We start from the raw sequence: 56,636 nt of genomic DNA, 5'->3' as shown, positions 1-56,636 counted from the left end.
TGACACTCGCCGCGACGATCGCAAGCGTCGGCACGGTCTATGCGGCCCTGTTCAAGCAGGACATCGCCGCCTTCCTGCCGTCCTTCGCGGTCGGGCTGATCGTCTGGACCCTGATGGCCACGACGCTGCAGGAGGGCTCCAACGTCTTCGTGGCGTCCGGCCATCTGATCAAGGCGGTGCCGGCGCCGCTGATCGTTCATGTCCTCCAGATGATCGCGCGCAACGTGCTCATCTTCGCGCATCATCTCGTGATCGTCGCGCTGCTCTACGTCGTGATGCCCTGGCCGCTGCACTGGAGCATGCTGCTCGCGCTGCCCGGCTTTGCGATCCTGTTCCTCGCGCTGCTCGGCGGCTCGGTCGCGCTCGGCATGCTCTGCGCGCGTTTTCGCGACATTGGTTCGGCGATCGTCAGCGGCCTGCAGTTCGTCTTCTTTCTCACGCCGATCATCTGGACCGAGGACAGCGCGCGGGGCACCGCGTTTCATTGGCTGACATGGGTCAATCCGTTTGCGACGCTGCTCGATCTGGTGCGCCGGCCGCTGTTGTCGCAACCGACCGATGCGGAGCAATGGCTGCTGGGGGCCGTCTACGCGATCCTCGTGGCCGTCATCGGCCTCGGCTGCTACGCAAAATACCGCCATCGCGTGGCGTATTGGCTGTGATGCGCGCATGACGACCACGGCCCACATCGCGCTTCGGGACGTCTCGGTCACGTTTCCGGTGCTGTCGTTTCGTGACCGTTCGCTGCGCAGCCGGTTCGTCAGCGCCGTGACGCTGCGGCGGAAGGCTGCGGTTTCGCATATCATCACGGCGTTGAACGGGGTCAGCCTCGACCTCCGCGCCGGCGACCGGCTCGCCATCATTGGCGCCAATGGCGCCGGCAAGACCACGCTGCTGCGGGTTCTCGCCGGCATCTACCATCCGACGGCGGGGACCATCGACGTATCCGGCCGCTGCCTGTCGCTGTTCGATTTGCAGGCAAGCTTCGACGAGGAAGCCACCGGCTACGAGAACATCATGCGGCGCGGCCTCGTGATCGGGGCCCGGCGCGCCGAGATCGACGCGCGGCGGGCGGAGATCGCCGAGTTCACCGAACTCGGCGACCGCCTCGACCTGCCGCTGCGCACCTATTCGAGCGGCATGATGCTGCGCCTGATCTTCGCGGTCGCAACCGCGGTCGAGGGCGAGATCGTGCTGCTCGACGAATGGATCGGCGTCGGCGACCAGCAATTCCGCAAGAAGGCGCGGCAGCGGCTCGATGAGATCGTCGCCCGTGCCGGCATCCTGGTGCTCGCCTCGCACGACATCGAGCTGATCCAGAGCACCTGCAACCGGGCGATCCTGCTGGAGCAGGGACGGATCATCGCGGCCGGGGCAACCGATACGATTCTCGCGCAATATCTGGCGGGGGCCGGCACGAGGAAGGCGTAGCGGCCCGAGGTCCCCGCTAGGGCATGATCCGGAAAAGTCTGAAGCGGTCTTCCGAAGAGATCATGCGCAAACGACGAGCTAAAACGCGATGAGGATTCATCCAATCTCATTGCGCTTGAGGGGTGGCCTCCGGCCAAAATCGGGCGAAGGCGGTTGCCTAACCCGTTGATCCCCTATATTGGTCCGCCCTTACGGGGCCACGTGGCGGAGTGGTTACGCGCCGGTCTGCAAAACCGTTTACTCGGGTTCGAGTCCCGACGTGGCCTCCATCATAAATAGCTGATTTTCCATCGGAATTCTGTTGCGATCGTGTTCCGATGGCTGCGCCGGCGAGGCTCGCCTCGTCCTGCCCCCGGATTTGCCCGGGGGTCACTTGAAACCCTGGATTCACGCCCGTTGGCATACACTTCGCATCTGCGAAATGATGCGACTGACATCAACGAGCGCTGGAGCACCCGTGGGCGACATCGTCCAATTTGTCCCGAAATCCGAGCTGGAGCGGGCTCGCCTGATCCGCGAGGCCCGTGCGATCTATGACAGCATCTTTCCATCGGCCGCATCCGACCGGGTGCCGCGGGATGGTGAGGAACGCGTCAAGACCTGATGGTCGCGGCCTCGGCTTTCACACAGCGCCGACGGCAAAACGCCGGCGAGGCGGGCGCTATGGCTCACAGTGAGAGCAGCCTCAGCAGGCCGCGTACCAGCCGTCGGGGAACGGCAGGAGGGGCCAGGCGCCCTCGTTGTCATTGGCGGCCATCGGAGCTTTCCTGGGCGTCGCGTCGAAACTCCACGAGCGGGGCACGAACTCCTCCTCCGGCGCGGGAGCGAAATCTTCAAAGACCATGGCGTCGCGGACGGCATCCAGCAGCAGATTGAATTCGGCTTCGCTTCTCATCGCACCCTCGCAGAACGCGGACGGCGCAATGTCGCAAAGCCGGTTTGTTACCCGGTTGAGCCGATCGTTCGCATTTTAACGATCCGGCGATCGGGCCCCGATTGGTTAGCGATTTCTAAAGAGGTCCCCTCGGGAACCTACGTTTCGGCCGAGCACCCCCAGTGTGAAAGAGATCACATCCCAGGCGGTTTATTTCTCCTACCCCTTCGCACACCGGCCCAATGCAGGCCGGAGCGGGCAGGGCGGAACGGGGAGACTGGTCATGAAGGCGAGGTTCTTGCGGTTTGCGGGAGTGAAGAGCCGGGCGCGCCGCGCCTCCACGGTCGGGCTGTTCCTGACGCTGTTTGCCTCCGCCGCCCACGGGCAGGGGACGGCCGAACAGCGCCGGGCCTGCACACCCGATGTCTACCGGCTCTGCGCCGGCGAGATCCCCAACGTCCGCGCCATCACGGCCTGCTTGCGCCGTAACCGGTCGAGCTTGAGCGAGGCTTGCCGCAGCGTGTTCGATCAGGCCGGCGGCTGACATGGTTGGTTCGGTGGATTTGTGCGCAGCAAGTGCCTCGCGAGGGCCGGCGAATCCGGCCTGGTCGGCCTGTGGATATGCTGCGGACAGGCTGTGGATATCGCGGCGTCGGCGACAGATGCGTCCACCGCCCGTGATATCTCGGTCAAGCGGCCTCACTGAGTGAGGCTTTGATCGTGCAGATCTCTCTCCCGATCGAATCCATTTGATTGCTCCGAATTCGACAATTGCGTATCGCGCCAATTCGCGCCCCGCGCAGTTTTTGGGCAGCCGCCTGCCCAAATCACAGGCCGCCTCCATCCAATTTTTTGTACGCTCGCGGACAAGCTTTCCCGTTGGCTCTCCCCCTAGGCTCGCTTCCGAGATCTGGAACATGGCCTTTGCCATGACAATTCGAAGGAGCGGGACATGGAGAGACGGGTATTGCCCCAGGCGCGGCGGGGAACGGCGCGCGCAACGCCTTTGCGCAAGCTCGCGCTCGGCGCCAGCGTCGCCCTGGGGCTGGTTGCCGCAGCACCGCTGAGCGCACAGGCCGCCGCGCCCGCCGCCTGTGCCGCGCTGCAGGAGAAATATCCGGACTGGAAGGGCAAGACGCTCGTCAACGCCATCAATCCGCACACGCCGGGCTATGAGACCATCGATCCGAAGGATCCCAGCAAATATATCGGCTTCGACATCGATCTCGGCGAAGCCATCGGTGAATGCCTCGGCTTCAAGCTGACCTACAAGCCGGTGACATTCGCGGCACTGCTGACCACGCTGGCCGCGGGCCAGGCCGACATCGTCATCTCCGACATCTACGCCACCAAGGAGCGAGCGAAGGCGGCCGACTTCATCACCTACTCGAAGGTGTTCGACGGTGTGCTGGTCGCCAAGGGCAATCCGAAAGGCATCAACGGCATCAACATGTCGATGTGCGGCGCGGCGGCTGCCGAAAACACCGGCTATGTCGAGGTGCCCCTGATCCAGGCCCTGATCCCCGAGTGCAAGAAGGCCGGCAAGCCCGAGCCGACCATCCAGCTCTATGACAACAATGCCAATTGCATCCAGGCGATCCTCGCCGGCCGTGCCGACACCTATGTCAACGACGTCAACACCGTCGACAGCGCGGTCAAGGCCTATCCGGACAAGCTCGAGAAGGCGATCGCCGTGACGATCCCGTATTCCGTCGGCATCGCCGTGCCCAAGGACAAGCCGAAATTCCGCGACGCCGTGCTGGCTGCGCTGATCGAGGTGCAGAAGGCCGGCACGCATATGGCGCTTCTGAAGAAGCATGGGCTCGACGTGAACAACTTCAAGGAGCCGGACATCCTGACGGCCGACTGAGTGTGGCTTACCTCTCTCGACGGGAGAGCTCGGCGCGACGCGCCGGGTGAGGGGCACTGCGAACTCGATGCAAGCGTAACCCCTCGCCCGGATCGCGTCGGACGATGCGATCCGACCTCTCCCTGAGGGTTCCTAAGGGAGAGGTGATCAGCCCATCCACCGCCTTCGACCAAATTTGATCCCGCTCTCATGACGGCTGGCTGATGTCGCTGTTCCTTCACTATCTGAGCATGCCGTATCTGCTCGAGGGCATCGAGCTCACCCTCGAGGTGACCGCCCTCGGGCTCGGCGGCGGATTGATCCTCGGATTTATCCTCGCCGGCATGCAGCTTTCGCGCTTCTGGCTTCTTGCGGCAATCGCCAGGGCCTACACCGTGATCTTCCGCGGCACGCCGCTGATCCTGCAGATGGTGTTCGCCTACGACGCGCTGCCGCATATCGGCATCAAGCTGCCGGCGGTGCTGGCCGCCGGCCTCGCGCTCGCCTGCAACGAGGCGCCGTTCATCGCGGAGATGCTGCGTGCCGGCGTGCTCGGCGTCGATCGCGGGCAGGTGACGGCAGGCCAGGCGCTCGGCATGACGCCGCGGATCCTGATGTGGCGGGTGATCGCGCCGCAGGCGATCCGCACCATGATCCCGGCCTTCGGCAACGAAGCCGTCAGCGCGCTGAAGAATTCATCGCTCGCTTCCGTCGTGGCGGTCCAGGAGCTGACGCTGCGCTCGACCCAGCTGGCGTCCTCGACCTTCGACTTCTTCTCGATCTTCTTCGCCTCGGGCCTGCTGTATCTCGTGCTGACCTTCGCCATCAGTGTCATCCAGCTTTTCGTCGAATGGCTGATGGATCTCGACCGCACCAAGGGTCGTCAGCGAAAGCTCGCCGATTACCTGCCGTGGCGCCGTGTCGATCTCGCCACCAAGATCAAAATCGCCGATGCCACTGTCGCCGAACCCGAGCCCGTACAGGCCGAGCCGGCCGATACGCCGCCGCTGGCGCTGACCCGCGAGGAACGCACCCGCCGCGCCGCGACGATCGCGCGCAACAACATCGCCGTCGAAACCAGGGACCTCACCAAGAGCTACGGCGCACAAAAAGTGCTCGGCGGCGTCGATCTAGCCGTCCGCGTCGGCGAGGTCGTTGCATTGCTTGGGCCCAGCGGCTCCGGCAAGAGCACGCTGCTTCGCTGCATCAACCATCTCGAAAACTGGGACGCCGGCACCGTGCGCGTCGGCGGCCGCCGCCTCGGCTTCGACGAGAACGGCAAGCGGCTGTCGCCGCGCGCCATCGCCAATGAGCGCGCCAGCGTCGGCGTCGGCATGGTGTTTCAGCAGTTCAATCTGTTCGCGCATCTGTCGGCCAAGGAGAACATCGCCGGCCCCTTGCGCTGGGTACACGGTATGACCCGCATCGATGCTGACCGCCGCGCCACCGAGCTGCTCGACCGCGTCGGTCTCTCGCATCGGGCCGACGCGCTGCCGCGCCATCTCTCGGGCGGCCAGCAGCAGCGCGTCGCCATCGCCCGCGCGCTGGCACCGAACCCGAGCGTGCTGCTGCTCGACGAGCCGACCTCCGCGCTCGATCCCGAGCTCGTCAACGAAGTGCTGGAGGTGATCCGCCGCCTTGCCATCGACGACGGCCTCACCATGATCATCTCGACGCACCAGATCCGCTTCGCCGACGAGGTCGCCGACCGCGTCGCGTTCCTCAGCGAGGGCGCGATCATCGAGGAGGGGCCGGCGCACGAGGTGCTGTCCAATCCCCGCAATCCGCTGACGGCGCGTTTCCTCAACGTGATGGAAGCCGACAAGACGCCGGAGGCGGTGCGATGAGCGCCGCCGCAGAGATCAAGACCGCGTTTCCCGAAGAGGCCACCTCATGAAGCATTTCACGCTGCCGGTTTCGCCGAAGACGGTTCACTGGGGCTATTTCTCCAAGGCGGTCGCACCGGCCCTGACGCTGCGTTCCGGAGATCGCGCCACGATCGAGACGCTCACGCATCATGCGAATGACGATTACGAGCGCATGATCCAGGGCGATCCCGGCGCCGAGAGCGTGTTCCAGTGGACCCGGGAGCACAAGGCGGTGGCGCGCCGCGGCTCCGGCCCCGTCGAGGGCCCGTTCATCCGCGGCGCAGGCGAGGGGATTGGCGTGCATCTCCTCACCGGTCCGGTCGCAATCGAAGGCGCCGATCCCGGCGATATTCTAGAAGTGCGCATCCTCGACGTCCGGCCCCGGCCGAGCTGCAGTGCCTGCCACGCCGGCCGTTGCTTCGGCTCCAACGTCGCCGCCAACTGGGGCTTTCACTACCACGACCTCATCGAGGAGCCGAAGCCGCGCGAGGTCGTCACCATTTTCGAGCTCGACACCTCCGGCGAGCCCTATGCGAAGGCCGTCTACAATTACGTCTGGACGCCACAGACCGACCCCGACGGGATCTTGCATCCGACCATCGACTATCCCGGCGTGCGCGTGGACCACGCCACCATCAGGAAGCGCGAGAACATCCTCTCCAGCGTGAAGGTGCCGGCGCGGTTGCACTTCGGCACCATGGGCCTTGCGCCATCGGAAGCCGATTTCGTCAGCTCGATCCCGCCAAGCTACACCGGCGGCAACATCGACGACTGGCGCATCGGCAAGGGCGCGCGGATGTTCTATCCGGTCGCCGTTCCAGGCGCCTATTTCTCGGTCGGCGATCCCCATGCCGCCCAGGGCGACAGCGAGCTCGGCGGCACCGCGATCGAGACCTCGCTGACCGGCGACTTCGAATTCATCCTGCACAAGAAGGGGGATCTGGCCGGCACCAGCCTCGAAGGCCTCGACCACCCCATGCTCGAGACCGATCATGCCTGGTCGTTCTACGGCTTTACCTATCCGAACTATCTCGCCGCGCTCGGCGCAGATGCGCAAACCGAGATTGCCAATCACTCGAGTCTCGACCGTGCGATGCGCGATGCGTTCAGAAAGCTCCGCCGGTTTCTGATGACAGTGCACGGTCTCAGCGAGGACGAGGCGATCTCGCTGCTGTCGGTCGGCGCCGATTTCGGCGTCACCCAGGTCGTCGACGCCAATTGGGGCGTCCATGGCACGATCCGCAAGAACATTTTCCGGTGCGACTAATGTATTGATGTGTATTCGATATTCGGGATGAAGGCGTGAAGGAGAACCCGCATCTGCGGCCCGTCGCTGCGACCGATGCCGGCGCACGTCTGGCACAGAGGTTGCTTCGATCCACTGCAATCTGGGTCGATCCGATGAGCTTCCGCCCGTTCACGAGCGAGTCCTACGCGCAAGACGACCGGCCCAATGCCTGGCGGGACGTGCTGGCAGCGGTCGGCCTGCAACCGGCGGGTGGTCTCGGCCTATTCGACGGACACGCGACCGCCTCGCATCGGCACGCCGCAGGCGTCGCATTGACGCGCATGGCTGCGGGCGCGCAGAGCGTTGGTCCGCTCTCACGAGCGAACGAGGACCTGCCCATCGCTCTGATGCCGGTCGAGGACGGCATGGTGCTGAAAAGCGCCGGCGGTCATCGGATCGTTCCCGTCGGCCACCTCGTGCTGCTGCCGCGCGGCGGCGATTGGAGCATCGTGTTCCAGCGCGACATGCGCGCCATCGTGCTGTCGGTGACGTCGGAAGCACTGCACGGCCGCCTTTCGGGCAAGCCGCGGCTCGGCGAACCCCGGGTCGTGCCGACCACCGGCTTTGCCGACGTGTTCTCGCGCCTGCTGGACGCGGCCGCGCGCACGCTCGACACGCTGAGTGATGCCGAATGGAATTCCATCGCGCAATCGCTCGTCGATCTTCTCCTGACGCTTGCGCACCAGCTGGCGGCGTCGACCTCCGATCCCGGATCGAGTGCGGCGCAGGCTGCGCTGCTGCACCGGATCTGCCAGACCATCGAGCGTCGCCTCGACGATCCCGATCTGGTGCCGGCCCGCGTCGCGCAAGCCGAGGGCATTTCCGAACGCTATTTGCAAAAACTGTTCGAGACGGTCGGCGACAATTTCACCCACTACGTTCGCGAGCGGCGGCTTCAGCGCGCCTGGGCCGATCTGTCCAATCCGACCGAGGCGCATCGTTCGATCTCGGAGATCGCCTACGCCTATGGCTTCGGCGACTCCGCGCATTTCAGCCGCGCCTTCCGCCATCGCTTCGGCCTGCCGCCGCGCGAGTTTCGCCAGCAGGAAGCGGAGCGCGCGACGGCACAGCACGGAATCATCGGTCAGCGAGGCTGGCCACAGGACGCGCTGGCACAGCTCCGCGCGCATCAGACCGGTACGGAGGCGCGCAGCAACGTCTGCCTCGCCGACTTCGACGAGCCGAGAGTGGCAGGTCGCAAGCACCATCATCTCCCGATCGAAGCCAACCGTGTTCACTGGGGCTATTTCAGCCGTTCGTTACAGCCGCAGCTCGAGATCGCCTCGGGCGATACGATCACCATCGAGACGCTGACTCAGCATGCCTCCGACGACCCCGAACTGATGATCGCGGGCGATGCCGCCGCTGAAAGCGTGTTCGGCTGGACCAAGGCCGGGAAGAACGTGGATCGCCGCGGCGCGGGTCCGATGGATGCCAGCGTGTTCGGACGCGGCGCCGGCGAAGGCTTTGGCGTGCACATCTGCACGGGTCCCGTGGCGGTGAAGGACGCCCAGCCCGGCGACGTGCTGGAGGTGCGGATCCTCGACATCGTTCCGCGCGCGAGCCGTCATCCCGAACACTCAGGCCGCGTGTTCGGCTCCTCCGTCGCAGCCTGGTGGGGGTATCACTACAACGAGTTTCTCGCAGGTCCGAAGCCGCGCGAGGTCGTGACGATCTACGAAATCTTCGACGACACCGACGCGCCGCACGCCCGCGCGCTCTATTCCTACCGCTGGGAAGCGCAAACCGATCCGTTCGGGGTGGTGCACGCAACCTATGATTATCCCGGAGTTCCCGTGGCGCCCGGCACGGTCAAGCGCCGGCATGCCGTGCTCGATGGCATCGAGATTCCTTTGCGACCGCATTTCGGCGTGATCGCGGTGGCGCCGCGCGAGGTCGATTTCATCGACTCGGTGCCACCGTCCTATTTCGGCGGCAATCTCGACAATTGGCGGCTGGGGAAGGGGTCGACGGTCTATCTTCCGGTCTCGGTCCCCGGCGCGCTGTTGTCGGTCGGCGATCCCCATGCCACCCAGGGCGACGGCGAGCTCAGCGGCACCGCGATCGAATGCTCGATGACCGGCACCTTCGAGGTGATCCTGCACAAGAAGGCAGATCTCGCTGGACAGCCCTTCGCCGATCTCTCTTATCCCCTGATCGAGACTGCAACCGATTGGGTGCTGACCGGCTTCAGCCATCCGAACTACCTCGCGGAGTTCGGTGCCCAGGGGCAAAGCGAGGTCTACGCGAAGTCGTCGCTCGATCTCGCCATGAAGGACGCATTCCGCAAGATGCGGCGCTTCCTGATGAACGTGAAGGGCCTCAGCGAGGACGAAGCGATCGCGCTGATGTCCGCCGCCGTCGATTTCGGCGTCACCCAGGTGGTCGACGGCAATTGGGGCGTGCACGCGATCATTAGCAAGCGCCTGTTTCAGGACGCGCCTTAAACCGGGGATACACAAGTGAAATTCCACATGATCAGCGGCGGCCCGAAGCCGGTCGCACCCTTCAGCCACGCCGTGGAGACCGATGGCTTCGTCTTCGTCACCGGCCAGATGCCGGACACGCCGCAAACGCCGGGCGTGCTGCCCGACGGCATCGTCGCGCAGACCCGCGCGGTGATGGAGAACTTGAAGATCGTTTTGGCAGGGCTCGATCTCGGCCTCGATCACGTCGTGATGACGCGGATTTATCTGACGCGCTTCAAGGAAGACTACACGGCGATGAACGAGACCTACCGCACGTACTTTCCGCCGGACCGCCTGCCAGCCCGCACCTGCGTCGGTGTCACTGGCTTGGCGTATGACGCATTGATCGAGATCGATCTGGTCTGCCGGCGACCGTGAGAGCAGTGTAGGGCGGATTAGCGAAGCGTGATCCGCCACGACCTCGCCGCGGAGGTGAATGCCACGGATTCGCTCCGGCCAATCCGGCTTAGCCCTCCTGCACGCCAATGTTCCCGCTTCGCGCGAGCTTTCCCTAAAATTGCAGCCCGTGCGTGCAAAGAGTCTTGATCGGCCGTGATCTTGAGGTGATGGCCTGCCTTGAACGCGGCCCCGGGCAACGGCGACTAATTCATGGAGTGCACAAGGATCAGTGGAACGTGATCGTACCCTCTCTTTCTAAAGCACCAAAATGGTGCTTTAGTGCTTTACATGAGCCTATCACCCCGAAACGCGCCATCCGCGCTGCGTTACAGGCTTGCCCCTGACCAGGCCGCCAAGGCCGCGCTGGAGGCGACGTTCAGGGCTTATGACCGCATGATGGAAATCCTCGAGGACGTCGCGCGGAGCCACAATGTCGGCTCCAATGTCGTGCTGCTGCATGCCCACGCCTATGACCCGATCCGCAAAGCGACTGCGCTGCCCTCGCGGCTGGTGACGCTAGGCTTGCGTGACCGCACCGAGTATCGCGCGGCGCAGGGCCGCCGCCTGCCGCTCGACGACAAGCTCGCCAAGATCAAGGGCCCGGCCACCATTTCGATTGCGACCGTGCAAGGGCGCATCACGGTGCCCTTCGATTATGCCGGCTATGCCGAGGGCTGGGGGCAGAGCGTGCCAGCGCGCCTCATCCGCACCGACGACGACGGATTCGAAGTTCACTACGGCGTCACGCCGAACAATCTGCCAGAGGAGGAGAACGCCATGGAGACCATCGCTGCCGCTCCCGAAAACTTCCTGTCCAGGGTCGGGCGCCTGATCGCCGGCATCGCCTATGACGCGATCGAGCAGGCGGAAGGCAAGAACAAGCTGAAAGTGGTGGGACAGGCCATCCGCGAGATCGAGCGCGCCGAGAGCGAAGCGCGCGATGCGCTCGCCGCCGCGCGGGCAGAGGAATACCGCCTCAACGCGCGCCGCAGCGAGATCGAGCGCGCGATGACCGATCTCGCCGCCAAGATCGAGGGCGCGATTGCGGACGGGCGCGACGATCTCGCGCGCTCCGGCATCGCGCGCCAGATGGATCTCGAGGCGCAGTTCGACGTGCTCTCGCGCGCGATCGACGAGAACAACGAGAAGATCGAGCAATCCGTGACGTCGCTGCGCGCCGTGCTGTCGGCCCTCCAGGATGCCGAGCAGCGCCGCGCCGATCTCGAAAAGAGCGAGGCCATCGCCAGCCAACAGGCCTCGACATCGAGTCGGAAACAAGGCGGCGATTCTGCGGCCGCCAAGGCGCTGCGCGCGGGCAAGGCGGTGGCGCGGGCCACCGGCGTGCCGCCGGGCATTCCCTATTCGAGCGACATCGACGAACTCAGCACGTTGCATCGCGACAAGGAAATTGCAGCGAGGCTGGCCCGGTTGAAGTCGGGCTCCTGAGTGCCGTGTCATGAGCGCTTTGCTCGAACACGTCATGTCGCCAGAGGTCAGACCGTTCGCGATCGCGGCGGCCATGATCGTCGTGGTCGGCTCGATCGAAATGGTCTCGATGCTGGCCGGGGCTTCCTTGAGCGAGATGCTCGGCACCAACATCGATTTCGGTCACCCGAGCGACAATGGCGTGATTAACGCCATTTCCTGGATCAATGTCGGCGGCGTGCCGCTTCTGATCTTCCTGCTGCTGCTGCTCGGCGCCTTCTCCATCACCGGCTTCCTGATCCAGGACATCGCGCGCATGGTTGCGGGGCCCTTGCCGGCAACGGTGGCCTCTGTCGGGGCTGTCGTGGTCTCGGTTCCGCTGGTCCGGGCCGCCAGCAGGGCAATCGCGCGCGTCATTCCGAAGGATGAAAGCTACGCCATCGGTCTCGGAGAACTCGTTGGCCGCATTGGCGAGGTCGTCATCGGCCCGCTCGACCAGGGGCCGCCCGGCAAGGTCAGCGTCGCCGACGTCCACGGCAACCGCCATTTCGTCTGGGCCGTTGCGGCGCCGGCGTCGGCACCATTGCCGCAGGGAACCATGGTTCTCCTGGTCGATCGCGACGGCACCCGCTTCGTGGCGGTCAAGGCCGACGATGAACTCAAACCTTCCAAGCCCACTCTAAACAGCTAGCAAGTCATTATCGGAGAACATCATGTTCGACATCGCAGTCCCGGCCATTATCGGCGTCGCGCTGATTGTCGCGCTCGGGATCGTCTTCACCATCCTCTACAAGCGCGCCACCCGCGACGAGGCTTTCGTGCGCACCGGCCTCGGCGGCAAGAAGGTCGTGCTCGACGGCGGCGCCATGATCCTGCCGATCTTCCACTCCTATGCCAGCGTCAATTTGAAGACGCTGCGGCTCACCGTGGAGCGCAAGGAGCGGGAATCCCTCATCACCAAGGATCGCCTGCGCGTCGACATCGTCGCCGAATTCTACGTGCGCGTCCGCCCCGACGACGAGAGCATCGCGCTTGCGAGCCAGACGCTGGGTGCACTGACCAATGACGCCGAAGCCCTGCGCAACCAGGTCGAGGCGAAATTCGTCGACGGCCTGCGCTCGGTGGCGGCGACCATGAGCATCCTCGAACTCCAGGAGAAGCGCTCGGACTTCGTCAAACATGTGCAGGCAACCGTCGAGTCCGACGTCAAATCCAACGGCCTCGAGCTTGAATCCGTGTCGCTTACAAAGCTCGACCAGACCGACGTCAAGTTCTTCAACCCGGAAAACTTCTTCGACGCCGAAGGTCTGACCCAGCTCAAGACCGTCACCGAGACCCGCCGGCGCGACCGCAACTCGATCGTGCGCGACAACGAGGTGGCGATCGCGCAAAAGGACCTCGAGGCGCGGCAGCAGACCCTGACCATCGAGCGGACCAAGAAGGAAGCCGAGCTGTCGCAGGAGCGCGACATCGCCAACAAGACCGCCAGCACTCGCGCCGAGGTGGCAACTGCGACGCAGACCGCGCGCCTCACCGAGGAGAATGCCCGGATCGATACCGACAGGGCCGTCGCCGAGAAGGAGGCCGGCGCCAAGCAGGTCAAGGAAACCGCGGTCATCGAGTCGGATCTGGCGATCAACAAGCGCAAGACCGACGCCCAGCGCGAGATCCAGATCGCGACGCAAGAGAACGAGATCCAGATCGCGGCCAAGAGCAAGCAGACCTCGGAAGCCGTCGCCGAGGCCAAGACCGCCGAAGCGCTCGCGGTCTCCGCCGAGGAAAAGGTCGTGACCGCACGCGCGGTCGAGGTCGCCGATCGTGCCCGCCTCACCCAGGTGCTGGAAGCGCGGACCGAGGCCGAACGGAAGTCGACCGAGCTGATCGTCGCGGCCGAAGCCGAGAAGAAGGCCTCGCTCGACCGCGCCGAGGCCGTCAAGACGCTGGCCACGGCCGAAGCCGAGTCCAACAAGATCAAGGCCGTCGGAGTGCGCAACATCGGTGAGGCGGAAGCCGCCGTCATCACCATGAAGAACGAGGCGCAGAACAAGCTCGGCAGCAACGTCATCGATTTCGAGATCGCCAAGAAGCGGATCGAGATCATGCCGTCGGCGCTGGCCGAGATGGTCAAGCCGATCGGAAACCTGAAGGACGTCCGCATCCTGCACACCGGTGGCGCGTTCGGTGGCAACGGCGCCGGCGGAAGCAATGTCGGCTTCGGCGAAGGACTCGCCGGCGAGCTGCTCAAGGTTCACGCGCTGCGTCCGATGATCGACGAGATCCTGCGCCAGGGCGGTTTTGCGCCCGGCGATGATCCCGTAAAGGCGCTGGTCGGCGCCGTGACAGGGAAGAGCAACGGCGCCGCCGTACCGGCGCCGGAGAAGACGAACACCGCCGATCTATGAATGCCCGTTCATTGCTGCGGAGAATTCGAATCGATAAAAAGGCTGAGCGCGTCTCGCGTCGCGCTACGTCCCGGAGTGCCGATCGATCGTCTCGAACCTTTCGATCGCACTCCGGACGGATCTCCTGGGGCAACGCCATTGGTTGCCGCGGCGCCTGCGCCGATCGACGCCAGGCGTTGAAGCCTGTTTCGATCGGGGAAATTTCATATGAAATATTTTCTGTCTGGACTGATCGCGATCGGCTTTTCGATCGCCGCCATGCCCTCGTTCGCCGCCGACGCCCGCAACGTCACCGTCGTCAACGAGACCGGCTATGCCATCAAATTCCTGGGCTTCAACGCACCGGACGATGGCTTGGACGAATGGGACAACGAACTCGACAAGGTCTTGAAGAACCAGGCGAGCACCTATGTCGAGTTCGACGAGGACGACGACGGATGCGTCTGGAATATCCGCGTCGACTGGCAGAGCTACGACGAAGCCGTGCTCTGGAAAAACGTCAACCTCTGCAAGATGACCGCGCTTCGGCTGCGCTACGATCCCGGCACCAAGACGACCTCGTTCCTCGCGGAGTAGCCGTCGGCCGACATGGTCCGGAGGAGGGGGCGTCCCAACCTTCCTCCGGCGCGTTGCGGATGATGACGAATTCGTCCTTTGCAAGCGCAAGCGGCTTTGTTATACGCAGCCGCGCGCGAACGACTGGTTCGCCTTTTCCTCGGTAGCTCAGCGGTAGAGCATCCGACTGTTAATCGGATGGTCGCTGGTTCGAATCCAGCCCGGGGAGCCAAATCCTACCGCAAATTCAATGATTTACGGGCGCACCCTCGCGCGATACGCGATCTCGCTGCCGTGCTTTCTGAACGACGCTTTGCGCGATCCCGGCTGGGAATCGCATTCAAGCAGATGTGTTGTGGAGTGGCCCCTTCACGCCATGCGGACGGCGCCAAATCGACTCAATTGAAATCGAGCTTCGCGATAGCCGGATCTTAACGGAGCTGATTCCCATGCCAGACATCCAGGTCGACCATATGGCCCCCTCGATTCTGCCGGCCGAGATTCCAGAGCTGAGCGACGACCAATGCCTCGCCTGTCTGGCGCGTGCGGTCGAGACGCCCGATTCGGCACGGCTGGACGAGGTCGCCGCCCTGATCGGGCGCCTGGCGGTCGCGATCGAATAATCCTTCCGGACCTGATGCGGTAAGATGCGGAAGCCTTAGTCCCGCAGGCTAACGGCCGTGTTGCGTTTTGGCCGTGCATGCTCCAAAGATGCCGCGAATTTCGTCCGCGGCATCGTCCGCCTTGCAGGGTCCGCAAATGTCCGGTTTCTCGACCGCGCGCCTCAAAATGGTCGATGGCCAGGTGCGCACCATTGACGTCACCGACCGTCGTGTTCTCGATGCCATGCTCGCGGTTCCGCGCGAGGCCTTCGTGCCGTCCGACCGGCAGGCGCTGGCCTATCTCGATCTCGACCTCGATGTGAGCGAAGGCGAAGCCAAGCGCTTCCTGATAAAGCCGCAGTTGACCGGCAAGCTCCTCCAGGCCGCCGAAATCGGCGAGGGCGACAACGTGCTGGTGGTCGGCTGCGCCACGGGCTACCTCGCCGCACTGACCGCCAAGCTCGCGCGGCAGGTGACCGCGACCGAATGCGATTCGGCTTTGGCTGCGAAGGCCAAGGCCGCCCTGGCTGCGCTGAACCTTGCCAACGTCACCTGCAAGGCCGCGGCCTGCGCCGAAGGCGATCCGTCCGCCGCTCCCTACGACGTGATCATCCTCAATGGCGCGACTGAGGTGACGCCGGTAGCGCTGCTAGGGCAGCTGAAGGAGGGCGGGCGTCTGGTAGGGGTGTCCGCCGAATCCAGGCCGCCGCGGGCAATGATCGTGACCCATACCCACGGAGAATTCGGCCATCGGGCCCTGTTTGACGCCGCCGCCCCGGTCCTTCCCGGGCTGGCACGGGCTGCCGCCTTCGTCTTCTGACGGCCCAAAGCCCTTTAAAATCCCGTTCTGAATCAAAGTGTGGCCGGGATGCTGCACGTGAAGAGTTTCCACCGGGAACTGCGCTGGGGTAGTTCCGTCGCGCCGATCCGCATCCTATGTTGCGGCGGGGCAACGACTCCACTCGGTTGGTAACCCAGCTCGCGGGCACGAGCGGGACGCTAGAATGAACGGAAATTTTGGGATGCATGGGGTGAAGCTCTTCACCGGAGCTGCGGTTTCGGTCCTGCTGCTCGCGCTTGCCGGGCCGACGCCTGCCTTGGCGGATACGATCGAGTCCGCGCTGGTGCGCGCCTATCAGAACAATCCGCAGCTCAACGCACAGCGCGCCCAGGTGCGCTCGACTGACGAGAACGTGCCTCAGGCCCTGTCCGGCTATCGGCCCCGGGCCTCGCTCACGGCGAGCGGTGGCTATCAATACCAAGATCTGCAGAGCGGCGTGGGTAGTAACGCGATCCATGGAACCACCCTACCTCGCAGCGTTGGCATCACCGCCTCCCAGACGCTCTACAACGGTAACCAGACTGCCAACCGAACACGCGCCGCGGAGAGTCAGGTGTCCGGCTCGCGCGAAGCGCTGCGCAGCCTCGATCAAAGCGTCCTTCTCCAAGCCGCCACGACTTACATGGACTATCTGCGCGACTCGGCCACGCTCGAAGTCCAGCGCAGCAACGTCCGGGTGCTCGAGCAGACGCTCAAGCAGACTCGTGACCGCTTCAATGTCGGCGAAGTGACGCGCACCGACGTCGCACAGTCGGAAGCACAGCTGGCAGCCGGCAGGACGCAGGCGCTGACTGCAGAAGCGAATCTCAACACGACCCGTGCCACTTATCGCCGCATCATCGGCAATGAGCCGACGAACCTTGCGCCAGGTTCGCCGGTCGATCGTTTCCTGCCCCCGACGCTCGCCGCCGCGGTGGAGCTCGGCTTGATTGAGCATCCCAACGTCACGGCCGCCATGTTCGGCATCGACGTCAACTATTTGCAGGTCAAGGTCGCCGAAGGCGCGTTGCTGCCAACGCTTACGATCCAGGCGTCGGCCACGCAGGCCAACGAACAGTCCATCATTCAGTTGCGATCCTTCAACGCCGCCGCGACTGCTCAGCTCTCGGTGCCGATCTATCAGGGCGGCTCAGAATATGCGTTGATCCGCCAGTCCAAGGAAAACTTGGCGCAGCAGCGTCTCAACCTCGAAACCACGCGCGACCAGACCCGTGCGACCGTGGTGCAGTGGTGGGGGTCGTTGCAGGCCGGCAAGGCGCAGGTGCAGTCGGCGCAGGCGCAGGTGACTGCGTCCGAGATCGCGCTGAACGGCGTTCGTGAAGAGGCCAAGGCCGGTCAGCGCACCACGCTCGACGTGCTCAACGCGCAGCAGGCGCTGGTCAATGCGCGCGTCGCGCTGGTGACCGCGCAGCACGACCGCGTCGTCGCATCCTATCAGGTGCTGGCTGCCGTCGGCCGTCTGGCGCCGCAGGTCCTGGGCCTTGCGACCACGATTTACGATCCGAGCGTTCACTACCATCAGGTCCGCGACAGCTGGGCCGGCGTGCGTACGCCTGACGGACGCTAACTCCGTAGTCGTCCGGTCAGCCTCGTGATTGGACGAGGCCGACCAGCGCTTTGCTTGCAATCGTCAAATTCCCTGACATAGCCTTGGTGAGACGATGCGGGTCGATTCGGCTCGCATCGATGCTGCGTGCGTAAAGCTTGAGTACCGGGGGCAGGGGCGCACCGCTGCACGTTGAGCCGTGATCTGGGGACAAGTCGGGCTGCCGCGACGAAAATGTCGGGCCACCCATCCGGAACCGGCCAATCCTGTCGTGCTTGGTGTAAAACAACGCATGCGAGGGCGTTGATGATGTGGAGTCGGAGATGACGCAGCCTGCAAAGGTCACAGAACCCTCGATGGAGGAGATTCTGGCCTCGATCCGGCGCATCATTGCCGACGATGAAGCGAAGCCGCCGCCGGCAGAAGCCGCAAAGCCAGCGCCTGCCGCGGCTGCGCAAAAGCCGCAGGCCATGAACGACATTCCGCCGTCCAAGGTCGCAGCCGCCAAACCGGCCGCCGAGAAGCCCGCACCAGCCCCCGCAGCAAAGCCTGCTCCGCCTCCGCCAGCTGCCCCTGCGGCGGATGCGTCAAACAACCAGGACGATATCGACGCGCTGCTAGCAGGGCTAGACGCGGCCACGCCTGCGCCGGAGGTCCGCGCGCCGGAACCCGAGCCGGAGCCTGAGCCTGAGCCTGAGCCCGACGTGCTCGAGCTGACCGACGAGATGGCGATGGACCCGACGCCGCCTCCGCCGCCGCCGAGCTTCCGCAAGGTCGAGCCGCGCGACGATCTCGAATTCGCAGAATCGCCGCCGCGCCCGACACCGCCGCCGTCCTATGCGCCGGTGGATTTCGACGCGCCGCCGGTGCCGCCGCAGCAGCCGATCCTGGCGCAATCGACGGTCTCGGCGGTCGAATCCGCCTTCAATTCCCTGGCCCATACGGTGCTCAGCAGCAATGCGCGGACGCTGGAGGATCTGGTCAAGGAGATGCTGCGTCCGATGCTGAAATCCTGGCTCGACGACAATCTGCCGGGCATGGTTGAACGCATCGTGAAGGCCGAAATCGAGCGGGTCTCGCGCGGCGGCCGCTGATACGGCCCAGCGGCCCCGATAAAGCCCTGCTCCTGTGGCATATTCGGCCTGCGGATCAGGCCGGACAGCCGTTGCCGCCGAGCTTCCCGTTGACTTGACCCGCACACGCGGCTTTCTAGCGCCATGATCGAGAAAAATTACCAACCCGCCGATATCGAAGCCCGCATGTCCGTGGTGTGGGAGGACAGCCTTGCGTTCAAGGCCGGCCGCCCCGACCGCCGCGACGCCGTGCCCTTTACCATCGTGATCCCGCCGCCGAACGTGACGGGCTCGCTGCACATGGGCCACGCCCTCAACAACACGCTGCAGGACATCCTGTGCCGCTTCGAGCGCATGCGCGGTCGCGACGTGCTGTGGCAGCCCGGCACCGACCATGCCGGGATCGCCACCCAGATGGTGGTGGAGCGCCAGTTGATGGAGCGCCAGCAGCCCGGCCGCCGCGAGATGGGCCGCGAGAAGTTTCTGGAGCGGGTCTGGCAATGGAAGGCTGAGAGCGGCGACACCATCATCAACCAGCTCAAGCGCCTCGGCGCCTCCTGCGACTGGTCGCGCGAGCGCTTCACCATGGACGAGGGCCTCTCGAAGGCCGTCGTCAAGGTGTTCGTCGAGCTGCACCGTGACGGCCTGATCTACAAGGACAAGCGGCTGGTGAACTGGGACACCAAGCTGCTCACCGCGATCTCGGATCTCGAAGTGCAGCAGACCGAGGTCAAGGGCCACCTCTGGTATCTGCGCTATCCGATCGAGGGCAAGACATTCAGCCCCGATGATCCTTCGAGCTTCATCGTCGTCGCCACGACGCGCCCCGAGACCATGCTCGGCGATACCGGCGTTGCCGTGCATCCCGAGGACGAGCGCTATCTGAAGCTGGTCGGCAAAAACGTGATCCTGCCGCTGGTCGGCCGCAAGATTGCGATCGTCGCCGACGACTATTCCGATCCGGAAAAGGGCTCGGGCGCGGTGAAGATCACGCCGGCGCACGACTTCAACGACTTCGAGGTCGGCAATCGCCATGGCCTCGCCCGCATCAGCGTGATCGACCGGGAAGGTTGTCTCGATCTCGTCGACAACGAGGATTATCTGCGCGACCTGCCGGAAGGCGCTGCGCAGTTCGCCGAGGAATTCCACAAGGTCGACCGCTTCGTCGCGCGCAAGCGCATCGTCGAGCGGCTGGAATCGTTCGGCTTCGTCGAGCGGATCGAGCCGCACACCCACATGGTGCCGCACGGCGATCGCTCCAACAGCGTGATCGAGCCGTATCTGACCGACCAATGGTATGTCGACGCCAAGACGCTGGCAAAGCCGGCGATTGCGGCGGTGCGCTCGGGCGAGACGAATTTCGTGCCGAAAAACTGGGAAAAGACCTATTTCGAGTGGATGGAGAACATCCAGCCCTGGTGCATCTCGCGCCAGCTCTGGTGGGGCCATCAGATCCCGGCTTGGTACGGCCCGGACGGCAAGGTGTTCGTCGCCGAGACCGAGGAGGAGGCCGTCAGCCACGCGCTCGGCTATTACGTCGAGCAGGAAGTCATCACGGCCGAGCAGGGCCGCGAGATGGCGCTCGACCGCAACAAGCGCGAAGGCTTTATCACCCGTGACGAGGACGTGCTCGACACCTGGTTCTCTTCGGCGCTGTGGCCGTTCTCGACGCTCGGCTGGCCCGCGGACGCGCCGGAGGTGCAGCGCTACTATCCGACCAATGCGCTGGTGACCGGCTTCGACATCATCTTCTTCTGGGTCGCCCGCATGATGATGATGGGCCTGCACTTCATGAAGGAGGTGCCGTTCTCGACCATCTACATCCACGCCCTCGTCCGCGACGAGAAGGGCGCCAAGATGTCGAAGTCGAAGGGCAACGTCATCGATCCGCTCAACCTGATCGACGAATATGGCGCGGACGCGCTGCGCTTCACGCTGGCCGCGATGGCGGCGCAGGGCCGCGACATCAAGCTCGCCACCAGCCGTGTCGAGGGCTACCGCAATTTCGCGACCAAGCTGTGGAATGCGTCGCGCTTCGCCGAGATGAACCATTGCGCCGTGCCCGACGGTTTCGAGCCGGCGAAGGCCAAGGAGACGTTGAACCGCTGGATCGCGCATGAGAGCGCGCACACCATGCGCGAGGTGACCGAGGCCATCGAAGCCTATCGCTTCAACGATGCCGCGGGTGCGATCTACCGCTTCGTCTGGAACGTCTATTGCGACTGGTATGTCGAGCTCGCAAAGCCCGTGCTGCTCGGACCGGACAGCCCGGCCAAGGACGAAACCCGTGCCATGGTCGCCTGGGCGCGCGACGAGATCCTCAAGCTGCTGCACCCCTTCATGCCCTTCATCACCGAGGAGCTGTGGGAAGTGACGGCCAAGCGCGACGGTCTGCTCGCATTGGCGCAATGGCCGCTGAAGCCGGCCGAGCCGACGCCGGAGCAACTCGCAATGCTTGCTGCTGCGGCCGGACCGACCGATCCGCTGATGTCGCCGATGCTGGTCATGCCGATCTTCGACCATGCCGACTTCACCGATCCCAAGGCGGAAGCCGAGATTGGCTGGGTGATCGACCTGATCACGCAGATCCGTTCGATACGTGCCGAGATGAATATTCCACCGGCAACGCTGACGGCGCTGGTGCTGGTCGGCGCGTCCGCCGAAACCAGGGAGCGCGCGCCGCGCTGGACCGAAATCATCAAGCGCATGGCGCGGCTGTCGGACATCTCCTTCGCCGACCGCGCGCCCGACGGAGCAGTTCAGCTGCTCGTGCGCGGCGAGGTGGCCGCGCTGCCGCTCAAGGGCGTGATCGACGTCGCCGCCGAGCGCGCGCGTCTCGACAAGGAGATCGGCAAGGCCGTCGCCGATATCAAGCGCGCCGAGTCCAAGCTTGCGAACGAGAAATTCGTCGCCAACGCGGCCGAGGAGGTTGTCGAGGAGGAGCGCGAAAAGCGTGAGGCCGCGCTGGCCCGCAAGGCCAAGCTGCTCGAGGCGCTGGAGCGACTGAAGCAGGCCTCGTAAGCCTATTTCGGAAACGGCTTGCTCAGAAACTTCGAGCCCCTGACGCCATAGCGCCAGGGCAGCTCGACGGCCTTGGTGATGCCGATCCTGATGCCGGCCACCACCTCGACATCCTCCGTCCGCGCATGCAGCGCGATCGGCGGCCGATCCAGCGGCAGGGTGTTGTGGGCGATGGTGATGCCGAGCGCCTCGGTCAACTTGCCCGGGCCCGAGCATAGCGCGTGCACATCGACCGCGTGGCGGCGGCGGCGCATCGCCGCCAGGCCGTGGGTCGGCTCCAGCGCGCGGATCAGCACGGCGGCCGCGGAGCCTGCCTCCTCGCAGACGAAGTTGACGCACCAATGGATGCCGTAGGAGCGGTACACATAGGCATAGCCGGGCGGGCCGAACATGACCTGGTTCCGGGGCGTCGGCCCGTTGTAGGAATGCGCCGCCGGCTCGGTATGATGATAGGCCTCGACCTCGACGATGATGCCGCCGACGCCGTCCACCAGCATGGTCGCACCGATCAGGTCCGGCGCGACCTCGCGGACGTCGCGGTCGAAAAAGGCCCGCTTCAGGACCTTGCCGAGCCGCGGTGTGGAAGTGTTCGATACTGGAGCCATTCGAGGTGAGAATCGCTTGAGAACAGAGCAGGATATTGCCCATATCTGCCATGTTCCCTGAAGCGGCGCGAGCCGGGTTGCGGCAGGCAGGCAGACAGATTAGGTAGGACCTGAACAGACCGGACAGATCATGGTCGTTATTGTCGATACCATCACGAACCCGCTGCGCCCGCGTCACCCCGAAAAGGTGAATCGTCCTGACTCCGCTTCGCCGCCGAAGCCCGACTGGATTCGCGTGCGCGCGCCCAATACCCGCGGCTATGCCGACACCCGCAACATCGTGCGCGCCAACGGCCTGCATACGGTGTGTGAGGAGGCGGGCTGCCCGAATATCGGCGAGTGCTGGGACAAAAAGCACGCGACCTTCATGATCATGGGTGACACCTGCACCCGGGCCTGCGCCTTCTGCAACGTCAAGACCGGCCTGCCGAACGCGCTGGATGCGGCCGAGCCGCGGAACGTCGCGGAGGCCGTGGCCAAGCTCGGCCTTGCCCACGTCGTCATCACTTCTGTGGACCGCGACGATCTCGCCGATGGCGGCGCCGAGCATTTTGCCGAGACCATCCGCGCGATCCGCACCGCGTGCCCCTCGACTACGATCGAGATCCTGACGCCCGACTTCCTGCGCAAGGAGGGGGCGCTCGAGGTGGTCGTTGCCGCCAAGCCCGACGTCTTCAACCACAATCTCGAGACCGTGCCGTCGCGCTATCTCACGGTGCGGCCGGGCGCGCGCTACTTCCACTCGATCCGGCTGTTGCAGCGGGTCAAGGAACTCGATCCCACCATCTTCACCAAGTCCGGCATCATGGTCGGCCTCGGCGAGGAGCGCCACGAGGTGCAGCAGGTGATGGACGATCTGCGCTCGGCCGACGTCGATTTCCTCACCATCGGCCAGTATCTGCAGCCGACCCGCAAGCACCACGCCGTGATGCGCTACGTGCCGCCGGATGAGTTTTCGTCGTACGAAAAGATCGCCTACACCAAGGGCTTCCTGATGGTGTCGGCGAGCCCGCTCACGCGCTCGTCGCATCATGCTGGCGAGGATTTTGCGAGACTAAAGGCCGCGCGGGCCGCCAGCGCCCGCTGAACCGCCATCTGAGTCACCATGCCCAAATTTTCGAGCAAGCGCCGTGTCAATCACAGCGCCTCCGAGATGTTCGATCTGGTCGCCGACGTCGAGCGCTATCCGGAATTCGTGCCGCTGTGCAGCGCGTTGAAGGTGCGCCAGCGGATGGCAAAGCCCGACGGGACCGAGGTACTGGTCGCCGACATGACGGTGTCGTTCAAGCTGGTCAGGGAATCCTTCACCAGCCGTGTGAGCCTCGACCGCGCCAACCTGAAAATCCTGGTCGAATATCTGCAAGGTCCTTTCAGCAATCTCGAAAATCGCTGGACGTTCGAACCCAAGGGTGAGAGCGTCTGCGACGTCGGTTTCTTCCTTTCGTACGAATTCAAGAGCCGCATGCTGGCGCTGCTGATGGGCTCGATGTTCGACGCCGCCTTCGCGCGGTTCTCGACCGCGTTCGAAAAACGGGCGGACGCGATTTACGGGCGGAAGCTGGCGCCGTCGTAGGGAGTCATCTCTCCATCGTCATTGCGAGGAGCGTAGCGACGAAGCAATCCAGAATCTCACCGCGGAGAGATTCTGGATTGCTTCGCTGCGCTCGCAAGGACGGCGGGGGTCAATCCACCGCCTTCACGACATCCGGTGGCTGCGAGGCGTAATATGCCGCTGCAGCGTCGATGTCCTGCGGTGTCATCGCACGCGCGATGTTGCGCATCTGCTGGCTGATGTCGTTGCGACGCTCGCCGGAAGCGAAGGCGTGGAGCTGCGCCTTCATGTAGGCCTCCGATTGTCCTTCCAGCCACGGGCTGCCGGTCTTGTTGTCGAGGCTGCCATGGCAGGCGCCGCAGGGCGCGATGCCGCGCATCGGCGCGCCGTAGATCACGATGTTGGGCTTCGGCAGCTGCGGCGTCGGATGATAGGCCGGAAGCCGCGGCAGATAGGCGTAATAGTTGGAGAGATCGGCGATTTCCTGGTCGGTCAGGTTGACCGCAAACGGCGACATCACGGCATTGGTGCGGGCGCCGGAGCGGAAATCGTGCAGCTGCTTGTAGATCACGGCCGCATATTGGCCGGCGAGATTGGGCGAGTCCGCGCGGCTGACGCCGGTCGGGCCGTGACAGATCGCACAGCGCTGCGCCAGCGTCGCGCCGCGGCCGATCGCCTCCTGGCTCGGGCGCGCCAGCGTATTCGAGGTCAGCACGACCTCCGACAAGCGCTTTGCCTGTTCGGGCGCCGTCACGCTGGCCGCCCGCTGCGGCACGCCGGCGGCACTGCAGATCGCGTCCCAGACATCAGCGAATTGCACCCAGGGCTGCGCGAAGGGCAGCACGATGAAGCCCACAATCGCCGTCACGATCAGGATCGCGGCGGTGATGCCGACGCCAATCCTGAAATGGCCGTTGCGGAAGGTGAAGAGGTCGCGCGTGCTCATCACTGCGCTCCAACATAGACGGCCGGCACCGACGTGCCCGAACTCAGCGCCAGATTCAGGATCGGATAGCCGTAATTGGTCAGCGTGAGACCGATCATCAGCGCCACCCACAGCGCGTGGGTGTTGAGCGCGACCGGCACGGTCGCCGGCTGGTGCACGGCCAGCGCAAAGCGGTAGGGGCCGGCATCGACCTGCGGCGCACGCATGCCGCGCGCCAGGATGACGATGAACATGATGCCCGACGCCAGCAGGATGAAGCCGCCGATCGCCGACAGGGTGACAGAGAGCGCCTGCGGCGCGATCGCGGGATCGCCGAAGTCGAAATAGGCCATGCGGCGCGGCATGCCCAGAATGCCGACCCAGTGCCACGGGAACGTCGTGACGATCATGCCGATGAACCACAGCCAGAGCTGGGTGCGGATCAGCCTGACATCGATCAGCTCGCGTCCTGTCAGATGCGGCCACAGATCAAAGGCGATGGCGAAATACATGATCACGATGGCGCCGCCGAAGATCAGGTGGAAATGGCCGGTGATCCACTGCGTGTTGTGGATCGACGCATCGAGCTGATAGCTCATGTTGATGAGGCCGCCGGCGCCGCCGAAACCGAGCATGACGAAGGAGAACGCCAGCGCCAGCATCATCGGATTGTCCCAGGGCAGGGCCCTGATCCAGCCGAACATGCCGCGGCCGCCGCGCAGCCGCGCCGCGATCTCGACCGAGGCGCAGATCGTGAACACGGTCAGCAGCGTCGGCAGCGCCACCAGTGCCGTGAAGGCGGAATGGATGAACTTGAAGCCGGCGCCGACCTGCGGATCGGCGAAGGTATGGTGCATGCCGATCGGCATCGCCACCACCAGGAACAGGATGAAGGAGATCCGCGCCATGCTGTCGGAATAGATCCGGCCGCCGATCGCGCGTGGCACGATGGTGTAGTAGGCGATGTAGGTCGGCATCAGCCAGAAATAGACGATGGCGTGCAGCGTCCACGAGAAGAACACCCGGGCGAGGCCGGCATCGATGGTGTTTTTCAGACCGGCCGCGACGGGAATGATCTGCAGCAGCAGCTCGAGCGCGGCGCCGACCGCGGTCCAGGCCCACAAATACGAACCCGCAACGTTGGCGAACATGGCGAGTGGCACCGGGGCGCCGGGATGGGCCTTGCGCCAGACGCGCAGATTGACCGACATCAGCGCAACCCAGATCCACGAGCCGACCACGACCAGGACCACGCCGAGGTAATAGAAAACGTTGCCGATCAGCGGCGGGTAAAACGTGTAGAGCACCGAGGCGCGGCCGAGCGCGATCGGGATCACCGCCATGATGCTGCCGGCGACGATCAGCCAGAATCCGGCCCAGGCCCAGCGCACGCCGACCAGCCGCTGCTGAAGCGCGGCTTCACTGATGGCGTAGCCGAAGCCCATCGCGACCAGTGTGGGGAAGACGTAGCCCATCACCGTGCCGTGCGCGGTCAGCGACCGGTAATAGAGCTCAGGGTTGGAGAGCCATGTGCCGATCGGGCTGCGGATGAACATCTGCCAGGCGCCGAGCGTGAGCGCGATGCCGAATACGGCGAAGGCCAGCCAGAAATGGGCGAGGATGAGCTTCTTATTGACCAACACAGCTCAGCCTCCCGCCACCCTTCGCCCGATCGGCGAATTCGGCCTTGTCGATCACCTTGACCTTGCCCCACATGCCCTCATGGCCGAAGCTGCAAAACTCCTGGCAGGGCATCAGGTAGTCGCCGGTCCTGGTGAAGCGCATCAGCTGTTCGGAGATATAGCCCGGCACCAGCATGGTATTGACGTTGGTGGCCTGGATCAGGATGCCATGCACGACATCGGCGCTGGTGGCGCGCAGCGTGATCGGCGTGTCGGCGGGAACCACGATGCAGGCCGGCGTGAAGGAATATTGCTGACCGATGGCGCGCACGGTCACGGTGCCGTTCGCCTCGAGCACGCTGCCGAGATTGCTTTCGACGAACTCGCCCGAGAGATGAATTCGGGACGGATCAATGGTCTCGACGCGCGGCTGCGGCATGGTCGCGCGATGAATGCCAGCGAAGGCAGCCAAGAGCGCCATCATCACGACGATGATCACGGCGATGGTGGCCCAGCGCCGTTCGACGCGGGCCGCGACCTCGGCGCTGGCCTGGTGCGTTTCCTCGGCGCTCATTGCAGCGACCCGCGCGGCAGGAACACGAACAGATAGAAGGCGAACCACATCGCGACCACGCAGGCGGTGGCGATGCCGGCCAGCACGATCGCGCCGGACGGGCCCCGCGCGACGACCTCCTCGACGGCCTGGTCGGCGGTGGCCGGGCTGGTCGGCGGATCGGAGTTGAACATGCGGCCTCTCAGTTCAGCGGTGCGGAGCGCAGCTCGTTGGCTTCGCGCGCCGAGACCGGCGTGCCGCGATTGCCCCAGGCGGTGCGGATATAGGAGACGACGGCGGCGATCTCGTTGTCGGACAACAGGCCCGCGAACGGCGGCATGCCGTAGGGCATCGGATTGCCCTTGGTGCCCGGCGGATAGCCGCCATTGAGCACCATGCGGATCGGGTTGACCGCCGACTGCATCTCGATCGACTGGTTGTTGGCGAGCGGCGGCCAGTGCGGCGGCTTGCCTTCGCCCTGCGATCCGTGACAGCTCGCGCAATGCTTGTCGTAGACGGTCTTGCCGAGACTGATCAGCAGGCTGCTTTCGGTGGTCGGCAGGGCCGTAGCTGCCGGTGGCGGCGACGAGCCCTCGGCGATGCCCTTGAGGTACACCGCCATGGCGCGCGTGTCCTCGTCGTTGAGATATTGCAGGCTGTTGTGCACGACCTCGGCCATCGGGCCGTAGACCACGCCGCGCATGGAGACGCCGGTCTGGAGCAGGTCGGTGATGTCCTTGATGCTCCAGTCGCCGAGCCCGGCCTCGCGGTTCGACGTGAGCGAGGGCGCGTACCAGTTCTGCATCGGGATCAGGCCGCCCTTGAAGGCATCCGATTGCGACGTGCCGCCGAGCGCGTTGATCGGCGAATGGCACATGCCGCAATGGCCGAGGCCTTCGACCAGATAGGCGCCGCGATTCCATTCCGCCGATTTCTTCGGATCGGGCTTGAACTCGCCTTCGCTGAAGAACAGCGTACGCCATCCCAGGATGAGCTGCCGGTTGTCGTAGGGAAAGCGCAGCTCGTGCGGCTTGTTCTTCTGGCTCACCGGGGGGATCGAGCGCAGATAGGCGTAGATCGCATCGCTGTCGGCGCGCGTGACCTTGGTGTAGGACGCGAACGGCATCGCTGGATAGATCAGCCCGCCGTCCGGGAAGCGGCCGCTGTGCATGGTCTTGTAGAAATCGTCGGCGTTCCATTTGCCGATTCCCGTGTCCGGGTCCGGCGTGATGTTGGAGGTGTAGAGCGTGCCGAACGGCGTCGGCATGGCACGGCCGCCGGCGAACAGGCGGCCCTCCGGCGCGGTGTGGCACGCCGTGCAGTCGCCGGCTCGCGCCAGGTATTCGCCGCGCGCGATGGTGTCGCTGCTCTTGTCCTGCGCCTGCGCGGCCGTGGTGAGCGCGGCGAGAGCGAGCAGTGCGATCGACAGTTTCGAGCCCATCATCCGCCTCGTCAGTTGGGCTGACTGCCGCAGCCGAAGGGCAGCGCGTAGGTGCCTTTCGGGACGGGAGCAGGGTTTGCGGGGGCCGGGCGTGTCGCGAGCCAGGCTGCAACCGCGGTGACGTCGGCCTCGGTTAGATGGCCGGCGACAATTTGCATGCAGTCGGGCGATTTCGCCGTGCGGGTGCCATAGCGCCAGGCGCCGAGCTGGGCGCTGATATAGGGTGCGCGCAAGCCGAGCAGACCGGGGATGCCAGGTTGCATGCCCGTGAGTCCCGGACCGTGGCAGCTCACGCAGGCCGGAATGTTGCGGCCGGCATCGCCGCTGGTGGCGAGCAACTCGCCTTGCGCGAGGACGTCCTTGCTGACCTCGCTCGGCGCCGGCTGCGGCAGCGGTGGATGTTCGCCGGCAAAGTACTCTGCCATCGCCTCGAGATAGGGATCAGGCAGAAACTCCAGCAGATAGTTCATGGGTGGATATTTGCGGCGGCCGCTGCGGAAGGCGAGCAGCTGGTTGTAGAGATAGCCGGCCGGCTTGCCGGCAAGCCGCGGGAAATAGACGTCGCTGGTGCCTTCGCCCTTGTTGCCGTGACAGGGCGTGCAGGCCTCGACCCGTGCCGCCATCGTATCAGGCGGTTGGCTCGCCGTTTGTGCGGCCGCACCATCAAAGGCGGCCAAGGTGATGATCACGGCGACTGACGTCGCGGCGCGAGCGAACAATTTCGTCGCCCTCCACTGGGCTGGTCCGGTTGATTCCGGATCACAACGTAGATCTCCATTATTGCGCCAATATATCTTCGCGCAAGCTCGGACACGAGCGAAGGCATTTGGTCGCGCCATTTGCGTTGCGATTTCGATCGAATTCGACAAACTTGCGTGTTTTTTGGAAAACTGGACATAACCCTGCAGTCTCGCGACAGTATCTGTCCGAGTTTTGCTTCATCTCGGCACCCTCTGTTTGTCAGAGGGCGCAGGGAAGACCGGGTGCCGGCTGGCACCCGCGGTCCACTGTGCGAATCCTGCGTGCAAGAAGCTGCACAGCGGCATACAGGTGTAGCCAGAACAACCCGGCCTTCCCTGCGCAGTGGGCTTACGGCTTATGCCGAGTTCTCCCCGGGGAGCGTTGCACTATTGCCCCCGTCGCCTTGCAGATCGCTGACATGCGCGCCCGGTCGGGCAACACACATCACCGCAAGACTTGACGCACAGACCCCGGGCGTCAGGACGACACGGTTTTGCCGTACGCATGTCACACCGGTCGTGCGCGCGGTAGGCTCTCACTCACGGTTGCCCGCCCTGCGATGCCTTCGCGCCGATGTGACAAACGTCCACCACGGCTCACCCCACGTTTCGTGACGATCGCGATACGCCCCTCTGACCGGGATGAGGTGGTGGCACAATGCGCCAAAGCCGAAATTCTGTAAAGGCGAATATTTTTGCGCCGGCGTCTTGCCCTACGGCTGGCGTGTTTTGCCCGACGGGCAACACAAGAAATTGTGGGCCGAAGGGCGAATTGGCCGAAGGCGCAATCCGCCACTGTTCCCCGCGAAGAGAATGCGGGGATTACGCTGCGCCAATACGGCTGACGGGACCGGGTTCCATCGGGATCATTTCGCGCCGCAGCGAGTTTGCAGGGGATTGTCCGGGCTGGAGCCGCCATGACCATCAATTTCGACACGCTGAAGGCCTCGCTCGTTCTTTACGGCCTGAACGCAATCTACGCCATCCTGCTGCTCGCCATCGGCTGGTATCTTTCCGGCGCCATGCAGCGCTTCGTCACGCGCCTGTTGAACGTCACGCATCGGGTCGATCCGCTCGTCACGCTGTTCGTCGGCAGCCTCGTCCGTTACGGCGTGCTGGCGGTGGTCGGCATCGCCGTGCTTCAGCTGTTCGGCATCCAGACCGCGAGCCTTGTCGCCGTGCTGGGGGCGACATCGCTCGCCATCGGTCTGGCTCTTCAGGGCACGCTCTCCAATCTCGCCGCCGGCGTGATGCTGCTGCTGTTCCGGCCCTTTCATATCGGCAATGACGTCGAGGTCGCGGGCAAGGCCGGCAGGGTGAAGTCGCTGTCGCTGTTCATGACCGAGCTGGTCGCGGCCGACAACACGCAGATCCTGTTGCCGAATGGACAGGTGTGGGGCGCGGCGATCGTCAATCACAGCGTCTATCCCGGCACGGGCGAGGTCAAGGTGGCGTTTCCAGTCCCTGCCGGCGCAGCAAATGCGCTCGCGGATCGCATTCTGAAGGAGCTGCGCAACGATTCCCGCATCGACGGTCAGGCGCAACCGACCGTCTCCGTCACAAAGGTCCTCGATGTCGGCAATCCCGCGGCGCCGATCCCGGAATTGACCGTCAGTGCGAAGGCGAAACCCTCGGAGGCCGCTGCAGTCAAACAGTGCGTGCTCGACCACGCGAGCGCGCTGTTGGCGGCAGCCTGAGTCGTTCAGCCGCGCGGCGAGCGCGGGGGCCGTCGCTTGGCGACATGCCGGCGCGGCGAGCGGGTGACGCGTGGGCGCAGGCGGGTTACTGCGGCGGCGCGTTTCGGCTTGGCTTGAGCCTGCGGGCCGCGGGCGAGATCCATCAGCATGCGCAACGCCTCGACTACCGAGCGAGCGCGTACGGCGCTGCGGCCGATCGCACCAAACCGGTGCTCGCGGTGGATGATGCGGCCGTCGCGCGCCGCGGCGGCGAAGTGCACGAGACCGACCGGCTTGCCGGGCGTCGCACCGCCGGGGCCGGCAATGCCGGTGATGGCAACCGCGAGATCGACATCGGCACGCTCCAGCGCACCGATCGCCATCGCGGTCGCGGTCTCCTTGCTGACGGCGCCGAAATTGGCGAGCGTGCCGGCTTCGACCCCGAGCATCGCGCGCTTGGCGTCGTTGGAATAGGTGACGAAGCCGCGGTCGATCACGTCGGACGATCCGGGGATGTCGGTCAGCGCGCCCGCGACGAGGCCGCCGGTGCATGATTCAGCCGTGGCGATCGTCAGCTTGCGCATCCGGCAGAGGTCGAGCAGCGAGCGGGAGAGGGCGCGTGCGTCGCTGCCGGCCATGGCCTAGACACTCCAGGGGAGGCGGATGGTGGCGCTCGCGGTGGCCGCGATGCCTTCCTCTCGGCCGGTGAAGCCGAGCCGCTCGCTGGTGGTCGCCTTCACCGCGACGCGCGAGATGTCGACGCCGGAGATCTCGGCGATGCGCGCGCGCATGGTGTCGCGCAACGGACCGATCTTCGGCCGCTCGCAGATCATGGTGACCTCGAGATTGGCAATGCGGCCGCCGCGCGCCGTGACGCGCTCGATCGCGTATTTCAGGAACTGGTCGGAGGAGGCGCCCTTCCACTTCGGGTCGCTCGGCGGGAAGTGCGAGCCGATGTCGCCGTCGGCGAGCGCGCCGAGGATGGCGTCGACCAGCGCATGGAGGCCGACATCGCCGTCGGAATGGGCGAGAAAACCCTTGGTGTGCGGCACGCGCACGCCGCACAGCATGAGATGGTCGCCATCGCCGAAAGCGTGCACGTCGTAGCCCGTGCCGGTCCTGATGTCGCCGAGCTGGGCGGCCAGGCGCGCTTCCTCGCGCACGAAATCCTCGGGAGTGGTGAGCTTCATATTGGCAACATCGCCTTCAAAGGTTGCAACCGTCAATCCCGCCCATTCGGCAATCGCGGCATCGTCGGTGAAATCGCTGCGGCCGTCCTTCGCGGCACGACGATGCGCCTCCAGAATGACGTCGAAACGAAAGGATTGCGGCGTCTGCGCGATGCGCAAGGAAGCCCGCTCCGGCGTGCCCTCGACATCGCCGCCAGCACCGGTGACCTTGATGGTGTCGGTGACGGCAACGACGGGGATCGCCGCACCGGTGCGGCCTGCGGCCTCGATTGCGCGCGAGATTACGCCGGCCGAGACGAAGGGACGCGCGGCGTCGTGAATCAGGACGACGTCCGGCTTGTGCCCGGCGAGCGCTTCGAGACCTGCGAGCACCGAAGCCTGGCGGGTGGCGCCGCCACTGGTCGGCGCCTCATGCTTCAATCCTGCGACCGCCGCCGTGAACATGGCGCTGTCATCGGGGTTCACCACGGGCTGTACCGCGAACACCTCAGGATGACGGCTGAAGGCTTCCATCGCGCGGTAGATCACGGGCACGCCGCCGATCTCGCGATATTGCTTCGGCCCGCCGGCGCCGGCGCGCAATCCCCGTCCGGCTGCGACGAGGACGACTGCGGTGCGTTGTGATTTCGCCATAGGACTCAAATACTCAGTCGGTGATGGAAAGAGTCGGGGGAGTGGGGTGATTGCCGCATGCCTCTAGCACGGCAGGCCCGCAAAAAAAGGGGGTTTCCCCGGATTGTGGGCAACAGCAATTTGCTGCACTGCACTTGAAAGATTTGCAGAATTGTCTAAACTGTAGGCATGACGCTTGACTGCACAAGAATTGTGCGCAAGATACTTCAAGGCAGGCGCGATGAGGCCCCTGCTCAGTCGACGAGACCCCAGTGACCGGTTCGGCAGTATTCGGCTCTAAGCCGTTGAAAATAGGCGACATTATTGTCGTCACCCCGGTCATCCTGGCGCCGATGTCGGGAGTGACGGACTCGCCCGTCCGTCGGCTGGCAGCCGAACTTGGAGCCGGTCTCGTCGTCTCCGAAATGACCGCCAGCGATGAACTCGCCAATGGCCACCGGATGTCACGGTTGCGCTGCGAAGCCACCGGCGTCGGCCCGCACGTGGTCCAGCTCGCCGGCTGCGAGACCCATTGGATGGCCGAGGGCGCCCGGATCGCCGAGGCCGAGGGCGCCGACATCATCGATATCAACATGGGCTGTCCAGCCCGTCACGTCACCGGCGGCCAGTCCGGCTCGGCCTTGATGCGCGACCTCGACCATGCCGTCGGCCTGATCGATGCCACCATCGCGGCGGTGAAGGTGCCGGTGACGCTGAAGATGCGGCTCGGCTGGGACGACCAGACCCGCAACGCGCCGGAACTGGCACGGCGCGCGGAAGCCGCCGGCGTCAAGCTCGTGACGGTCCACGGCCGCACTCGCAGCCAGTTCTACAAGGGCGAGGCCGATTGGGATGCGATCCGTGCCGTGCGCGAGGCGGTCTCGATTCCGCTCGTCGTCAATGGCGACATCACGACTTACGAGAAGGCGCTCGCGGCGCTAGAGGCCTCCGGCGCCGACGCCGTGATGATCGGCCGCGGCGCCAATGGGCAGCCCTGGCTGCCGGGCCAGATCGGCCGCCGCCTGAAGGGCGGGGCCGAGGAGGCTGTGCCCTCGCTGGAAACGCAGCTGCATTATGTCCGCACGCTCTATGAGGGCGTCTGCGCGCTCTATGGTTTGCGCATCGGCCTCAGGCATGCCCGCAAGCATTTGGGCTGGGCCCTCGACGTCGCAGCGCAGGCGAGCCGCGCGCCGGCCCAGAAGCTGAAATCCTGGCGGCAGACCATCCTCACCTCGGAGGATCCGGGCCGCGTCCACCAATCACTGCAAGACGCCTTCGACGACTTCGCATGGAGCGCTGCTGCATGAGCTCAGTTGCTGAACATCGTCGGCCGGTTCCGTCCGACAGCGACGCGATCCTGGATGCCTTGCCCAATCCCGTGCTCATGATCGGGCCGGACGGCAAGATCGTCGCCGCCAACATCGCGACCGAAGCCTTCTTCGACATCTCGACGCAGTTTTTAAAGCGGCAGTCGCTGAAAGAACTGGTGCCGTTCGGCAGTCCCTTGCTGGCGCTGATCGACCAGGTGCGCTCGTCGAACGCGCCGGTCAACGAATACAAGGTCGATCTCGGCACGCCGCGCATGGGTGGCGACCGCCAGGTCGATCTTCACGTCGCGCCGCTGACCGAGCGGCCCGGCCATATCGTGGTGATGCTGCAGGAGCGCTCCATCGCCGACAAGATGGACCGCCAGCTCACCCATCGCAGCGCGGCGCGCTCGGTGATCGCGCTGGCCGCGATGCTGGCGCACGAGATCAAGAATCCGCTCTCGGGCATCCGCGGCGCGGCGCAGCTTCTCGAGCAGCAGGCCTCGTCCGAGGACCGCATGCTGACGCGCCTGATCTGCGACGAGGCCGACCGCATCGTGACGCTGGTCGACCGCATGGAGGTGTTCGGCGACGAGCGTCCCGTGTTGCGCGGCCCCGTCAACATCCATTCGGTGCTCGACCATGTGAAACGGCTGGCGCAGTCCGGCTTTGCCCGCAACATCCGCTTCATCGAGGACTACGATCCCTCGCTGCCGCCGGTGCTGGCGAACCAGGACCAGCTGATCCAGGTGTTCCTCAATCTCGTGAAGAACGCCGCCGAAGCGCTGATCGACGTTCCCGACGGCGAGATCCAGCTCACCACCGCGTTCCGCCCCGGCGTGCGCCTGTCAGTCCCCGGTCAAAAATCCCGGGTATCCCTGCCGCTCGAATTCTGCGTGAAGGACAATGGACCAGGCGTGCCGGACGATCTCCTGCCCAACCTGTTCGATCCCTTCGTGACCACCAAGCAGACCGGCTCCGGCCTCGGTCTCGCGCTGGTCGCCAAGATCGTCGGCGATCACGGGGGCATCATCGAATGCGAATCTCAGCCGCGCAAAACCACCTTCCGCGTGCTGATGCCGATGTATTCCACATCGGTGAAACATGCCGATCACAGCAGTCGCGACGACTCTGCCGGGAAGTCGTCGGCTGCATCTCAGGGGGCAAAATGAGGATCAACGATGCCCGCAGGTAGCATTCTCGTAGCTGATGACGACACCGCCATCCGCACGGTTCTGAACCAGGCACTCTCCCGGGCCGGGTATGAAGTCAGGCTGACCGGCAATGCCGCGACGCTGTGGCGCTGGGTCAGCCAGGGGGAGGGCGATCTCGTCATCACCGACGTGGTGATGCCGGATGAAAACGCCTTCGACCTCTTGCCGCGGATCAAGAAGATGCGGCCGAATCTGCCCGTCATCGTCATGAGCGCGCAAAACACCTTCATGACGGCGATCCGCGCCTCCGAGCGCGGGGCTTACGAATATCTGCCGAAACCGTTCGACCTCAAGGAGCTGATCGCCATCGTCGGCCGCGCGCTTGCCGAGCCGAAGGAGCGCGTCTCGACGCCGGACGAGGACGCCGAGATGGAGGCGATCCCGCTGGTCGGCCGCTCGCCGGCGATGCAGGAAATCTACCGCGTGCTGGCGCGGCTGATGCAGACCGACCTCACCGTGATGATTACCGGCGAGTCCGGCACCGGCAAGGAGCTGGTGGCGCGCGCGCTGCACGATTACGGCAAGCGCCGCAACGGCCCGTTCGTCGCGGTCAACATGGCGGCGATCCCGCGCGACCTCATCGAATCCGAACTGTTCGGCCATGAGCGCGGCGCCTTCACCGGCGCCAACACCCGCGCCTCCGGCCGGTTCGAGCAGGCCGAGGGCGGCACGCTGTTCCTCGACGAAATCGGCGACATGCCGATGGAGGCGCAGACCCGTCTCCTCCGCGTGCTGCAGCAGGGCGAATACACCACCGTCGGCGGCCGCACCCCGATCAAGACCGACGTGCGCATCGTCGCGGCCTCCAACAAGGATCTGCGCGTCCTGATCCAGCAGGGCTTGTTCCGGGAAGACCTGTTCTTCCGCCTCAACGTGGTGCCGCTGCGGCTGCCGCCGCTGCGCGAACGCATCGAGGACCTGCCCGATCTCATCCGTCACTTCTTCGCGCTGGCCGAGAAGGACGGCCTGCCGCCCAAGAAGCTCGACGTGCTGGCGCTGGAGCGGCTGAAGCAGCATCGCTGGCCGGGCAACGTGCGCGAACTGGAAAACCTCGCCCGGCGTCTCGCCGCGCTCTATCCGCAGGATGTGATCACGGCCTCCGTCATCGACGGCGAGCTCGCACCGCCCTCGGTCAGCCCTGGTGCCGCGGTCCAGCAGGGCGTCGACAATCTCGGCGGCGCCGTGGAGGCCTATCTCTCATCGCACTTCCAGGGCTTCCCGAACGGCGTGCCGCCGCCGGGCCTCTATCACCGCATCCTCAAGGAGATCGAGGTGCCGCTGCTCACGGCCGCGCTCGCCGCCACCCGCGGCAACCAGATCCGCGCCGCGGATCTGCTCGGCCTCAACCGCAACACGCTGCGCAAGAAGATCCGGGATCTCGACATCCAGGTCTATCGCAGCGGGGGCTAGTTGTTCGGCGACGAACGCTGATCACGCTTACGCGGATTGGCTCGGCTCCCCCTACCAGAGCGGAGCCGAGCCTGTCCGGATCGCGCTGGCCGGTTTGGCTGGCGCGGTAAAGAAAGCCGGGGCGGGGGAGAAATGTTCCGCGGTCACACAAGGGTGAGGCGTTCGGCCGCCCGCGGCCGCTACAGGTCACTTGGCCAGCCGCTCCGTCGACGGCACGAGGCGCGCGACGTTTGCCGTCGGCTCCTGCAGGACCGAACCACTGACCAGTAGACCCGAGGCCGCAATCAACAGCAGAACTGCGGAGACCATCATCGCGAGGAAGAACCTGTCCATGCTGGTCAAGCAGCGACGGTGGATAACCGTTCCCGCAGGCAAGGTCTCTTCAAGCTACCGCCGTGATCGCCTGTGGATGCGCCGGACCGCCGCGGCCAAGGCGCCGCGGAATTGTCGCAATTCGGCAACAATGTGGTACGAATACATCAGTATCCGCCCATCGCGGACCCGTTTTCAGCATCGCCATTGCCGGAATGACCAGCGCAGACACCTCGGCCGCACACTTTGACACGGCACCAGCGGAAGAGCCCCGGCGTTGGTCGGCGCGGCGCTGGCTGGCGCCCTTTGCCGTGGTGCTGGCGCTGCTCTCGGCCTTCCTGACCTTCCTGGTCCTGACCGGCCTGACCACGATTGATCCGACGCCGGCTGTGGTCCGCTCGATCTACCTGATCAACGCGGCCACGATCCTGCTGTTGGTCGGAATCATCATCCGCGAGCTCTGGCAGCTGATCCTGGCGCGGCGGCGGGGCAGGGCGGCGGCGCGGCTCCATGTCCAGATCGTCAGCCTGTTCTCGATCGTGGCGGTGCTGCCGGCGGTGCTGGTCGCCGTGGTCGCCAACGTCACCATCGAACGGGGCCTCGACCGGCTGTTCTCCGGCCCGACCAAGGAGGTGATCCAGAATTCGCTGACGATCGCGCGGGCCTATATGCAGGACCATGCGCAGCTGATCCGCGGCGACATTCTCGGCATGGCCAACGACATCGCGCATGCCCGGCCGCTCTACGATCAGGATCGCCGCTCGTTCCGGGAGATGCTGAGCGCCAGCGCCGCTTCCCGCAACCTGCCGGGCGCGATGATCATCGACAAGGACACCAACATCCTGGAATCCGCCGACACCGGGATGCGGCTCGCCTATTCTCCGCCGGCGTCCGACTTCCTCAGCAACGTCAACGAGTCCGAGCCCGAGATCGCGATCCTTCCTGATGCGAGCTTCGTCGCCGCGGTGATCCGGTTGCGCGCCTTCAGCGACACCTTCCTCTATGTCGCCCGTCCCCTCGATCCGAATGTCGTCAATCAGCTCAAGCAGACCGAGGTCAGCGTCGCCGAATACGCCCAGATCGAATCGCGCCGGCTCGGCATCCAGGTTGCCTTCGCGCTGATGTTCGCCGTGATCGCGTTGACCATCCTGATGGCCTCGGTGCTGATCGGCCTGAACTTCGCCAATTCGCTGGTCTCGCCGATCCGGCGGCTGATGAACGCGGCCCACACGGTCTCGACCGGCGATCTCCATGTCCAGGTGCCCGTACACCAGTCGGAAGGCGATCTCGCCCAGCTGGGTGAGACCTTCAACAAGATGACGCAGGAGTTGCGTAGCCAGCGCGATGAGCTCGTCAACGCCAGCGACCTCATCGACAGTCGCCGCCGCTTCATCGAAGCGGTGCTGTCTTCCGCAAGCGCCGGCATCATCGGCGTCGATACATCAGGCAGCGTCGGCATTTTGAACCGCTCGGCCGAGAAGCTGATCGGGCACTCCGAGGCGGAGACGCTCGGTCATCCGCTCTCCGACGTGCTGCCAGAGCTCGACGAGACGATGACGGCGGCGCGGGAAGGGAGCCAGCGTCTGGTGCAGGGCCAGATCACGATCACCCGCGACGGCACCGAGCGCAATCTCTCGGTCCGCGTCAGCGCCGAAAAGAACCAGCCGCACGACAGCTACATCATCACACTCGACGACATCACCGAACTGGTCTCGGCGCAGCGCACCTCCGCCTGGGGCGACGTGGCGCGGCGCATAGCGCATGAGATCAAGAACCCGCTGACGCCGATCCAGCTCTCCGCCGAGCGCATCCGCCGCAAGTTCGGCAAGGACATCACCGAGGCCAAGGACAAGCAGATCTTCGAGCAGTGCACCGACACCATCGTGCGCCAGGTCGACGACATCCGCCGCATGGTCGACGAGTTCTCGCGCTTTGCACGGATGCCGAAACCGGTGATGGAGGGCGAGGACGTCGCCGACGCGGTGCGGCAGGCGGTGTTCCTGATGAAGGTTGCCCATCCCGAGATCGATATCGAGGCCGAGTTCAAAGAGGATCCGCTCCGCGCCCAGTTCGACCGGCGGCTGATCTCGCAGGCGGTCACCAACATCGTCAAGAATGCCACCGAGGCGATCGAACAGGTCCCGCCCGAGGAACTCGGCAAAGGCCGTATCGACGTCGTGGTGTCGCGCCAGGGCGAGGACGTGTTGATCGACGTCATCGACAACGGTATCGGCCTGCCCAAGGTCGCGCGCTCGCGGCTGCTCGAGCCCTATGTGACGACGCGCGCCAAGGGCACCGGCCTCGGCCTTGCCATCGTCGGCCGCGTGCTGGAAGACCATGGCGGGCGCATCGAGCTGAAGGATGCTTCCGACTTCCGCGCGGGCCAGCGCGGCGCCTGGATGCGGATGCGCTTTGCGATCTCCGGCCAACCCGCGAAGTCCGAGGGAGCCGAGCAGGCCTCGGCGGGAGCCGAAGGGGCCCCGGCGGGAGCCGAACAGGCCCCGGCGGGCGCGGTCAAGGACGCAACCGGCAGGCAGGCTGGCGCTCCTGTCAAGGACCTGGCGCAGGAAACAAATAAGCCGGCGGCCGAAACCAAAGAGGCCGCCGAAAAGACCAATGATTCAACGAAAATCGAAGCCTCAACAGGCAGCTGACAAGACAGGCGCGACCCATGGCTAGTGAAATTCTGATTGTCGATGACGAAGCCGATATTCGCGATCTCGTTGCGGGCATCCTCGAGGACGAGGGTTTTGTGACGCGGACCGCACGCGACAGCGACTCCGCACTGGCTGAAATCGGCAACCGCAGGCCGCATCTGGTGTTTCTCGACATCTGGCTGCAGGGCTCGAAGCTCGACGGCTTGCAGTTGCTGGAGCAGGTCAAGAAGGAGAATGCCGACCTGCCGGTCGTGATGATCTCCGGCCACGGCAACATCGAGACCGCGGTCGCCGCGATCAAGCGCGGCGCCTACGACTTCATCGAAAAGCCGTTCAAGGCCGACCGGCTGATCCTGGTCGCGACCAGAGCGCTGGAGAACTCGCGGCTCAAGCGCGAGGTCAAGGAGCTGAAGCAGCTGGCGCCGAGCGCCAGCTCGCTCGTCGGCCGATCGCCCAGCATGAACCAGCTGCGCCAGACCATCGAGCGCGCCGCCAAGGCCAACAGCCGCATCCTGATCGTCGGTCCCGCCGGCGCCGGCAAGGAATTGACGGCACGCACGCTGCATACGGCTTCGGGCCGGGCCGACGGTCCCTTCGTCGTCATCAACGCAGCCGCGATCACGCCCGACCGCATGGAGCAGGAGCTGTTCGGTATCGAGCAGTCCAACGGCGAGCAGGCGCGCAAGCCCGGCGCGCTCGAGGAAGCCCATGGCGGCACGCTGTTCATCGACGAGATCGCGGACATGCCGCGCGAGACCCAGAACAAGATCCTGCGCGTGCTGGTGGAGCAGTCGTTCCAGCGCGTCGGCGGCACCGCCAAGATGCAGGTCGACGTCCGCATCATCTCCTCGACCGCGCGCAATCTCGAAGAGGAGATCGCGGCCGGCCATTTCCGCGAGGACCTCTATCATCGGCTCTCAGTGGTGCCGATCCGCGTGCCTGCGCTGTCGGAGCGGCGCGAGGACATCCCGGAATTGATCGACTATTTCATGGAGCAGATCTCGGCCGGCAGCGGCCTGCCCAAGCGGCAGATCGGCCAGGACGCGATGGCGGTGCTGCAATCGCATGTCTGGCCGGGCAATGTGCGCCAGCTCCGCAACAACGTTGAAAGAGTCATGATTCTCGCCGCCGGTGGACCGGAGGTCATCATCACGGCCGACATGTTGCCGCAGGATGTCGGCTCCATGGTGCCGGCGATGCCGACCAGCAACAATGGGGAGCACATCATGGGCCTGCCGCTGCGCGAGGCCCGCGAAGTGTTCGAGCGCGACTATTTGATTGCTCAGATCAGCCGTTTCTCAGGAAATATTTCTCGCACGGCCGAGTTCGTTGGCATGGAACGGTCGGCGCTGCATCGAAAGTTGAAAGCGCTCGGTGTCGGCTGACCCGTTTTCGTGCCACGCGGAGTACCGGTTCGCATTTGAAAAACGCCGTCAAAACAACGTTCTAACGCCGCCACGTCACCTTATGAATAAAGCGACGAAATAGATCGATTTCCGTAGTTTTTCGGGGCGATACGGCGCCCGCTGCCGCGTGAAGCGGCTTGCCTAATAAGTCCACCTGTCCTCTAATCGCACAGCTGTTCCTTCCGAGGGGGATCTCATGAGGAACGGCAACCGGGAGAGGCCCCGAACGTCACAAAGAGGGCCGCAACCGGCGCAATAAAAAGAAACTCAAAGCGAGAAAAAAACAATGGCGGCAGACCGCGCACAAAACCTGCAGGACACCTTCCTCAACCACGTTCGCAAAACCAAGACGCCACTGACGATCTTTCTGGTCAACGGAGTGAAGCTCCAGGGCATCGTGACCTGGTTCGACAATTTCTGTTTGCTGCTTCGGCGCGACGGTCATTCGCAGCTCGTCTACAAGCATGCGATCTCGACCATCATGCCGGGTGCGCCGATCCAGTTGTTCGAAGGCGGTGAGGATCAGCCGGCTTGAGAGTGATCTGATTGGAACCCCGGAATTTCGACGGGGATGCCGACCGTCCGAGGTCGGCAGGGGCTAAGCAGACGGGGCGGGTGCTTGTCATCGGCCCCTATTTGCGGGTGCGCGCAGGCGGTGCCGACGCGCAATCGGAGAGTCATATCCAGCGGAATGCCGAAGCCCGGCTCGATGAAGCCGCCGGCCTCGCGCGCGCGATTGATCTCGTCGTTGCCGACGCGATCATCGCGCCGATCAACCAGATCCGCCCCGCGACCTATATCGGCAAGGGCAAGGTCGAAGAGATCGCCGCGCTGGCCAAGAGCCTCGATGTCGAACTCGTGGTGATGGATTGCGCGCTGGCACCGATCCAGCAGCGCAATCTCGAGAAGGAGTTGCAAGCCAAGGTGCTCGACCGCACCGGGCTGATCCTGGAAATCTTCGGCCGCCGCGCCAAGACCAAGGAAGGCTCGCTCCAGGTCGAACTGGCGCATCTCAACTATCAACGCTCGCGCCTGGTGCGCTCATGGACCCATCTGGAGCGCCAGCGCGGCGGCTTCGGCTTCATGGGCGGTCCCGGCGAGACGCAGATCGAAGCGGACCGACGCCTGATCCAGGAGCGCATCTCCAAGCTCGAGAGCGAGTTGAAGAAGGTGCAGGCGACGCGGCGACTGCATCGCGCTGGCCGCCAGCGCGTGCCGTATCGCGTCGTCGCGCTGGTCGGCTACACCAATGCCGGCAAGTCGACGCTGTTCAACCGCCTGACCCGCGCCGACGTGCAGGCGGCGGATATGCTTTTCGCGACGCTCGATCCGACCTTGCGCGCCCTCGACTTGCCTCATGGCGGCAAGGCGATGCTGTCGGACACCGTGGGCTTCATCTCCAACTTGCCGACCCAGCTGGTCGCCGCCTTCCGGGCCACGCTGGAGGAGGTGCTCGAAGCCGACGTCATCCTGCATGTGCGCGACATATCCCATGAAGATGCCGAGGCCCAGCAAAGCGACGTCGACGCCGTGCTGCGCCAGCTCGGTATCAACCCTGATGACAGCGGCCGCATCATCGAAGTCTGGAACAAGATCGACCGCTACGATTCCGAGCAACGCGAAGAGCTTATGAACATCGTCGCGCGCCGACCGGAGGATCACCCGGCAATGCTGGTGTCAGCCGTGTCAGGTGAGGGCGTCGACGCATTGCTGGCCGCGATCGAGGAGCGGTTGGCGGCCAAACGCACCACGCTCGACCTCTCGATCGATGCCGCCGACGGCGCGGGCATCAGCTGGCTGCACCGCAATTCCGAGGTGTTGGCGAAGGAGCTGCACGACGGCCGTTTTGATATGACCGTGCGGGTGGACGAGACCAAGCGGGATATCGTGGTGAACCGGTTCGATGCTGTGCCGCATCTGTCGGCTTAGCAGTGGCGATGCGGTAACGGGCCGCCGTCGCCGGGACGACGGTTGAGTTAGCTGCGCACTTGGTTGCTTCCCTCAGCCGGCGTAGCCGGATTCTCTCCGCCCTTCGCCGCATTCCACAGCGCATCCATCTCCGCCAGCGACGCCTGCTCCAGCGTCCGACCCTGCGCCTCCAGCGCCCGCTCGATATAGGCAAAGCGTCGCTCGAACTTCGCATTGGTCGCACGCAGCGCGGCTTCCGGATCGGCGTCGACATGGCGGGCGAGGTTGACCAGCGCGAACATCAGGTCACCGGTCTCCTCCGCCAGTTCTTGCTTGTCGTTGCGGTCGAGTGCGGCCTCGATCTCGTCGGCTTCCTCGCGGATCTTGGCCAGCACCGCGCGCGGGTCGTTCCAGTCGAAGCCGACGGTGGAGGCCTTGCGCTGCAGCTCCATGGCCCGTGTCAGCGCGGGCTGGCCGGCCTTCACGCCTGACAGCAGCGACTTCGTCGGCACTTGCTCCGGCGGCCGGCGCGCAGCGCGCTCGGCCTTCTCCTCGGCCTTGATGCGGTCCCAGACTTCCTTGACGTGGGAAGAGGCGAGATTGCCGTCCTTGTCGGCGAAGACATGGGGGTGGCGCCGGATCATTTTTCGCGTGATGGCCTCGACCACGTCTCCGAACGCGAACGCGTTCTGCTCGGACGCCATCTGGGCGTGGAAGACGACCTGCAGCAGGAGATCGCCGAGCTCGTCCTTGAGATCATCGAGATCGCCACGGTCGATCGCGTCGACCACCTCATAGGCCTCCTCGATCGTGTAGGGCGCGATCGTCGCAAAGTCCTGCTCGAGGTCCCAGGGGCAGCCGGTCACCGGCGTGCGCAGCGCCGCCATGATCTCGATCAGGCGGGAAATATCGCGGGAGGGGGTCATTGCGGGGCGCTCTCCTGACTCCCAAACCTTATGCCAAAAGCGGCCCGCCGTTCCCAGCGCGGCGGGGCGGAACGGGCCGATTTCCACCGATTGGCTGATACGTTTGGCAATGCTAAAGCGCGGCCCATGAGTGACGCATTTTCATCACAAACCGCGCTGGTGCTGTTCTCCGGCGGCCAGGATTCCACCACCTGCCTCGCCTGGGCGCTCAGGCGCTTTGCGCGGGTGGAGACGCTGGGGTTCGAGTACGGGCAACGCCACGCGGTGGAGCTCGACTGCCGCGATCGGCTGTTCGATGGCATCAAGGGTCTTCGCGCCGATTGGGCAGAAAAGCTCGGCGAGAGTCATACGCTGTCGATCCCGACGCTGGCGGCCGTCTCGGAGACCGCGTTGACCCGAGATGTCGCGATCGCGATGGGCGCTGACGGGTTGCCGAACACGTTTGTGCCCGGCCGCAATCTGGTGTTCCTGACCTTTGCGGCGGCGCTGGCCTACCGGCGCGGCATCACGGACATCGTCGGGGGCATGTGCGAAACCGACTATTCCGGCTATCCCGATTGCCGCGACGACACCATCCGCGCCATGCAGACCGCGCTCTCGCTGGGAATGGCGCGCAAGTTCGAGCTGCATACGCCCTTGATGTGGATCGACAAAGCCGCAACCTGGAAGCTGGCGCAGGATCTCGGCGGCGAAGCGTTGGTTGATCTCATCCGCGAGCACTCCCACACCTGCTATCTCGGCGAACGCGGCGCGCAGCACGATTGGGGCTATGGGTGTGGCGAATGCCCGGCGTGCAGCCTGCGGGCGAAAGGGTGGCGGGAGTTTGTGGCGAGGTGATGCCACACGTTCGGTGTCATCACCCGCGAATGCGGGTGATCCAGTATTCCAGAGACCGTGCTTGAGCCGAGAAGCCGCGGCGTACTGGATTCCCCGCCTTCGCGGGGAATGACAGAGAGGGGTTTGGCACGAGCGTGCCAATGACGGAGCTAGGCGAAATCCTCCGGCTTCAGCTCGATCGGCTTGCCGTGCGGGGTGCGGTCCGCCGCGTGGTCCCAGGCGTCGCGGTAGCGGTGCAGGGTTTCCATCGACGCAACACCCTTGCGGGCAACCAAGCCCTCCAGCGTGGCGAGCCAGTGCCGGTAATAGGTCTCGCCCGTATCAGGATCGCCGGCGGCCTGTGCACGCTTGATCTCGTCCGCGAGGCTAGCCGCCCATTCCGGCCAGGTGAACACGCCGCGTTCGTGCAGCGTCAACGCCATCGCGAAGGCATGCGCCTCCCAGGGCGCGCGAAACACCGGGCCGTCGTCATCGCGGGGAATGCTCGGTATGGCTGCCGTGGCGACCGCCGCTGCCGCACTGCTCATCACGCCGGATCCAGATAGGGCTCGAACGCGTCGATCGAGACCTTCAGGGTGGGATCACCATCCTCGCCCCAGAGATCGCGGCCCCCGAATACGACCGTGTAGAGCCATTGAGGATGTTCGCCGCGCTCCATCGCCGCCGTATCAGGAAACACGTGGCAGCCATGGTTCAGCTCGACCACCCCGACATGGCCGCGCACATAGCGCGGCAGCCGCGTGTGGGTGGCTGGATGGATATTCCTGGCGCGCACGCGATCGCCGATGTTGAATTTGGCGGGCGCAGGCGCCGTGCGGCCGAACTTGCCGCGGACCATCACGCGCTCGACCTGGGTGAGATCGAACTTGCCGTGCTTGAGCGCCTTGGCCGGCTGCATCGCATGGCCGGCAGCGACCTCTTCGCGGGAGAGGTAGCCCTTCTCGATCAGCATCTCCTCGAGACCGAGAAACCATTTCTTGTAGTAGGAGCTCGAGAGATAAACCTCCGGCGGCAGCGTCTCGCGATAGAAGCGCGAGGTGTCGATGTTGAAGGCACCGGCCGCGCCCATCGCGCGCACCATCGCCAGCACACGCTCTTCCCAATGCGCGTGAAACATCGGCTCGTTCGGCTCCGGCTCGACCTTGCCGAACCCGTCCATGCCGCCCATGTCGTGCACGCCGTTCATGACGACGCTCCCGGCTGTCGCGGGAATCCGGTGCCGATCATGGAATCGCGCGTGACGAGTTCGGCGAGCTGCTCCTCGCTCCAGCCCCCCGTGCCCGCGGGGCGCATCGGCAGCACCAGGAAGCGCGTCTCGGCGGTGGAATCCCACACCCGGATCTCCACGTCCTTCGGCAGGCTGACGTCGAAATCGGCGAGCACGCCGCGCGGGTCCTTCACCGCACGCGAGCGGTAGGGCGCTGCCTTGTACCAAACCGGCGGCAGCCCGAGCATTTCCCAGGGGTAGCAGGAGCACAGCGTGCACACGACCATGTTGTGACGCGCGGGCGTGTTCTCGACCACGACGAGATGGTCGCCGACGCGGCTGACATGGCCGAGCGTGCCGATCGCCTTGGAGCCGTCCTCCAGCAGCGCCTGCTTGAACGCCGGATCAGTCCAGGCCTTGGCAACGACGCGGGCGCCGTTATGCGGGCCGATCCTGGTCTCATAGGCCTGGATGATGGCGTCGAGCGCGGCCGGCTCGACATAGCCTTTTTCGGTCAGAATCGTCTCGAGTGCGCGCACGCGCAGCTCGGTCTCCGACAGCTCGGAATGGTCGTGATCGTGGTGGTGATGATGGTGGTGATCATGGCTCATGCTGGCCAAGATAAGCGCAATAGCCTGAGCCTGTCGAGTATGCGCCGCGGCGCAACCGGGTCCCATATTCGTGAGGCCGGATGTAGGCTAGCATCGGCGCGAAGCAGACGGGGAGATCTCGGTGACGGATTACGTGAAGATCGAGAAGGGCCTCGGGCCCGAGGGTCGGATTGCGGTGGTGCGGTTCGATCGGGGCGACGGCATCAATGCCCTGTCGCCCGAGGCGTTGCGGCAGCTCACCGCGGCGGCGCGCAGCTTCGAGGACGATTCCGCGACGTCGGTCGTCGTATTGACCGGCAGCTCGGGCGCGTTCAGCGCCGGCTTCGATCTCAAGGACGCCGAAGGGCGCTCGCGCAAGGACATGGACCTCGGCACGCTGCGGCGGCACCTCAAGCTCGGACCGCGTCTGACGCACGCATGGCAGGAGATGGAGCAGATCACGATCGCGGCGATCGAGGGTTTCTGTGTCGGCGGCGGCGTCGCGCTGGCCGTCGCGCTCGACTTCCGCATCATGGGCCGCGATGCGCATCTGCGCGTGCCCGAAATCGGGCTCGGCATGAACATGAGCTGGCAGAGCATCCCGCGCATGTTGCATCTGATGGGACCTGCCCGCACCAAGCAGGCGGTCATCCTGGCCGACCAGCGCATCTCGGCGGATGAGGCCCATGAATGGCGCCTGGTGGAGGAGGTGGTCGATCCCGGCCATGCCTTCGAGGCCGCCATGGATCTCGCCCGCAAGATCGCCGCGCAGCCGCCGCTCTCGGTCGCGATGACGAAACTCACCGTCAACCGGCTCGCGCATGCGCTGGACGATCTCGCCAGCCACATGGACGTCGACCAGTTCGCGCTGGCGAGCTTCAGCGAGGATCACAAGGAGGGCGTCGAGGCATTCCTGGGCCGCCGCAAGCCACGCTTCAAGGGGCGGTAAAGCGCGGCCGGTTGCTGATGCGATGATCCCCGCGGGACGTTGATACGCCCGATAGAGGAATATTCTTCTCCGGAGAGGGATTGGAAAATCTTCATCCATCTCCTCGCAGATATCTGAAATTGCAAGAAAGACCGGAAAAGGCGATGGTGCGTGCTGCGGTGCAGCGCGTTCTCCACTTTGAGGCGTGTGCTGGCTGTTCCACCTCACGTCGCCGATGCGACCCGGCTCTCATTTGCCTTTTCGGGCAGGCGAGAGAACCATTGTGCATGAAGGCCGTCTCAATGAACGCTCACTCATAGCTCGCCGTCGGACAGCCGATTGCGCCGCCTGAAGAGATGTCGCCTGCCGCAACCGAGCCGGACACCATGGTCCGCTTCGAAAACATCTCGAAAACCTATACGGCCTATCGCGGCAAGCCCGGCGTCAACGCGCTGCAAGATATCGACTTCGCGATTCCCCGCGGCTCCATCACCGGCGTGATCGGCCGCTCCGGCGCCGGCAAGTCGAGCCTGGTGCGGCTCATCAACGGGCTGGAGAAGCCGACCACGGGGCGCGTCATCGTCGACGGCAACGATATCTCGTCGCTGGCGGGGCGTGAGTTGCGCCTGGCGCAGCGCTCGATCGGCATGATCTTCCAGCATTTCAACCTGCTGTCCTCGCGCACCGCCGCAGACAACATCGCGCTGCCGCTCGAGATCGCCGGCTGGCCCAAGGCCGACATCAAGGCCCGCGTCACCGAGCTGCTCGCGCTGGTCGGCATTGCCGACAAGCATGACCGCTATCCGTCGGAATTGTCCGGCGGCCAGAAGCAGCGCGTCGGCATCGCCCGCGCGCTGGCGACGCGGCCGAGCGTGCTGCTGTCGGACGAGGCGACGTCCGCGCTCGATCCGCAGACGACGCGCGCGATCCTCGATCTGCTCGCCAACATCAACCGCGAGCTCGGGGTGACCATCGTACTGATCACCCACGAAATGTCGGTGGTGCGTCAGCTCGCCAGGGAAGTCGTGGTGCTCGACGCCGGCCATGTGGTCGAGAGCGGCCATGTCGCCGACATCTTCACCCACCCACGACATCCGATCACGCAGTCCTTCCTCGCGGAAGTCATCGGCGACAGCCTGCCGGTCTCGCTGGCGAGCCGGATTGTAACAGAGCCGCCTGGTGACGGGCAGGCCGTGATCCGCATCCAAGTACGCGGGGCAGGGGCCGGCGACACCGTGGTGGCGCGGCTCGCCCGCGAGCTGGGCCTCGACGTCGCGCTGCTGTCTGCCCGCATCGACGAGATCGGCGGCCAGCATGTCGGCTCACTCGTGCTCGGCATTCCCAGCCGCGAGGACGTGCCGGCGCGGGTTCTTGCCTGGTTGTCTCAACATCAATTCCCCGCGGAGCATCTCGGCTATGTCGCCTGAACTCATCAATCTGATCGTCCAGGCGACCTTCGAGAGCCTGTACATGGTCGGTATCGCAGCGCTGCTCGGCACCGCCTTCGGCCTTCCGCTCGGCGTCTTCCTCGCGACCAGCCGGAAAGGGGAGCTGTTTGCCGCTCCGATCGTCAATCGCGCGCTCGGCATCGTCGTCAATGCGACGCGGTCGACGCCCTTCATCATCCTGGTCGTGGCCATCATCCCGTTCACAAGGCTCGTCGCCGGCACCTCGATCGGCTCGACTGCGGCGATCGTGCCGCTGACGATCGCATCGGCGCCGTTCATCGCGCGCCTGGTCGAAGCTGCCATTCGCGAGGTCGATGGCGGCCTGATCGAGACGGCATCCTCGTTCGGCGCATCGCCGCTGCAGATCGTGTTCAAGGTGCTGATCCCCGAAGCGCTGCCGGGCCTGTTGCTGGCGCTGACGCTCGCCGTGGTCAGTCTGCTCGGCTATTCCGCAATGGTTGGCGCGGTCGGCGGCGGGGGCTTGGGTGATCTCGGCATCCGCTACGGCTATCAGCGTTTCATGCCGGAGATGATGCTGGCCGTCGTCGTCGTGCTGATTGCGCTGGTGCAACTCGTCCAGAGCGCGGGCGATTATCTTGCGCGGCGGGTCAATCGCCGGCTGCGACATCACTGATCCCCAAACTGGAAATATTCCAATTCTAAAGAGCCGCGACGTCGCAGTGCGCGTGAGCGCATTCGTCGCACGTGCTGCAGACACGTCTGGAGAAATTCTAACGGCGTTCCTATCGCACTCGCAAATCGCCTGAGTTAGGGCGGGTCATCAAAAATGATACCGGCAAAGCCGGCAGTGCGTGGGGCCTCGAACGACGTGACCGACTTCCAATTTTCTTCGCGTGGGGACACGCGCCATCGACAGTTTCGGGTGCTGCTGCTCGGGGTGGTCAGTACATTCTCGCTCGTGATGCCCTTGGGCTCCGTGGAGGCGCAGACGCAGATCCCCGCTGTCACCGTCGATGCACCGGTTCAGCGCGCCCGGTCTTCGGCGGTAGCTTCGTCACGGAGGGCGGCGACACGCACCTCCCGTGCCAATCGTCGCTCTCCCGCGCAGCAGGCCACGCCGACACAGTCGGCATCATTGAACGGCGCGACTGGCGAACGGGCCAATGGGCCGGTGCGCGGTTTCGTTGCCACGCGAAGCGGCACGGCGACCAAGACCGATACGCCGTTGATCGAAACTCCGCAGTCGGTCTCCGTCGTCACTACCGACCAGGTCAGGAATCAGGGCGCGGTCTCGATCGGCGAGGCGCTGCGCTACACCGCCGGTGTCAGCGGCGACGTCAACGGCGGCTCCGACACCCGTTTCGGCGCTCTGCAGATCCGCGGCTTCGACACCACCATGACGGGGCTCTATGTCGACGGCCTGCGAATTCCGTCCAGCAACTACGTGCATTTCAACGGCCTCGATCCCTACGGCGCCGAGCGCCTGGAGGTGCTCAAGGGCCCGTCATCCGCGATGTACGGCGGCAGCGGCACCGGCGGCATCCTCAACTACGTGACGAAGCTCCCGACGGCGCAGCAATTCGGCGAGGTCTCGATCTCCGGCGGCAGCTTCAACCGCTACCAGGGCCAGTTCGACATGGGCGGCGCCGCCAACAAGGAAGGCACCGTGCTGTGGCGCCTCACAGGCGTCGTTCGCGACGGCGAGACCCAGGTCGACTTCACCAAGGACAACCGCGTGTTCATCGCGCCCGCCGTCACGTTCAAGCCGAACGAAGACACCACCATCACCTTGCTGGCCAACTACCAGCGCGACCGGGCAGGGTGGGGCCTGCAGTTCCTGCCGGCCTCGGGCACGGTGTGGCCGAACAACGGCCGCACCATCCCGGTCTCGTTCTTCGCGGGCGTGCCGAGCTTCAACGCGTTCAACACCGAGATCGCAACTGCAGGCTACCAGCTCTCGCACAATTTCACTGACAACATCACGTTCCGGCAGAACCTGCGCTACGCCTACCAGCACAACGAGGAGAAGGTGTTTTACGGCGGCGGCTACACCGACGAGGCCGCGGGACAGCTCGCGCGCTTCGGCAGCTACAGCAATTCCTACATCAATTCCTTCGCCGTGGACAACCAGCTCCAGGGCAAGTTCACCACGGGCATTTTCAGCCACACCACGCTGGTCGGCATCGACTATCGCAACACCTCCTTCCGCGACACCGCTTTCTCGGTCACGACGTCAGCGCCAGAGATCAACGTCTTCAATCCAGCATACAGCTACGACTGGACCGTCGGCGCCATGAGCGACAATACCGGGGTCAAGCAGTCGCAGGTGGGCCTCTATGCGCAGGACCAGATCAAGCTCGGCCGGCTGTCGCTCCAGCTCGGCGGCCGCCAGGACTTCGTGACGACGCAGGTCGACAGCAATCTGCCAGCAGCCGACAAGTCGGTCTCGAAAGATGCGTCGGCCTTCACCGGCCGCGCCGCGCTGATGTACAATTTCGACAACGGCATCGCACCTTACTTCAGCTACTCGGAATCATTCCTGCCGGTGCTCGCGACCGGTGCGTCCGGACAGATGCTCAATCCCGAGACCGGCGTGCAGTACGAGGTCGGCGTCAAGTACCAGCCTCTCGGCTGGAATGCGCTGTTCACCTTCGCGGCCTTCGACCTGACGCGCGATAACGTCGTCACCTACGCGCCGCCGCTCTACGTCGCCGAGCAGACCGGGCAGGTGAAGTCGCGCGGGTTCGAGCTCGAAGGTTCGATGTCGCTCGCCGACGGCTGGAACCTGCGCGCGGCCTATGCCTATGTCGATGCGATGGTCACACAGGATCCGGTGAATGTCGGCAAGGCCCCGGTCACCGTGCCGCTCAACCGCGCCTCGCTGTGGAGCGACTATACGCTCCAGAACGGGCTGCTGGCAGGCCTGCAGTTCGGCGGCGGCATTCGCTATATCGGGGCGACCTGGGGCGATGATGCCAACACCTTCAAGGTGGGATCGGCGACCGTGCTCGACGCGCTGCTCGCTTACACCCGTGACAATTGGCGCTTGTCGCTGAACGTCACCAATCTTGCCGACACCCGCTATGTCGCCGCCTGCTACAGTCTGTCGGGCTGCTTCTACGCGGAGGGACGCAAGGCGATCGGCAAGCTGACTTACCGCTGGTGAGTGGGAAGACGATGAGAGCGACATTCGGCAAACTGCATCGCTGGGCGGGACTGCTCACGGCCGGATTCCTGTTCTTCTCCGGCATCACCGGGGCGATCATCTCCTGGGATCACGAACTCGACGACGTCCTCAACAGCCATCTGTTCGACGTCAGCAGCAAAGGCCCGGCGATCCCCTCGATCGAGCTCGCCAGGATGATCGAGCAGCGCGATCCCCGGGCGCGCGTCGTCTACCTCTTCATGACTCCGGAGGAGGGGCACTCGCTGTGGTTCTTCGTGATGCCGCGGATCGATCCGGCGACCGGCAAGCGCTACGCGCTCGACTACAATCAGATCTTTCTCGATCCCAACACCGGCGCGGAGCTGGGCCGGCGCTATTGGGGGGCGGTCTGGCCGGTCACGCGCGAGAACTTCGTCTCGTTCCTCTACAAGCTGCACTACACGATGCACATTCCGGAGTTCTGGGGCAGCGATCGCTGGGGCATGCGCGTGCTTGGCGTCATCGCGATCGTCTGGACCATCGATTGCTTCGTCGGCTTCTATCTGACACTGCCGTCGCGCCGGCGGGCCAAGGCGGCGCGGGCACCTGCCGTCACGCGCCAGCTCGAGCGCGGCTTCTGGGCGCGATGGGCGCCAGCCTGGACCATCAAGACCTCCGGCAGCGCCTACCGGATCAATTTCGACATCCACCGCGCCTTCAGCCTGTGGACCTGGGGCGTGCTGTTCGTCATCGCCTTCACGGCGTTCTCGCTGAACCTGTATTTCGAGGTGTTCTCGCCTCTGATGAAGATGGTGTCGAACTACACGCCTACACCCTATGAGCAGCGGCCTTATCGCGATCTCGACGATCCCATCGAGCCCAAGGTCAGCTTCGCCGACATCGCCGCACGCGCCGCCGCGGACGGCAAGGCGCGCGGATGGACCATCCCGGTCGGCTCGGTCAATTACGGCCCGGCCCATGGCGTCTATGCCGCCGCCTTCTTCCACCCCGGCGACGATCACGGCGCCGGCGGCGTCGGCCCGGCCCAGCTTTATTACGACAGCGAGGACGGCCGCCCGATCGGCGAACGGCTGCCCTGGGTCGGCACCGCCGCCGACATCTTCGTGCAGGCGCAATTTCCGCTGCATTCGGGCCGCATCGTCGGACTGTTCGGCCGCATCCTGATCTCGATCATGGGGCTGGTGGTCGCCGCACTCTCGGTCACCGGCGTGGTCATCTGGTGGCGCAAGCGCCGCGCCCGTGCCCGCGTGCGCGAGACCGCGGCGATGCGGCTGAGCCGGCAACTGACGCCGGCGGAGTAGGGCACGGTGAAACGGTCGTCGGGATGAACCTTCCGGCTTCGCAGGGCCACCAAGATGGGAGATATTTCCCCAGTCCCGCGGATCCCCATGAAATCCTATGCCTTGCTCTGCCTGATCGTCCTGGCGGCGCCCGTCCAGGCCGCAGCGCCCGAGCAGTCTTATCTCGACCTGCGCGATCGCTACATCGCAAAGTTCTCCAAGGCGAAGGAGAGCGACGAGCTCTTCAAGCAGCATGACGCGGCTCTGAAGGAGCTGACGGGCGTGTTGCGCGGCCTGATGGGACCCGTCACGATCAAGGGGCTCCCGACAAACGGCAAGTCGAACGTCGACACGCTGTTCAGGGATGACTCCGGCTTCGGCCATCTCGACGGGCTCGGCTTCGCCTCCGACGGCGACAAGATGCAGGCCGTGGTGACGACGACCGGGTTGCTCAGGCACTGGCTGCGCGAGCGCCGCGCGGACGGCCTGCCGCAGGAGATCGGTGCCGCGCTCAAGTCCGACCGCTTCTATTATTACGCCATCCAGGACGCAGCCTTCGCCAAATATGCCGAGCTGCCGGTCACCAAGCCCGCATCCGCGAGTGCCGCCGTCGCCGTGCTGGGCGTGCGCGGCAACGGCGGCCTGAAGGGCCCACCGAGCGAGATCGGCGTGGTCGCGATCCAGGGTGACAAGGTCTACTTTCTCGCCGCATCGGACGCCGTGAAGACCACCGAGATCCCGGCCTGCGAGAGGGTCTGGAAACAGATGATGGCCAGGACAAATCCGCAGGATGCCATGGCCAGGGAAGACCAGGCGATGGACGCCTACACCAAGTGCTTCGCCAAGGAAGCACCCAGTCAGAGCTGGTACGCCGCAGCCGTGAAGAAGGCACAGAGCCAGCTGGATCTGCTGCTATCGCGATAGCGCGTCCCCGGTGTTTTCTCGACTACGCCGACAATTCAACCGATTGGCTGGCCTCGTCGATCAGATGCACGCGGTCAATGTCGACACCCGGCAGCAGCGATCTGATCTGGTCTTCCGGCATCAGGCTGAACGCCGTCGAGAACGCGTCCGCGGCGGTCGCGCTGCGGGCCACGGTCGTCACGCTGCGATAGCGGTGCGCGCAGCCGCCTGATCGAGGATCGAACAAATGGTTGAAGCGCGCCCCGGGATCGAACTGGCAGCCGTAGCCGCCCGAGGTGGACACCGCGCGGTCGATGATCGGCAGCACCGTCTTCGTTTGGCCCACAAAGTCCGGATCGGCGATGCCGACCTCCCAGGGCCGTCCGTCCGGGCGGGAGCCGACCGCGCGGGCTTCGCCCATGTCGACCAGGCTGTGGGTGATGCCATACGACCGCAACAGGTCGACCACCTTGTCCGTGATGTAGCCTTGCGCGATGCCGTTCAGGGTGACCGCCATGCCCTTGGGCATCACGATCCGGTCGCGGCTGATCGACAGCCGGCTGCTACCGACGCGCGCCAGCGCGGCCTCGATCTCGGCTGGCGGAGGACCGGCGGGATCGGCATCGCCTCGCGCGAAATGACCGGCATAGAGCTGCCACAGCGGCTGCACGGTGACGTCGAACAGGCCGCCCGTCAGCGTGGAATAGCGCTGCGAGGCCGAGAGCAGATCGACCATCTCGGCCGCGGGATCAAGCAGGATACCGGTCCGGTTCAGTGCGACCAGGGCGGACTCGTCCAGATAGAGACTGAACAGCCGCTCGAGCCGCCGCGCCTCGGCGCAGGCCAGCGAGATCAGTCGCTCCGCCCGGCTGCGGTCCTCGTCGTGAATCCCCAACGTCGCGACGGCGCCCAGCATCGTGCCGCGCCAGGTCACCGGGGCGACCTCCGCGCGAACAGGATGACCTGGGTAAAGCGCGCCAAGGCCCGCTGCCGCTGCGCTGATCCGGATGAAGCGTCGGCGCGTCAGGTTGCGCGTCATTGCGTTCTCCTCGCTCGTTCGCCCGGCGGGCCTACTGCCGTCTCGTCGGCCGCCGCAGCGCCGGCGGCGTTCGCGGATGTCAGAACATAATCCCGGGGCACTTCGTTGAAGCCGACGATCCTGCCACCATTTTCAGCGGCGAACTTCTCCGCGGCCGTCCGCTCCGAGAACGGAACAGCCTCGTCGCCGCCCATGCCGCTCTTGACCCGGCTCTCGATCACGAACACCGCCTTGCGCGCCTCGATCCAGTTGTCGGCGCCGGGCTTGTCCCAATCGGGCGCCTTGCCCATGTCGGACACGTAGATCGCCAAGATGTCCTTGGGCTCGTCCGGCAGCATGGTGAAGGCGATCGTGTCGCGCGCCGACGAGAACCACACGGGCTCCATGAGGCTCGCGGCGAAGATATGACCCTTCGGTCCCGGATGCTCGAGTACGTTCATGCCGCAGTAATGGCCGATGTCCTCCGCGGTCATACGATGCGGCGGCGGGATTTTTGCCGCCTGCTTGTCGTTGCAGCCCGCGAGCACGAATGGCACGAGCAGGGCGAGAAGGATCGTCCGGCGCCTCATAGCTCCCTCCGCGAGAAGGCGAGCGCGGCCAAGGCGAGCGGCAGCAGCGTCCAGCCGAGCAGGGCGGTCAGCAGGACCGGGATCGTCAGGGACGTGGTTTGGGCCAAGCCAGCCATGCCGGCGAAGGTGCTGACATTGGCAAACCCGGTCAGGTTAATCAGCCGGTAGGCGTCGGTCGGGTTCGCCAGCAGCATGGCGTTGAGCACGGCGGCCGAGATGCTGCGTCCCTGATCGAGCGCAAGCACGCCCAGCAGCGCCATGTCGTAGATCAGCACCAGCAGCAGCCACAATCCAATGCAGATGCCGGCAGCAGTGCCGCGGTCGCGCACCAGCGCGCTGACCAGATATCCAATGGCGACGAACGCCGCCCCGAGCAGCACCGAGGACCCGACCATCGCCGCGAAGGCCAGGAAACTGTCGCCGTCGATCTGGCTGCCGGTCGCGGCCAGCGCACCGACGGCCGCACCGTAGCCGAGGCAGGTCGCAAAGCCGAGGACGGCGAGGTGGCCCAGAAACTTGCCGAGCAGCACCTGCCATCGCGCGACCGGATAGCTCAGCAGCAACAGCATCGTTCCCCGCTCCATCTCGCCGACGATGGCGTCGTGCGAGATCAGCAGCGCGATGAGCGGAACGAGAAAGATCGTCAGGCTCGACAGGCTGACGACGACCACGTCCAGCGTGCGGACACCAACGTTCCCTGTCGGCGCGCTGCCGAGAAAGGTCAGCGACAAGGCCAGCCCGGCGAGCAGGAGCGTTGCGGCAAGCACCCAGCGATTGCGGATGGCCTGATGGATTTCCTTGGCGGCGATGATCAGGACGTTCATGGCGCCTGCTCCCATTGCCGGAGAAAATGAGCATAGAGCTCATCGAGGGTCGGCGGGACCACGTCGACGTCCTCGACGGCATTGCCGGCGGCCGTCGCGCGATGCAGCAGCTCGATCTTCCGCTCCGGCGCGGCGTCGATCTCGACGATGTGGCCGTTCAACCGGCGGCAGGTCGTGTCTCGAGGA

The 56,636-nt window shown here is 64.9% G+C and carries 54 protein-coding genes and 2 tRNA genes (2 of these 56 cut by a window edge); 37 read left to right on the top strand and 19 right to left on the bottom strand.

The window, feature by feature from the left end:
- The 4 genes from C7G42_RS20440 to C7G42_RS35365 form a co-directional block, all read left to right on the top strand.
- Positions 1-662, top strand: partial view of an ABC transporter permease gene (locus tag C7G42_RS20440; protein ID WP_245427850.1) — the 3' portion only. The gene continues 55 nt to the left of window position 1, outside the view; 662 of the gene's 717 nt are visible here — the last part of the coding sequence; its start codon lies beyond the left edge, outside the window; it ends in the stop codon at positions 660-662.
- Positions 663-669: 7 nt separating this feature from the next.
- The gene (locus C7G42_RS20435) at positions 670-1,431 is read left to right on the top strand and encodes an ABC transporter ATP-binding protein (RefSeq protein ID WP_106950756.1); all 762 of its coding nucleotides are present in this window, start codon (positions 670-672) and stop codon (positions 1,429-1,431) included.
- A 195-nt stretch (positions 1,432-1,626) separates the two neighbouring features.
- Positions 1,627-1,700: transfer RNA gene (locus C7G42_RS20430), tRNA-Cys, on the top strand.
- A gap of 188 nt (positions 1,701-1,888) precedes the next feature.
- Positions 1,889-2,035, top strand: a complete 147-nt coding sequence (locus C7G42_RS35365) for a hypothetical protein (RefSeq protein WP_199581027.1) — start codon at positions 1,889-1,891, stop codon at positions 2,033-2,035.
- Positions 2,036-2,116: 81 nt separating this feature from the next.
- Here C7G42_RS35365 and C7G42_RS20425 read toward each other — a convergent pair whose 3' ends face one another.
- On the bottom strand, positions 2,117-2,326 hold the full coding sequence (locus C7G42_RS20425) for a hypothetical protein (protein ID WP_106950755.1): 210 nt from the start codon (positions 2,324-2,326) through the stop codon (positions 2,117-2,119).
- Between the two features lie 262 nt (positions 2,327-2,588).
- Here C7G42_RS20425 and C7G42_RS20420 point away from each other — a divergent pair, with 262 nt between their 5' ends.
- From C7G42_RS20420 to C7G42_RS20345, 16 genes are all read left to right on the top strand, one after another.
- Entirely contained in the window at positions 2,589-2,849 is a 261-nt protein-coding gene (locus C7G42_RS20420; protein ID WP_094974207.1) for a hypothetical protein, read from the top strand.
- Positions 2,850-3,257: 408 nt separating this feature from the next.
- Positions 3,258-4,175 carry an ABC transporter substrate-binding protein gene (locus C7G42_RS20415; protein WP_106950754.1) on the top strand — a complete coding sequence of 306 codons (918 nt, stop codon included), beginning with the start codon at positions 3,258-3,260 and terminating at the stop codon, positions 4,173-4,175.
- 203 nt (positions 4,176-4,378) lie between these two features.
- Positions 4,379-6,001 (top strand): amino acid ABC transporter permease/ATP-binding protein, encoded by a 1,623-nt coding sequence (locus tag C7G42_RS20410; RefSeq protein ID WP_106950753.1) that lies wholly within the window; start codon positions 4,379-4,381, stop codon positions 5,999-6,001.
- A 46-nt stretch (positions 6,002-6,047) separates the two neighbouring features.
- Entirely contained in the window at positions 6,048-7,289 is a 1,242-nt protein-coding gene (locus C7G42_RS20405) for an acetamidase/formamidase family protein (protein ID WP_106950752.1), read from the top strand.
- Between the two features lie 134 nt (positions 7,290-7,423).
- Positions 7,424-9,757, top strand: a complete 2,334-nt coding sequence (locus C7G42_RS20400) for an acetamidase/formamidase family protein (protein WP_199581061.1) — start codon at positions 7,424-7,426, stop codon at positions 9,755-9,757.
- A 15-nt stretch (positions 9,758-9,772) separates the two neighbouring features.
- Positions 9,773-10,156: a RidA family protein gene (locus C7G42_RS20395; protein ID WP_106950750.1), complete on the top strand. Its 384-nt coding sequence runs from the start codon at positions 9,773-9,775 to the stop codon at positions 10,154-10,156.
- Positions 10,157-10,456: 300 nt separating this feature from the next.
- Positions 10,457-11,623, top strand: a complete 1,167-nt coding sequence (locus tag C7G42_RS20390) for a PspA/IM30 family protein (RefSeq protein ID WP_106950749.1) — start codon at positions 10,457-10,459, stop codon at positions 11,621-11,623.
- Between the two features lie 10 nt (positions 11,624-11,633).
- On the top strand, positions 11,634-12,293 hold the full coding sequence (locus C7G42_RS20385) for an OB-fold-containig protein (protein WP_106950748.1): 660 nt from the start codon (positions 11,634-11,636) through the stop codon (positions 12,291-12,293).
- 22 nt (positions 12,294-12,315) lie between these two features.
- Positions 12,316-14,004 (top strand): flotillin family protein, encoded by a 1,689-nt coding sequence (locus C7G42_RS20380; RefSeq protein ID WP_106950747.1) that lies wholly within the window; start codon positions 12,316-12,318, stop codon positions 14,002-14,004.
- A gap of 207 nt (positions 14,005-14,211) precedes the next feature.
- Positions 14,212-14,580, top strand: a complete 369-nt coding sequence (locus tag C7G42_RS20375; protein WP_106950746.1) for a hypothetical protein — start codon at positions 14,212-14,214, stop codon at positions 14,578-14,580.
- A 136-nt stretch (positions 14,581-14,716) separates the two neighbouring features.
- Positions 14,717-14,791 (top strand) — tRNA-Asn (locus tag C7G42_RS20370).
- A gap of 217 nt (positions 14,792-15,008) precedes the next feature.
- Positions 15,009-15,182 (top strand): hypothetical protein, encoded by a 174-nt coding sequence (locus tag C7G42_RS20365; protein WP_106950745.1) that lies wholly within the window; start codon positions 15,009-15,011, stop codon positions 15,180-15,182.
- A 136-nt stretch (positions 15,183-15,318) separates the two neighbouring features.
- On the top strand, positions 15,319-15,981 hold the full coding sequence (locus tag C7G42_RS20360; RefSeq protein WP_106950744.1) for a protein-L-isoaspartate O-methyltransferase family protein: 663 nt from the start codon (positions 15,319-15,321) through the stop codon (positions 15,979-15,981).
- Positions 15,982-16,183: 202 nt separating this feature from the next.
- Positions 16,184-17,569 (top strand): TolC family outer membrane protein, encoded by a 1,386-nt coding sequence (locus C7G42_RS20355; protein ID WP_106950743.1) that lies wholly within the window; start codon positions 16,184-16,186, stop codon positions 17,567-17,569.
- A 302-nt stretch (positions 17,570-17,871) separates the two neighbouring features.
- Entirely contained in the window at positions 17,872-18,642 is a 771-nt protein-coding gene (locus tag C7G42_RS20350) for a PopZ family protein (protein ID WP_199581026.1), read from the top strand.
- A gap of 123 nt (positions 18,643-18,765) precedes the next feature.
- Complete coding sequence (locus C7G42_RS20345) at positions 18,766-21,642, top strand: valine--tRNA ligase (protein ID WP_106950741.1); 2,877 nt, start codon at positions 18,766-18,768, stop codon at positions 21,640-21,642.
- 2 nt (positions 21,643-21,644) lie between these two features.
- Here C7G42_RS20345 and C7G42_RS20340 read toward each other — a convergent pair whose 3' ends face one another.
- Positions 21,645-22,247 (bottom strand): DNA-3-methyladenine glycosylase, encoded by a 603-nt coding sequence (locus C7G42_RS20340; RefSeq protein WP_106950740.1) that lies wholly within the window; start codon positions 22,245-22,247, stop codon positions 21,645-21,647.
- Between the two features lie 130 nt (positions 22,248-22,377).
- On the opposite strand from C7G42_RS20340, the gene lipA reads away from it, so the two are divergent.
- Both lipA and C7G42_RS20330 read left to right on the top strand, forming a co-directional pair.
- A complete protein-coding gene (gene lipA / locus C7G42_RS20335) occupies positions 22,378-23,334 on the top strand; it encodes a lipoyl synthase (protein ID WP_106950739.1) in 957 nt (318 codons plus the stop codon).
- A gap of 18 nt (positions 23,335-23,352) precedes the next feature.
- On the top strand, positions 23,353-23,820 hold the full coding sequence (locus C7G42_RS20330; RefSeq protein WP_106950738.1) for a type II toxin-antitoxin system RatA family toxin: 468 nt from the start codon (positions 23,353-23,355) through the stop codon (positions 23,818-23,820).
- A gap of 109 nt (positions 23,821-23,929) precedes the next feature.
- On the opposite strand, the gene C7G42_RS20325 is transcribed toward C7G42_RS20330, so the two are convergent.
- From C7G42_RS20325 to C7G42_RS20305, 6 genes are read right to left on the bottom strand one after another with little or no spacing between them, the layout of a single operon-like run.
- On the bottom strand, positions 23,930-24,745 hold the full coding sequence (locus tag C7G42_RS20325; RefSeq protein WP_199581025.1) for a c-type cytochrome: 816 nt from the start codon (positions 24,743-24,745) through the stop codon (positions 23,930-23,932).
- Positions 24,745-26,367, bottom strand: a complete 1,623-nt coding sequence (locus tag C7G42_RS20320; protein WP_106950736.1) for a b(o/a)3-type cytochrome-c oxidase subunit 1 — start codon at positions 26,365-26,367, stop codon at positions 24,745-24,747. Before C7G42_RS20320 ends, C7G42_RS20325 begins: the two co-directional genes overlap by 1 nt.
- A complete protein-coding gene (locus tag C7G42_RS20315; RefSeq protein WP_106950735.1) occupies positions 26,354-26,920 on the bottom strand; it encodes a cupredoxin domain-containing protein in 567 nt (188 codons plus the stop codon). The genes C7G42_RS20320 and C7G42_RS20315 overlap by 14 nt, the downstream gene beginning before the upstream one ends.
- The gene (locus C7G42_RS35360) at positions 26,917-27,093 is read right to left on the bottom strand and encodes a hypothetical protein (protein WP_199581024.1); all 177 of its coding nucleotides are present in this window, start codon (positions 27,091-27,093) and stop codon (positions 26,917-26,919) included. The genes C7G42_RS20315 and C7G42_RS35360 overlap by 4 nt, the downstream gene beginning before the upstream one ends.
- Before the next feature lie 8 nt (positions 27,094-27,101).
- Positions 27,102-28,340 (bottom strand): c-type cytochrome, encoded by a 1,239-nt coding sequence (locus C7G42_RS20310; protein WP_199581023.1) that lies wholly within the window; start codon positions 28,338-28,340, stop codon positions 27,102-27,104.
- Positions 28,341-28,351: 11 nt separating this feature from the next.
- On the bottom strand, positions 28,352-29,059 hold the full coding sequence (locus C7G42_RS20305) for a c-type cytochrome (RefSeq protein ID WP_106950733.1): 708 nt from the start codon (positions 29,057-29,059) through the stop codon (positions 28,352-28,354).
- A gap of 938 nt (positions 29,060-29,997) precedes the next feature.
- On the opposite strand from C7G42_RS20305, the gene C7G42_RS20300 reads away from it, so the two are divergent.
- Complete coding sequence (locus tag C7G42_RS20300; protein WP_106950732.1) at positions 29,998-30,777, top strand: mechanosensitive ion channel family protein; 780 nt, start codon at positions 29,998-30,000, stop codon at positions 30,775-30,777.
- A gap of 5 nt (positions 30,778-30,782) precedes the next feature.
- Here the strand turns inward: C7G42_RS20300 and C7G42_RS20295 are convergent, their stop codons facing one another.
- The gene (locus C7G42_RS20295) at positions 30,783-31,394 is read right to left on the bottom strand and encodes a CinA family protein (protein WP_106950731.1); all 612 of its coding nucleotides are present in this window, start codon (positions 31,392-31,394) and stop codon (positions 30,783-30,785) included.
- A gap of 3 nt (positions 31,395-31,397) precedes the next feature.
- Positions 31,398-32,579 (bottom strand): bifunctional 2-C-methyl-D-erythritol 4-phosphate cytidylyltransferase/2-C-methyl-D-erythritol 2,4-cyclodiphosphate synthase, encoded by a 1,182-nt coding sequence (locus tag C7G42_RS20290; protein WP_106950730.1) that lies wholly within the window; start codon positions 32,577-32,579, stop codon positions 31,398-31,400.
- Positions 32,580-32,863: 284 nt separating this feature from the next.
- Between C7G42_RS20290 and dusB the strand changes: the two genes are divergently transcribed.
- From dusB to ntrC, 3 genes are read left to right on the top strand one after another with little or no spacing between them, the layout of a single operon-like run.
- Positions 32,864-33,865: a tRNA dihydrouridine synthase DusB gene (gene dusB, locus C7G42_RS20285; RefSeq protein ID WP_106950729.1), complete on the top strand. Its 1,002-nt coding sequence runs from the start codon at positions 32,864-32,866 to the stop codon at positions 33,863-33,865.
- Entirely contained in the window at positions 33,862-35,037 is a 1,176-nt protein-coding gene (locus C7G42_RS20280) for a two-component system sensor histidine kinase NtrB (protein ID WP_106951067.1), read from the top strand. The genes dusB and C7G42_RS20280 overlap by 4 nt, the downstream gene beginning before the upstream one ends.
- A gap of 9 nt (positions 35,038-35,046) precedes the next feature.
- Entirely contained in the window at positions 35,047-36,489 is a 1,443-nt protein-coding gene (gene ntrC, locus C7G42_RS20275) for a nitrogen regulation protein NR(I) (RefSeq protein ID WP_028144677.1), read from the top strand.
- A gap of 186 nt (positions 36,490-36,675) precedes the next feature.
- Here the strand turns inward: ntrC and C7G42_RS35045 are convergent, their stop codons facing one another.
- Positions 36,676-36,822: a hypothetical protein gene (locus C7G42_RS35045; RefSeq protein WP_158537614.1), complete on the bottom strand. Its 147-nt coding sequence runs from the start codon at positions 36,820-36,822 to the stop codon at positions 36,676-36,678.
- 194 nt (positions 36,823-37,016) lie between these two features.
- Here C7G42_RS35045 and C7G42_RS20270 point away from each other — a divergent pair, with 194 nt between their 5' ends.
- From C7G42_RS20270 to hflX, 4 genes are all read left to right on the top strand, one after another.
- Positions 37,017-39,455: a sensor histidine kinase gene (locus C7G42_RS20270; RefSeq protein WP_106950728.1), complete on the top strand. Its 2,439-nt coding sequence runs from the start codon at positions 37,017-37,019 to the stop codon at positions 39,453-39,455.
- Between the two features lie 17 nt (positions 39,456-39,472).
- The gene (ntrX, locus tag C7G42_RS20265; protein WP_106950727.1) at positions 39,473-40,843 is read left to right on the top strand and encodes a nitrogen assimilation response regulator NtrX; all 1,371 of its coding nucleotides are present in this window, start codon (positions 39,473-39,475) and stop codon (positions 40,841-40,843) included.
- A gap of 307 nt (positions 40,844-41,150) precedes the next feature.
- Entirely contained in the window at positions 41,151-41,399 is a 249-nt protein-coding gene (gene hfq, locus C7G42_RS20260) for an RNA chaperone Hfq (RefSeq protein ID WP_007591126.1), read from the top strand.
- An 11-nt stretch (positions 41,400-41,410) separates the two neighbouring features.
- Entirely contained in the window at positions 41,411-42,793 is a 1,383-nt protein-coding gene (gene hflX, locus C7G42_RS20255; protein ID WP_199581022.1) for a GTPase HflX, read from the top strand.
- A 47-nt stretch (positions 42,794-42,840) separates the two neighbouring features.
- Here hflX and mazG read toward each other — a convergent pair whose 3' ends face one another.
- Positions 42,841-43,698: a nucleoside triphosphate pyrophosphohydrolase gene (mazG, locus tag C7G42_RS20250; protein ID WP_106950725.1), complete on the bottom strand. Its 858-nt coding sequence runs from the start codon at positions 43,696-43,698 to the stop codon at positions 42,841-42,843.
- 126 nt (positions 43,699-43,824) lie between these two features.
- On the opposite strand from mazG, the gene queC reads away from it, so the two are divergent.
- Positions 43,825-44,535 carry a 7-cyano-7-deazaguanine synthase QueC gene (gene queC, locus C7G42_RS20245; protein ID WP_106950724.1) on the top strand — a complete coding sequence of 237 codons (711 nt, stop codon included), beginning with the start codon at positions 43,825-43,827 and terminating at the stop codon, positions 44,533-44,535.
- A 149-nt stretch (positions 44,536-44,684) separates the two neighbouring features.
- On the opposite strand, the gene C7G42_RS20240 is transcribed toward queC, so the two are convergent.
- Genes C7G42_RS20240 through nthA form a run of 3 tightly spaced genes read right to left on the bottom strand, consistent with a single transcriptional unit; the run spans position 44,685 to position 46,353 of the window.
- The gene (locus C7G42_RS20240; RefSeq protein WP_199581021.1) at positions 44,685-45,062 is read right to left on the bottom strand and encodes a nitrile hydratase accessory protein; all 378 of its coding nucleotides are present in this window, start codon (positions 45,060-45,062) and stop codon (positions 44,685-44,687) included.
- Entirely contained in the window at positions 45,062-45,721 is a 660-nt protein-coding gene (gene nthB, locus C7G42_RS20235; protein ID WP_106950722.1) for a nitrile hydratase subunit beta, read from the bottom strand. The genes C7G42_RS20240 and nthB overlap by 1 nt, the downstream gene beginning before the upstream one ends.
- Positions 45,718-46,353 (bottom strand): nitrile hydratase subunit alpha, encoded by a 636-nt coding sequence (gene nthA / locus C7G42_RS20230; RefSeq protein WP_106950721.1) that lies wholly within the window; start codon positions 46,351-46,353, stop codon positions 45,718-45,720. The genes nthB and nthA overlap by 4 nt, the downstream gene beginning before the upstream one ends.
- Positions 46,354-46,474: 121 nt before the next feature.
- Here nthA and C7G42_RS20225 point away from each other — a divergent pair, with 121 nt between their 5' ends.
- The 6 genes from C7G42_RS20225 (at position 46,475) to C7G42_RS20200 (ending at position 54,039) form a co-directional block, all read left to right on the top strand.
- Entirely contained in the window at positions 46,475-47,281 is an 807-nt protein-coding gene (locus tag C7G42_RS20225; RefSeq protein WP_106950720.1) for an enoyl-CoA hydratase/isomerase family protein, read from the top strand.
- 335 nt (positions 47,282-47,616) lie between these two features.
- A complete protein-coding gene (locus tag C7G42_RS20220; RefSeq protein WP_245427849.1) occupies positions 47,617-48,687 on the top strand; it encodes a methionine ABC transporter ATP-binding protein in 1,071 nt (356 codons plus the stop codon).
- Positions 48,677-49,342 (top strand): methionine ABC transporter permease, encoded by a 666-nt coding sequence (locus C7G42_RS20215; RefSeq protein WP_106950719.1) that lies wholly within the window; start codon positions 48,677-48,679, stop codon positions 49,340-49,342. The genes C7G42_RS20220 and C7G42_RS20215 overlap by 11 nt, the downstream gene beginning before the upstream one ends.
- A 498-nt stretch (positions 49,343-49,840) precedes the next feature.
- Positions 49,841-51,835, top strand: a complete 1,995-nt coding sequence (locus C7G42_RS20210) for a TonB-dependent siderophore receptor (RefSeq protein ID WP_199581020.1) — start codon at positions 49,841-49,843, stop codon at positions 51,833-51,835.
- Positions 51,836-51,846: 11 nt separating this feature from the next.
- Positions 51,847-53,136, top strand: coding sequence for a siderophore utilization protein FsrB (fsrB, locus tag C7G42_RS20205; protein ID WP_106950717.1), 1,290 nt, complete (start codon positions 51,847-51,849; stop codon positions 53,134-53,136).
- An 87-nt stretch (positions 53,137-53,223) separates the two neighbouring features.
- Positions 53,224-54,039 carry a hypothetical protein gene (locus tag C7G42_RS20200; RefSeq protein WP_106950716.1) on the top strand — a complete coding sequence of 272 codons (816 nt, stop codon included), beginning with the start codon at positions 53,224-53,226 and terminating at the stop codon, positions 54,037-54,039.
- A gap of 22 nt (positions 54,040-54,061) precedes the next feature.
- Here the strand turns inward: C7G42_RS20200 and C7G42_RS20195 are convergent, their stop codons facing one another.
- The 4 genes in view from C7G42_RS20195 to C7G42_RS20180 are tightly spaced (each overlapping or abutting the next) and all read right to left on the bottom strand, a layout consistent with a single transcriptional unit that may run on beyond the window.
- Positions 54,062-55,057, bottom strand: coding sequence for an FAD:protein FMN transferase (locus C7G42_RS20195; protein ID WP_106950715.1), 996 nt, complete (start codon positions 55,055-55,057; stop codon positions 54,062-54,064).
- A complete protein-coding gene (locus tag C7G42_RS20190) occupies positions 55,054-55,626 on the bottom strand; it encodes a nitrous oxide reductase accessory protein NosL (protein ID WP_106950714.1) in 573 nt (190 codons plus the stop codon). Before C7G42_RS20190 ends, C7G42_RS20195 begins: the two co-directional genes overlap by 4 nt.
- A complete protein-coding gene (locus C7G42_RS20185) occupies positions 55,623-56,450 on the bottom strand; it encodes an ABC transporter permease (protein ID WP_106950713.1) in 828 nt (275 codons plus the stop codon). The genes C7G42_RS20190 and C7G42_RS20185 overlap by 4 nt, the downstream gene beginning before the upstream one ends.
- On the bottom strand, positions 56,447-56,636 hold the end of the coding sequence (locus C7G42_RS20180; protein WP_106950712.1) for an ABC transporter ATP-binding protein. The gene runs 731 nt beyond the window's last position; 190 of the gene's 921 nt are visible here — the last part of the coding sequence; the start codon falls outside the window, past its right edge; it ends in the stop codon at positions 56,447-56,449. Before C7G42_RS20180 ends, C7G42_RS20185 begins: the two co-directional genes overlap by 4 nt.

It is taken from the genome of Bradyrhizobium sp. MOS003 (genome assembly GCF_003020125.1).
Classification (GTDB): Bacteria; Pseudomonadota; Alphaproteobacteria; order Rhizobiales; family Xanthobacteraceae; genus Bradyrhizobium.
The sequence above is the reverse complement of the archived record's forward strand: the minus strand, read 5'-3'. Positions and strand labels throughout refer to the sequence as shown.

Excerpts from the sequence above, each read along its gene's own strand:
- C7G42_RS20270 (WP_106950728.1), top strand. The coding sequence starts at position 37,017 with ATGACCAGCGCAGACACCTCGGCCGCACACTTTGACACGGCACCAGCG.
- queC (WP_106950724.1), top strand. The coding sequence starts at position 43,825 with ATGAGTGACGCATTTTCATCACAAACCGCGCTGGTGCTGTTCTCCGGC.
- ntrX (WP_106950727.1), top strand. The coding sequence starts at position 39,473 with ATGGCTAGTGAAATTCTGATTGTCGATGACGAAGCCGATATTCGCGAT.
- C7G42_RS20295 (WP_106950731.1), bottom strand. The coding sequence starts at position 31,394 with ATGGCCGGCAGCGACGCACGCGCCCTCTCCCGCTCGCTGCTCGACCTC.
- C7G42_RS20340 (WP_106950740.1), bottom strand. The coding sequence starts at position 22,247 with ATGGCTCCAGTATCGAACACTTCCACACCGCGGCTCGGCAAGGTCCTG.
- C7G42_RS20435 (WP_106950756.1), top strand. The coding sequence starts at position 670 with ATGACGACCACGGCCCACATCGCGCTTCGGGACGTCTCGGTCACGTTT.
- ntrC (WP_028144677.1), top strand. The coding sequence starts at position 35,047 with ATGCCCGCAGGTAGCATTCTCGTAGCTGATGACGACACCGCCATCCGC.
- C7G42_RS20405 (WP_106950752.1), top strand. The coding sequence starts at position 6,048 with ATGAAGCATTTCACGCTGCCGGTTTCGCCGAAGACGGTTCACTGGGGC.
- fsrB (WP_106950717.1), top strand. The coding sequence starts at position 51,847 with ATGAGAGCGACATTCGGCAAACTGCATCGCTGGGCGGGACTGCTCACG.
- C7G42_RS20325 (WP_199581025.1), bottom strand. The coding sequence starts at position 24,745 with ATGAGCACGCGCGACCTCTTCACCTTCCGCAACGGCCATTTCAGGATT.
- C7G42_RS20350 (WP_199581026.1), top strand. The coding sequence starts at position 17,872 with ATGACGCAGCCTGCAAAGGTCACAGAACCCTCGATGGAGGAGATTCTG.
- C7G42_RS20365 (WP_106950745.1), top strand. The coding sequence starts at position 15,009 with ATGCCAGACATCCAGGTCGACCATATGGCCCCCTCGATTCTGCCGGCC.
- C7G42_RS20315 (WP_106950735.1), bottom strand. The coding sequence starts at position 26,920 with ATGAGCGCCGAGGAAACGCACCAGGCCAGCGCCGAGGTCGCGGCCCGC.
- C7G42_RS20400 (WP_199581061.1), top strand. The coding sequence starts at position 7,424 with ATGAGCTTCCGCCCGTTCACGAGCGAGTCCTACGCGCAAGACGACCGG.
- C7G42_RS20310 (WP_199581023.1), bottom strand. The coding sequence starts at position 28,340 with ATGGGCTCGAAACTGTCGATCGCACTGCTCGCTCTCGCCGCGCTCACC.
- C7G42_RS20290 (WP_106950730.1), bottom strand. The coding sequence starts at position 32,579 with ATGGCGAAATCACAACGCACCGCAGTCGTCCTCGTCGCAGCCGGACGG.
- C7G42_RS20380 (WP_106950747.1), top strand. The coding sequence starts at position 12,316 with ATGTTCGACATCGCAGTCCCGGCCATTATCGGCGTCGCGCTGATTGTC.
- C7G42_RS35045 (WP_158537614.1), bottom strand. The coding sequence starts at position 36,822 with ATGGACAGGTTCTTCCTCGCGATGATGGTCTCCGCAGTTCTGCTGTTG.
- C7G42_RS20280 (WP_106951067.1), top strand. The coding sequence starts at position 33,862 with ATGAGCTCAGTTGCTGAACATCGTCGGCCGGTTCCGTCCGACAGCGAC.
- C7G42_RS20425 (WP_106950755.1), bottom strand. The coding sequence starts at position 2,326 with ATGAGAAGCGAAGCCGAATTCAATCTGCTGCTGGATGCCGTCCGCGAC.
- C7G42_RS35360 (WP_199581024.1), bottom strand. The coding sequence starts at position 27,093 with ATGTTCAACTCCGATCCGCCGACCAGCCCGGCCACCGCCGACCAGGCC.
- C7G42_RS20355 (WP_106950743.1), top strand. The coding sequence starts at position 16,184 with ATGCATGGGGTGAAGCTCTTCACCGGAGCTGCGGTTTCGGTCCTGCTG.
- nthA (WP_106950721.1), bottom strand. The coding sequence starts at position 46,353 with ATGAGCCATGATCACCACCATCATCACCACCACGATCACGACCATTCC.
- C7G42_RS20220 (WP_245427849.1), top strand. The coding sequence starts at position 47,617 with ATGTCGCCTGCCGCAACCGAGCCGGACACCATGGTCCGCTTCGAAAAC.
- C7G42_RS20240 (WP_199581021.1), bottom strand. The coding sequence starts at position 45,062 with ATGAGCAGTGCGGCAGCGGCGGTCGCCACGGCAGCCATACCGAGCATT.
- C7G42_RS20415 (WP_106950754.1), top strand. The coding sequence starts at position 3,258 with ATGGAGAGACGGGTATTGCCCCAGGCGCGGCGGGGAACGGCGCGCGCA.
- C7G42_RS20360 (WP_106950744.1), top strand. The coding sequence starts at position 15,319 with ATGTCCGGTTTCTCGACCGCGCGCCTCAAAATGGTCGATGGCCAGGTG.
- C7G42_RS20385 (WP_106950748.1), top strand. The coding sequence starts at position 11,634 with ATGAGCGCTTTGCTCGAACACGTCATGTCGCCAGAGGTCAGACCGTTC.
- C7G42_RS20185 (WP_106950713.1), bottom strand. The coding sequence starts at position 56,450 with ATGAACGTCCTGATCATCGCCGCCAAGGAAATCCATCAGGCCATCCGC.
- C7G42_RS20200 (WP_106950716.1), top strand. The coding sequence starts at position 53,224 with ATGAAATCCTATGCCTTGCTCTGCCTGATCGTCCTGGCGGCGCCCGTC.
- C7G42_RS20300 (WP_106950732.1), top strand. The coding sequence starts at position 29,998 with ATGACCATCAATTTCGACACGCTGAAGGCCTCGCTCGTTCTTTACGGC.
- C7G42_RS20195 (WP_106950715.1), bottom strand. The coding sequence starts at position 55,057 with ATGACGCGCAACCTGACGCGCCGACGCTTCATCCGGATCAGCGCAGCG.
- C7G42_RS20345 (WP_106950741.1), top strand. The coding sequence starts at position 18,766 with ATGATCGAGAAAAATTACCAACCCGCCGATATCGAAGCCCGCATGTCC.
- C7G42_RS20420 (WP_094974207.1), top strand. The coding sequence starts at position 2,589 with ATGAAGGCGAGGTTCTTGCGGTTTGCGGGAGTGAAGAGCCGGGCGCGC.
- mazG (WP_106950725.1), bottom strand. The coding sequence starts at position 43,698 with ATGACCCCCTCCCGCGATATTTCCCGCCTGATCGAGATCATGGCGGCG.
- C7G42_RS20190 (WP_106950714.1), bottom strand. The coding sequence starts at position 55,626 with ATGAGGCGCCGGACGATCCTTCTCGCCCTGCTCGTGCCATTCGTGCTC.
- C7G42_RS20375 (WP_106950746.1), top strand. The coding sequence starts at position 14,212 with ATGAAATATTTTCTGTCTGGACTGATCGCGATCGGCTTTTCGATCGCC.
- C7G42_RS20410 (WP_106950753.1), top strand. The coding sequence starts at position 4,379 with ATGTCGCTGTTCCTTCACTATCTGAGCATGCCGTATCTGCTCGAGGGC.
- lipA (WP_106950739.1), top strand. The coding sequence starts at position 22,378 with ATGGTCGTTATTGTCGATACCATCACGAACCCGCTGCGCCCGCGTCAC.
- C7G42_RS20215 (WP_106950719.1), top strand. The coding sequence starts at position 48,677 with ATGTCGCCTGAACTCATCAATCTGATCGTCCAGGCGACCTTCGAGAGC.
- hfq (WP_007591126.1), top strand. The coding sequence starts at position 41,151 with ATGGCGGCAGACCGCGCACAAAACCTGCAGGACACCTTCCTCAACCAC.
- C7G42_RS20330 (WP_106950738.1), top strand. The coding sequence starts at position 23,353 with ATGCCCAAATTTTCGAGCAAGCGCCGTGTCAATCACAGCGCCTCCGAG.
- nthB (WP_106950722.1), bottom strand. The coding sequence starts at position 45,721 with ATGAACGGCGTGCACGACATGGGCGGCATGGACGGGTTCGGCAAGGTC.